General features: G+C 57.4%; 53 protein-coding genes, 1 other RNA gene and 1 riboswitch (1 of these 55 cut by a window edge). Of the genes, 37 read left to right on the top strand and 17 right to left on the bottom strand.

Annotation, left to right across the window (positions count from 1 at the left end):
- The 4 genes from ACR0AU_RS05955 to ACR0AU_RS05940 all read right to left on the bottom strand — a co-directional run.
- On the bottom strand, nt 1–11 hold the beginning of the coding sequence (locus ACR0AU_RS05955; protein WP_170732495.1) for a hypothetical protein. 358 nt of this gene lie to the left of the window's left edge; 11 of the gene's 369 nt are visible here — the first part of the coding sequence; its start codon is at nt 9–11; its stop codon lies beyond the left edge, outside the window.
- A gap of 155 nt (nt 12–166) precedes the next feature.
- Nucleotides 167–760, bottom strand: a complete 594-nt coding sequence (recR, locus tag ACR0AU_RS05950) for a recombination mediator RecR (protein WP_480795409.1) — start codon at nt 758–760, stop codon at nt 167–169.
- A gap of 64 nt (nt 761–824) precedes the next feature.
- The gene (locus ACR0AU_RS05945; protein WP_170398693.1) at nt 825–1,169 is read right to left on the bottom strand and encodes a YbaB/EbfC family nucleoid-associated protein; all 345 of its coding nucleotides are present in this window, start codon (nt 1,167–1,169) and stop codon (nt 825–827) included.
- Nucleotides 1,170–1,404: 235 nt separating this feature from the next.
- A complete protein-coding gene (locus ACR0AU_RS05940) occupies nt 1,405–3,165 on the bottom strand; it encodes a DNA polymerase III subunit gamma/tau (RefSeq protein ID WP_480795408.1) in 1,761 nt (586 codons plus the stop codon).
- Between the two features lie 172 nt (nt 3,166–3,337).
- Between ACR0AU_RS05940 and ACR0AU_RS05935 the strand changes: the two genes are divergently transcribed.
- On the top strand, nt 3,338–3,838 hold the full coding sequence (locus tag ACR0AU_RS05935) for a phosphatase domain-containing protein (RefSeq protein ID WP_170398687.1): 501 nt from the start codon (nt 3,338–3,340) through the stop codon (nt 3,836–3,838).
- Nucleotides 3,839–3,842: 4 nt separating this feature from the next.
- Here the strand turns inward: ACR0AU_RS05935 and ACR0AU_RS05930 are convergent, their stop codons facing one another.
- Nucleotides 3,843–4,250 (bottom strand): hypothetical protein, encoded by a 408-nt coding sequence (locus ACR0AU_RS05930; protein WP_480795407.1) that lies wholly within the window; start codon nt 4,248–4,250, stop codon nt 3,843–3,845.
- 91 nt (nt 4,251–4,341) lie between these two features.
- Nucleotides 4,342–4,562, bottom strand: a riboswitch (cobalamin riboswitch).
- 121 nt (nt 4,563–4,683) lie between these two features.
- On the opposite strand from ACR0AU_RS05930, the gene ACR0AU_RS05925 reads away from it, so the two are divergent.
- Nucleotides 4,684–5,541 carry an alpha/beta fold hydrolase gene (locus tag ACR0AU_RS05925; RefSeq protein WP_170732491.1) on the top strand — a complete coding sequence of 286 codons (858 nt, stop codon included), beginning with the start codon at nt 4,684–4,686 and terminating at the stop codon, nt 5,539–5,541.
- Between the two features lie 36 nt (nt 5,542–5,577).
- On the opposite strand, the gene rsgA is transcribed toward ACR0AU_RS05925, so the two are convergent.
- From rsgA to ACR0AU_RS05910, 3 genes are all read right to left on the bottom strand, one after another.
- Nucleotides 5,578–6,606: a ribosome small subunit-dependent GTPase A gene (gene rsgA / locus ACR0AU_RS05920; protein WP_170732489.1), complete on the bottom strand. Its 1,029-nt coding sequence runs from the start codon at nt 6,604–6,606 to the stop codon at nt 5,578–5,580.
- A gap of 159 nt (nt 6,607–6,765) precedes the next feature.
- An RNA gene (ffs, locus tag ACR0AU_RS05915) (signal recognition particle sRNA small type) lies at nt 6,766–6,864 on the bottom strand.
- A 38-nt stretch (nt 6,865–6,902) separates the two neighbouring features.
- Nucleotides 6,903–8,765, bottom strand: a complete 1,863-nt coding sequence (locus tag ACR0AU_RS05910) for a bifunctional 2',3'-cyclic-nucleotide 2'-phosphodiesterase/3'-nucleotidase (RefSeq protein WP_170732487.1) — start codon at nt 8,763–8,765, stop codon at nt 6,903–6,905.
- 196 nt (nt 8,766–8,961) lie between these two features.
- On the opposite strand from ACR0AU_RS05910, the gene nudC reads away from it, so the two are divergent.
- The 3 genes from nudC to ACR0AU_RS05895 are packed head-to-tail and all read left to right on the top strand — an operon-like array spanning nt 8,962 to nt 10,964.
- Nucleotides 8,962–9,945 carry an NAD(+) diphosphatase gene (gene nudC / locus ACR0AU_RS05905; RefSeq protein WP_480795406.1) on the top strand — a complete coding sequence of 328 codons (984 nt, stop codon included), beginning with the start codon at nt 8,962–8,964 and terminating at the stop codon, nt 9,943–9,945.
- A gap of 39 nt (nt 9,946–9,984) precedes the next feature.
- On the top strand, nt 9,985–10,452 hold the full coding sequence (locus ACR0AU_RS05900) for an SRPBCC family protein (RefSeq protein WP_170508814.1): 468 nt from the start codon (nt 9,985–9,987) through the stop codon (nt 10,450–10,452).
- Between the two features lie 14 nt (nt 10,453–10,466).
- On the top strand, nt 10,467–10,964 hold the full coding sequence (locus tag ACR0AU_RS05895) for an N-acetyltransferase family protein (RefSeq protein WP_480795405.1): 498 nt from the start codon (nt 10,467–10,469) through the stop codon (nt 10,962–10,964).
- Nucleotides 10,965–11,080: 116 nt separating this feature from the next.
- Here the strand turns inward: ACR0AU_RS05895 and ACR0AU_RS05890 are convergent, their stop codons facing one another.
- Nucleotides 11,081–11,914 carry a prephenate dehydratase gene (locus ACR0AU_RS05890; protein ID WP_170732482.1) on the bottom strand — a complete coding sequence of 278 codons (834 nt, stop codon included), beginning with the start codon at nt 11,912–11,914 and terminating at the stop codon, nt 11,081–11,083.
- Nucleotides 11,915–12,035: 121 nt separating this feature from the next.
- Here ACR0AU_RS05890 and ACR0AU_RS05885 point away from each other — a divergent pair, with 121 nt between their 5' ends.
- From ACR0AU_RS05885 to ACR0AU_RS05865, 5 genes are all read left to right on the top strand, one after another.
- Nucleotides 12,036–12,545 (top strand): c-type cytochrome, encoded by a 510-nt coding sequence (locus tag ACR0AU_RS05885; protein WP_170398660.1) that lies wholly within the window; start codon nt 12,036–12,038, stop codon nt 12,543–12,545.
- Between the two features lie 174 nt (nt 12,546–12,719).
- Entirely contained in the window at nt 12,720–14,630 is a 1,911-nt protein-coding gene (locus ACR0AU_RS05880) for an extracellular solute-binding protein (protein ID WP_170732480.1), read from the top strand.
- A gap of 1 nt (nt 14,631) precedes the next feature.
- Entirely contained in the window at nt 14,632–15,726 is a 1,095-nt protein-coding gene (locus ACR0AU_RS05875) for a microcin C ABC transporter permease YejB (RefSeq protein WP_170398655.1), read from the top strand.
- Nucleotides 15,727–16,833, top strand: a complete 1,107-nt coding sequence (locus ACR0AU_RS05870) for an ABC transporter permease (RefSeq protein WP_170398652.1) — start codon at nt 15,727–15,729, stop codon at nt 16,831–16,833.
- Nucleotides 16,830–18,407, top strand: a complete 1,578-nt coding sequence (locus tag ACR0AU_RS05865; protein WP_480795404.1) for an ABC transporter ATP-binding protein — start codon at nt 16,830–16,832, stop codon at nt 18,405–18,407. Before ACR0AU_RS05870 ends, ACR0AU_RS05865 begins: the two co-directional genes overlap by 4 nt.
- 22 nt (nt 18,408–18,429) lie before the next feature.
- Here the strand turns inward: ACR0AU_RS05865 and ACR0AU_RS05860 are convergent, their stop codons facing one another.
- Both ACR0AU_RS05860 and hemN read right to left on the bottom strand, forming a co-directional pair.
- Nucleotides 18,430–20,355 carry an elongation factor G gene (locus ACR0AU_RS05860; protein WP_170732477.1) on the bottom strand — a complete coding sequence of 642 codons (1,926 nt, stop codon included), beginning with the start codon at nt 20,353–20,355 and terminating at the stop codon, nt 18,430–18,432.
- Between the two features lie 213 nt (nt 20,356–20,568).
- Nucleotides 20,569–21,924 carry an oxygen-independent coproporphyrinogen III oxidase gene (gene hemN, locus ACR0AU_RS05855; RefSeq protein WP_170406528.1) on the bottom strand — a complete coding sequence of 452 codons (1,356 nt, stop codon included), beginning with the start codon at nt 21,922–21,924 and terminating at the stop codon, nt 20,569–20,571.
- Nucleotides 21,925–21,985: 61 nt separating this feature from the next.
- On the opposite strand from hemN, the gene fnrL reads away from it, so the two are divergent.
- A complete protein-coding gene (gene fnrL / locus ACR0AU_RS05850) occupies nt 21,986–22,729 on the top strand; it encodes a transcriptional regulator FnrL (protein ID WP_170406526.1) in 744 nt (247 codons plus the stop codon).
- A 39-nt stretch (nt 22,730–22,768) separates the two neighbouring features.
- Nucleotides 22,769–23,023, top strand: a complete 255-nt coding sequence (locus tag ACR0AU_RS05845) for a GlsB/YeaQ/YmgE family stress response membrane protein (protein WP_170398637.1) — start codon at nt 22,769–22,771, stop codon at nt 23,021–23,023.
- A gap of 42 nt (nt 23,024–23,065) precedes the next feature.
- On the opposite strand, the gene ACR0AU_RS05840 is transcribed toward ACR0AU_RS05845, so the two are convergent.
- Complete coding sequence (locus tag ACR0AU_RS05840) at nt 23,066–23,905, bottom strand: universal stress protein (protein ID WP_170398633.1); 840 nt, start codon at nt 23,903–23,905, stop codon at nt 23,066–23,068.
- A gap of 192 nt (nt 23,906–24,097) precedes the next feature.
- Between ACR0AU_RS05840 and ccoN the strand changes: the two genes are divergently transcribed.
- The 4 genes from ccoN to ccoP are packed head-to-tail and all read left to right on the top strand — an operon-like array spanning nt 24,098 to nt 27,532.
- A complete protein-coding gene (ccoN, locus tag ACR0AU_RS05835) occupies nt 24,098–25,705 on the top strand; it encodes a cytochrome-c oxidase, cbb3-type subunit I (protein ID WP_170398630.1) in 1,608 nt (535 codons plus the stop codon).
- A gap of 14 nt (nt 25,706–25,719) precedes the next feature.
- Nucleotides 25,720–26,448, top strand: coding sequence for a cytochrome-c oxidase, cbb3-type subunit II (gene ccoO / locus ACR0AU_RS05830; protein ID WP_170398627.1), 729 nt, complete (start codon nt 25,720–25,722; stop codon nt 26,446–26,448).
- An 11-nt stretch (nt 26,449–26,459) separates the two neighbouring features.
- Complete coding sequence (locus ACR0AU_RS05825) at nt 26,460–26,672, top strand: cbb3-type cytochrome c oxidase subunit 3 (RefSeq protein WP_170398624.1); 213 nt, start codon at nt 26,460–26,462, stop codon at nt 26,670–26,672.
- Nucleotides 26,669–27,532, top strand: a complete 864-nt coding sequence (ccoP, locus tag ACR0AU_RS05820; protein WP_170398621.1) for a cytochrome-c oxidase, cbb3-type subunit III — start codon at nt 26,669–26,671, stop codon at nt 27,530–27,532. Before ACR0AU_RS05825 ends, ccoP begins: the two co-directional genes overlap by 4 nt.
- 151 nt (nt 27,533–27,683) lie before the next feature.
- Here the strand turns inward: ccoP and ACR0AU_RS05815 are convergent, their stop codons facing one another.
- Complete coding sequence (locus tag ACR0AU_RS05815) at nt 27,684–27,842, bottom strand: hypothetical protein (protein ID WP_170398617.1); 159 nt, start codon at nt 27,840–27,842, stop codon at nt 27,684–27,686.
- A 101-nt stretch (nt 27,843–27,943) separates the two neighbouring features.
- Between ACR0AU_RS05815 and ACR0AU_RS05810 the strand changes: the two genes are divergently transcribed.
- The 7 genes from ACR0AU_RS05810 (at nt 27,944) to nusG (ending at nt 34,170) form a co-directional block, all read left to right on the top strand.
- Nucleotides 27,944–28,822 (top strand): LysR family transcriptional regulator, encoded by an 879-nt coding sequence (locus tag ACR0AU_RS05810; protein WP_170406517.1) that lies wholly within the window; start codon nt 27,944–27,946, stop codon nt 28,820–28,822.
- 111 nt (nt 28,823–28,933) lie between these two features.
- On the top strand, nt 28,934–30,361 hold the full coding sequence (gene ccoG / locus ACR0AU_RS05805) for a cytochrome c oxidase accessory protein CcoG (protein WP_170398610.1): 1,428 nt from the start codon (nt 28,934–28,936) through the stop codon (nt 30,359–30,361).
- A gap of 2 nt (nt 30,362–30,363) precedes the next feature.
- Nucleotides 30,364–30,822, top strand: a complete 459-nt coding sequence (locus ACR0AU_RS05800; RefSeq protein WP_170398607.1) for a FixH family protein — start codon at nt 30,364–30,366, stop codon at nt 30,820–30,822.
- Nucleotides 30,823–30,824: 2 nt separating this feature from the next.
- Nucleotides 30,825–33,002: a heavy metal translocating P-type ATPase gene (locus ACR0AU_RS05795; protein WP_170776264.1), complete on the top strand. Its 2,178-nt coding sequence runs from the start codon at nt 30,825–30,827 to the stop codon at nt 33,000–33,002.
- Between the two features lie 5 nt (nt 33,003–33,007).
- A complete protein-coding gene (gene ccoS / locus ACR0AU_RS05790) occupies nt 33,008–33,166 on the top strand; it encodes a cbb3-type cytochrome oxidase assembly protein CcoS (RefSeq protein WP_074737762.1) in 159 nt (52 codons plus the stop codon).
- Between the two features lie 80 nt (nt 33,167–33,246).
- On the top strand, nt 33,247–33,444 hold the full coding sequence (gene secE, locus ACR0AU_RS05785) for a preprotein translocase subunit SecE (RefSeq protein WP_170398600.1): 198 nt from the start codon (nt 33,247–33,249) through the stop codon (nt 33,442–33,444).
- A gap of 192 nt (nt 33,445–33,636) precedes the next feature.
- Entirely contained in the window at nt 33,637–34,170 is a 534-nt protein-coding gene (gene nusG, locus ACR0AU_RS05780) for a transcription termination/antitermination protein NusG (RefSeq protein WP_152459924.1), read from the top strand.
- Nucleotides 34,171–34,217: 47 nt separating this feature from the next.
- On the opposite strand, the gene ACR0AU_RS05775 is transcribed toward nusG, so the two are convergent.
- Entirely contained in the window at nt 34,218–35,405 is a 1,188-nt protein-coding gene (locus ACR0AU_RS05775) for an adenylate/guanylate cyclase domain-containing protein (protein WP_170732468.1), read from the bottom strand.
- Between the two features lie 95 nt (nt 35,406–35,500).
- Nucleotides 35,501–36,742, bottom strand: a complete 1,242-nt coding sequence (locus ACR0AU_RS05770; RefSeq protein ID WP_170398593.1) for a peptidoglycan-binding domain-containing protein — start codon at nt 36,740–36,742, stop codon at nt 35,501–35,503.
- Nucleotides 36,743–37,123: 381 nt separating this feature from the next.
- Here ACR0AU_RS05770 and rplK point away from each other — a divergent pair, with 381 nt between their 5' ends.
- Together rplK and rplA are read left to right on the top strand one after the other, a co-directional pair.
- Nucleotides 37,124–37,573 (top strand): 50S ribosomal protein L11, encoded by a 450-nt coding sequence (rplK, locus tag ACR0AU_RS05765; protein ID WP_010440985.1) that lies wholly within the window; start codon nt 37,124–37,126, stop codon nt 37,571–37,573.
- 1 nt (nt 37,574) lies between these two features.
- Complete coding sequence (rplA, locus tag ACR0AU_RS05760; protein WP_010440987.1) at nt 37,575–38,273, top strand: 50S ribosomal protein L1; 699 nt, start codon at nt 37,575–37,577, stop codon at nt 38,271–38,273.
- A 239-nt stretch (nt 38,274–38,512) separates the two neighbouring features.
- Here rplA and ACR0AU_RS05755 read toward each other — a convergent pair whose 3' ends face one another.
- The gene (locus ACR0AU_RS05755) at nt 38,513–38,662 is read right to left on the bottom strand and encodes a hypothetical protein (protein WP_480439580.1); all 150 of its coding nucleotides are present in this window, start codon (nt 38,660–38,662) and stop codon (nt 38,513–38,515) included.
- An 11-nt stretch (nt 38,663–38,673) separates the two neighbouring features.
- Here ACR0AU_RS05755 and ACR0AU_RS05750 point away from each other — a divergent pair, with 11 nt between their 5' ends.
- The 8 genes from ACR0AU_RS05750 to ACR0AU_RS05715 all read left to right on the top strand — a co-directional run bounded on the left by ACR0AU_RS05750 (nt 38,674) and on the right by ACR0AU_RS05715 (nt 52,544).
- Entirely contained in the window at nt 38,674–39,246 is a 573-nt protein-coding gene (locus ACR0AU_RS05750; RefSeq protein ID WP_480795608.1) for a class I SAM-dependent methyltransferase, read from the top strand.
- Nucleotides 39,243–40,163 carry a hypothetical protein gene (locus ACR0AU_RS05745; protein ID WP_480593428.1) on the top strand — a complete coding sequence of 307 codons (921 nt, stop codon included), beginning with the start codon at nt 39,243–39,245 and terminating at the stop codon, nt 40,161–40,163. The genes ACR0AU_RS05750 and ACR0AU_RS05745 overlap by 4 nt, the downstream gene beginning before the upstream one ends.
- Before the next feature lie 513 nt (nt 40,164–40,676).
- On the top strand, nt 40,677–41,195 hold the full coding sequence (rplJ, locus tag ACR0AU_RS05740) for a 50S ribosomal protein L10 (protein ID WP_170714638.1): 519 nt from the start codon (nt 40,677–40,679) through the stop codon (nt 41,193–41,195).
- Between the two features lie 79 nt (nt 41,196–41,274).
- Nucleotides 41,275–41,649, top strand: a complete 375-nt coding sequence (gene rplL, locus ACR0AU_RS05735; RefSeq protein ID WP_010441182.1) for a 50S ribosomal protein L7/L12 — start codon at nt 41,275–41,277, stop codon at nt 41,647–41,649.
- Between the two features lie 250 nt (nt 41,650–41,899).
- Nucleotides 41,900–46,036 carry a DNA-directed RNA polymerase subunit beta gene (gene rpoB / locus ACR0AU_RS05730; protein ID WP_170732466.1) on the top strand — a complete coding sequence of 1,379 codons (4,137 nt, stop codon included), beginning with the start codon at nt 41,900–41,902 and terminating at the stop codon, nt 46,034–46,036.
- Between the two features lie 52 nt (nt 46,037–46,088).
- Entirely contained in the window at nt 46,089–50,330 is a 4,242-nt protein-coding gene (gene rpoC, locus ACR0AU_RS05725) for a DNA-directed RNA polymerase subunit beta' (protein WP_170406489.1), read from the top strand.
- Between the two features lie 141 nt (nt 50,331–50,471).
- Nucleotides 50,472–51,545, top strand: coding sequence for a pyridoxal-phosphate dependent enzyme (locus ACR0AU_RS05720; RefSeq protein ID WP_170732465.1), 1,074 nt, complete (start codon nt 50,472–50,474; stop codon nt 51,543–51,545).
- 129 nt (nt 51,546–51,674) lie between these two features.
- Nucleotides 51,675–52,544 carry a DMT family transporter gene (locus ACR0AU_RS05715; protein WP_170732464.1) on the top strand — a complete coding sequence of 290 codons (870 nt, stop codon included), beginning with the start codon at nt 51,675–51,677 and terminating at the stop codon, nt 52,542–52,544.
- Here the strand turns inward: ACR0AU_RS05715 and ACR0AU_RS05710 are convergent.
- A complete protein-coding gene (locus ACR0AU_RS05710) occupies nt 52,529–53,344 on the bottom strand; it encodes a glycosyltransferase (protein WP_480795403.1) in 816 nt (271 codons plus the stop codon). The two genes, ACR0AU_RS05715 and ACR0AU_RS05710, sit on opposite strands and share 16 nt — an antisense overlap.
- Nucleotides 53,345–53,742: 398 nt before the next feature.
- Here ACR0AU_RS05710 and rpsL point away from each other — a divergent pair, with 398 nt between their 5' ends.
- The 4 genes from rpsL to ACR0AU_RS05690 form a co-directional block, all read left to right on the top strand.
- Nucleotides 53,743–54,114 (top strand): 30S ribosomal protein S12, encoded by a 372-nt coding sequence (gene rpsL / locus ACR0AU_RS05705; RefSeq protein ID WP_005621086.1) that lies wholly within the window; start codon nt 53,743–53,745, stop codon nt 54,112–54,114.
- 15 nt (nt 54,115–54,129) lie between these two features.
- Nucleotides 54,130–54,600: a 30S ribosomal protein S7 gene (gene rpsG / locus ACR0AU_RS05700; RefSeq protein ID WP_010441203.1), complete on the top strand. Its 471-nt coding sequence runs from the start codon at nt 54,130–54,132 to the stop codon at nt 54,598–54,600.
- A gap of 18 nt (nt 54,601–54,618) precedes the next feature.
- Nucleotides 54,619–56,736: an elongation factor G gene (gene fusA, locus ACR0AU_RS05695; RefSeq protein ID WP_170328783.1), complete on the top strand. Its 2,118-nt coding sequence runs from the start codon at nt 54,619–54,621 to the stop codon at nt 56,734–56,736.
- Between the two features lie 60 nt (nt 56,737–56,796).
- Nucleotides 56,797–56,887 (top strand): GTP-binding protein (locus ACR0AU_RS05690; protein ID WP_036223564.1); only part of this gene is annotated, 91 nt, incomplete at its 3' end.

Here is a 56,887-nt window from a genome sequence, read left to right as displayed (position 1 = left end):
TGATCGTCCATGTTTGAGATCACAGCTAGTCTAAGATGTTCTGGACTCGCCGCGCTTGCGAGACAGCAAAACACTACAGCACCTAGTGCCATGATCTGCGAACGCACGGCTGGTTTGAGTTTCTGCATCTTAGTTGTTACATATTTCATCTTTGAAGCGAAAAAGACTATAATTCCTTCCTCGCCCTAAGCGCTGCCGTGATCGTCCCGTCATCCAGATAGTCCAACTCGCCCCCAATCGGCACACCTTGTGCTAGCGAGGTCAGGCGCACCTGCCCCTCCAACTGATCCGCGATGTAATGCGCGGTGGTCTGACCATCGACGGTGGCGTTCAAGGCGAGGATGATTTCGGTGATACCCTCGGCCACAACCCGGTCCTTCAACCGAGGGATACGCAGCTCATCAGGACCGACGCCGTCCAGAGCGGACAAAGTGCCGCCCAGAACGTGATAGCGACCCTTGAAGACCCCGGCACGCTCCATCGCCCAAAGGTCGGCTACGTCCTCGACCACGCACAGCTCTCCGGTTGCGCGAGCCTCGTTGTTACAGATGTCGCAGATATCAGTGGTGCCCACATTGCCGCAGTTCAGGCATTCACGGGCAGTTACGGCTACCTGCTGCATGGCGTCAGAAAGCGGCGTTAGCAGCAGGGCGCGTTTGCGGATCAGGTGCAGGACTGCGCGGCGGGCCGAGCGGGGGCCGAGACCGGGCAGCTTGGCCATCAGGTCGATCAGATTGTCGATGTCACTGTTCGAACTCACCGTGAGACCCTCGCAATTGGGCCAGAGAAACACGCCCCGGCCATAGATCCGTCAGGAGGGTGTATCAGAACGGCAGCTTGATGTCTGCGGGCAGGCCCATGCTTTCGGTCAGCTTGGCCATTTCTGCCTGTGAACGTTCCTGCGCCTTGGTTTGGGCGTCCTTGATCGCGGCGAGGATGAGGTCTTCGACTACTTCCTTATCGTCACCGTTAAAGATCGACGGGTCGATATCCAGACCTTTCAACTCGCCCTTGGCGGTCGCGGTGGCCTTGACCAGCCCGGCACCGGATTCGCCGACAACCATGATGGTGTTCAGCTCTTCCTGCATGTCAGTCATCTTGGTCTGCAGATCCTGCGCGGATTTCATCATCTTGGCCATGTCACCCAGGCCGCCTAAACCTTTTAGCATCGGTAATCTCCTGTCACTCGATTTGTGGCCTAGATACGAAGCGTAACCGTGCGGCACAAGAGGTCAGGATACTCCCGCTCGTCGTCAAGGTCTTTGGCAAGACCTTTCTTCCCGTTGGGCCCGGCAGCGCGCAAGGGGCGCTGCCGGGCCCAAAGCCGCTCAGGGGTATCGGCGTCAGCCGATGGCCCGTGGCGGGTGCGGGAGCATTTGGACAAGGTGCCCGTGTGCTAGTTGGTCAGTCTTCTTCGAACGGGTCCCATTCGTCTTCAACCTCGGGCAGGGCTTCGGTTTCGACCTGAGCGGCGCGTTGTTCTGCGGTTTCGATGCTCTTGATCCGCGCTTTCGGGAAATGAGTCAGCACTGCTTGCACCAGAGGATGCTGTTCAGCCTCGGCCTTCAGTGCCAAGTCTGCAGCGTCCCGTACCTCGGCAATGGTCGGTGCGTTGCCCTCAGCGACAATAGAAACGGCCCACCGGTTGCCTGTCCAACGCTGCAGCGACGCGCCCAATCGTTGTGACAGGTCGGTCGGGGCGTTGTCGGTTGGGGCGAACTCGATCCTGCCTGGTTGGTAGGATACCAGACGCACGCCGTTTTCAACCTCGACCAACAACTTCACGTCCCGGTTGGCTCGGATCAGTTCGACCACATGTTCAAAAGTTGGATAGCGTGCCAGCGCTGCCTGCACATCTTGGGCCAGCGCGGCTGTTGGCCCGCCTGCGTTGCCGCCGATTCCCGATGCGGCATAGGCCGGTCGGGCCACATCCTGTGGCGCGGAAAGAGTATGTCCAGGCGCACCGATTCCCTTGCCGGGGCCACCATCGGGCGGCGGAGGCGTATCTTGCAGACGCTTGATCAGCTCCTCCGGGCTAGGTAAGTCGGCCACATGGGTCAGGCGGATCACGGCCATTTCCGCAGCCATCATCGCGTTGGGTGCGGCGGAAACTTCCTCGAGCGCTTTCAGCAGCATTTGCCACATGCGTGTAAGGACTCGCATGGGCAGAGCCTCGGCCATTTGTTGACCTCGGGCGCGTTCGTCGGGGGAAACAGTGGGATCTTCGGCGGCATCCGGGGTGATCTTGACCACCGAAACCCAATGCGTGATTTCAGCCAGATCGCGTAAGACGGCGAGTGGATCAGCCCCTTCGGCATATTGCCCGCTCAGCTCGGTCAACGCGCCTGCAGCATCGCCGCGCAGGATCATATCCATCAGATCCAGCACCCGGCCCCGATCGGCCAGCCCCAGCATCGCGCGCACCTGATCCGCGCTGGTTTCACCGGCCCCGTGCGAGATCGCCTGATCCAGCAGTGAGGTCGCATCCCGCGCCGATCCCTCGGCGGCCCGGGTGATCAACGATAACGCATCCTCGGCAATCTGTGCCCCTTCGGCACCTGCAATCTTGCGCAGCAGTCCGATCATATCCTCCGGCTCGATCCGGCGCAGATCAAAGCGCTGGCAACGGGACAGGACGGTCACCGGGACCTTGCGAATCTCGGTGGTAGCAAAGATGAACTTCACGTGTTCGGGGGGTTCTTCCAGCGTCTTGAGCAGCGCGTTAAAAGCGCTGGTCGACAGCATGTGAACCTCGTCGATGATATAGATCTTGTAGCGCGCGGATGCAGCGCGATAGCGTACGCTGTCTATGATCTCGCGGATGTCATTGACACCGGTGCGGCTGGCGGCGTCCATCTCCATCACGTCGACATGGCGGCCCTCCATGATAGCCACGCAATGTTCACATTGACCGCAGGGTTCGGTTGTAGGGCCGCCGCTGCCATCGGGACCGATGCAGTTCATACCCTTGGCTATGATCCGAGCGGTCGTCGTCTTGCCGGTACCGCGGATACCGGTCATTATGAAGGCCTGCGCGATCCGGTCCGCCTCGAAGGCGTTTTTCAGAGTGCGCACCATGGCGTCCTGACCGACCAGATCGGCAAAGGTTTCGGGGCGGTATTTGCGGGCAAGAACCTGGTAGGCGGGGCTGGGCGTCTCGGTCATGTCTGCTCTGTCGGATTCGCGTTACGCCGCAGCGTAGAGGCCCCCGCCGCCCGCGTCCACAGCCAGCCGGGACGATTTTCATTTTGGAATGCGTGGGTATGCGGCTAAAATCCACTCTATTCTATTTACTGGACCAGTATGTTGTTGGGTGAAGTTTGTTTGGGGGGAGATTATGTCGCAACTGGTGGTTTATGCGTTGCAGGTTGGCGGAGGCACCTTGGCCTTGTCCTCGATGCCTGGGCGTGGAGGAACGTATACAGAAGACCTTGATCTTATCGCAGACTGGAAGCCCGGGCTTGTGATCTCGATGACGACTGAGGTCGAGATGATTCAGGATGGTGCGCGGAATTTTGGCGCTGATATTCAGGGGCGTGCCAGCAGATGGGTGCATTTGCCGATCGAAGATTTTGGCACGCCACCCAAAGAGATTTTGGACCGCTGGCCCCGCGTTGGCGCGACCGCACGTCAGGCGTTGTCAGGTGGTGGCCGTGTACTAGTGCATTGCCGTGGTGGCTGTGGCCGATCCGGGATGGTGGTTCTGCGTCTGATGGTTGAATGCGGTGAACGGCCTGAGGCGGCATTGAAGCGATTGCGTACGGTGCGTCCTTGCGCAGTCGAGACAAATGCCCAGATGCTTTGGGCCGTTGAACCGGCCCGTGTTCAAGCCGTTTGACGGCTTAGATACCAACATGTGGCGAGATTTCGCCACCGTTGTGCTGCACCAGAAGCGAAGCCTCAAGCATGGCGCAAGGAGGATTCCTTAGCAGGTCTGCGGGTAGGCTGCGGTACTCGGTTCCGAACATCATGTCTGCGTAGTCATCCAGCCGGCCGGTATCGATTTCAGGATCGGTTCCGCAGAATACACGTATCTGGTCGCATTGGGCGCGAAAGCGGGCGGTGCATCCTTCCGGGCAGTGCGACAGATCTATGGTGCCTTCAATCTCAAACTCAGTTTTCGTGACCGGTTTTGTGGCGGACATGGTCTGCGTCAGAGCCCGCGCCATCTGTGCCAATGCGGGGCAGGGCGCGCCAGTACGTTGGCACACGGTCGCCGCGAATTCGTGTGTTTTGGTCTTCCAGATCATCAATGCGCCCTCCGCGCGCAAGGCGAGGGCGTGGCACAGGTTGGTCGTTGCGGAGCACGATCAAACCCGTCCCGGACACCCCGCCCGAGTTTCGGTTCTACATCCGATGGCAGGTCTCCTGACTTGCGGGTCATCGCTTTGCCGACCTTCCCAGCCTTCAAAGCCAGTGGTATCTCGGCATTGCTCTCCGCTTACAGTTGCGGGGGCAGTCTCGGACTAGGTTCTTTCCGGATTTATTCGGGCAGAACCGCACCGTGTTCCCTTTTCATCCCGGCCCGATTGGGCGCGAGAACCATCGCGACATGGCTAGCGGCTGCGCCGTGCCCGAGTCAAGAAGATTGCGTCAGGCAAGTGACGTATGGTCCAGTCACGTCAACCTTGACTTGAGGCGCTTCGGGTGAACTGATCAGTTCAGTCGGTATTGGAGGGCACCATGTTGGACACGCAGCAGGCGGTTGTGACCGAGGATTTTCAAATCCCGTCCGGCCCGGCAATGTTGTCGGCGCGGCTTTACCGTCCGGTTGCCGACCCCGAAAAGGTGGTCGTCATAAACGGTGCGACTGGGGTGCCGAGGGATTACTATCAGTACTTCGCCCGATGGCTCGCCGAAGAACAGGGCATGGCCTGCCTGACTTACGATTACCGGGATTTTGGTCACTCTTTGGTGGGTTCGCAAAAGCGGTCAAATGTCACCATGGCCGATTGGGCGTTGATCGACATTCCAGCCGCCCGGGCCGAGATGCGCCGACGGTTTCCGCAGGCCAAGCTATGGAGCATCGGTCATTCCTTGGGCGGAATGTTTGGCCCGATCCAACCCGATATCGATCAGATTGACAGGATGATCTGTGTCTGTTCGGGTCTGGTAACGCTGGCGGATCACCCTTGGCCTTATCGCGCTTTGGCGGCGTTGTTCTGGTATGGTCACGCGCCGCTGGTGGTCAAGGCGCTTGGCTACCTGCCCGGGCGGTTGGTCGGGTTTGGATCGGACCTGCCTGCCCAAGTCTATTGGCAATGGCGCAAATGGTGCACCGCCCCCAAAAGCTATGTGCCAGAGATCGGCACGACACTGCCCGCCGCCCGCTGGAAAGACTTGGGCAAACGTGTCGATCTGTTTACCTTCGCAGATGATGAAATGGTGCCGCCGGATGCTGTCTGGCGTCTTGCCGATCTCTATGGACCCAAAGCCGGGCGCCATCTGCTTGCACCAAGCGAATTCGGAGTGTCCAAGATCGGCCATATCGGTGCATTCGCAAGACGGAATGCGGCAGTCTGGCCTAGGCTGATCGCCTGATAGCGCTGGGCACCGGTAGGTCGGTGCCCAGCTTCGTTATAGCCCTTTACGGGATTTTTTCTCGTGCATCACGCTGCGCACCATCTTGCCGAAAGCCTTGTCACGGGCGCGGGCCTGCGCCACCGAAGCGGAATTGTGTTGGTCTTCGCGCCGCAGCTTGCGCCAGCGGTCCAGCCGCGCGGGATCAAGCGTACCAGCGTCGATTGCCGCCTGCACCGCACATCCGGGCTCAGACTCGTGCTGACAATCCGAGAAGCGGCAATCCAGGCTGAGGTCTGAGATGTCCGAAAATACCTCATCCAACCCCTCCTGCGCATCCAGCAGACGCAACGCGCGCATGCCGGGCGTATCGATCAGCCAGCCGCCATTGCGCATGCGATGCAAGGCGCGTGCAGTTGTTGTGTGCCTGCCGCGCGCATCGTCTTCGCGAATACCTGCGGTGGCCTGATCCTGCCCCGTCATCCCGTTGGCGAGCGTCGTTTTCCCAACGCCGGATGATCCAAGCAAGGCGCTGGTTTGTCCTTTCGGACACCACGACAGAACTTGTTCGAGATCGCCGTGATCCAGCGCGTTGACCGCAAGTACCGTCAGAAACGGGGCGAGCGATTGGGCTTGATCTACATAAAGGCTCGGATCATCGCACATGTCCGATTTGGTCAGAACGACCACCGGATAGCAGCCTGCCTGATGCGCCAGCGCAAGATACCGCTCCAATCGTGGCATATTGAAATCGGCGTTGCAGGAACTGACGATGAACAGCACATCAACATTTGCAGCAATCAGCTGCGCCGCTGCCCCTGTACCTGCGGCCCGGCGCTGCAGCAGGCTGCGCCGGTCCAGCACTCGGCGTATGCGTTTGTTTTCATCCGCCAGAACCCAATCCCCAACGGCATATGCGCCGGTTGATTGATCCAGAGATAACAAAGGCGATTCACCTTCAGGGCTCAGCCCGATCAGTCGATCCCGGTGTACGGCCGAGATGCGATACGGAAGAAGTGACGGATCAGCCGTATGCTGAGCCGCGAAATGAGAGGACCATCCGAGGTCCGAAAAGGAAAGTAACATTGGTCTGCCTGTGATCAGAAACAGCAATCCCGTCGAATGGCAATCGCGCATCCGCCGGCGACGTGTTCAGGCAATCAGTTGATCGGAAAGGATCAGAACCGGTCTGCCCGAAGGGTTTTTGCTACAATCATAAACGCCCTCCTGCGGCTGATAGGTTCTAAGTGAGAGGTTGGACATCGACCCAAGCGGGGCTCGTTGTGGCTGCTTCCTTCCGGACCTGACCAGGTTGGCGAGGCGCTCGCCCGCGCCAACCTCTCAAAGCCGATATAGGTGCATCCCCTGAAAATGGCAACCCGTCAGAAGGTCAGATGAATGCGCATGAAACCATCCGCATAGTCGGGCAGAATGCGTGGATGATACTCAGCAAGCTCTGCAACATGGTGTAGCGCGCGTGGCCCCGTTGTCAGGATCGCGCCCTGCCTTTGGTTTGGTACAAAAGAAAAGGGGCGCGGTGCATGCGCGAGTGGGTCGGCGGGCAATGTGCCCGCGACGTATTTGCATAGAATATCCTGTATGCTGATCTGAGGCAGGTCAATCATACGGGCTTGTCGCGCAATTGGAAAATGACCACCGCCATTGGCGCGGTAGTTATTGGTGGCGACAAGGAAACTCTGGTCAGGCGCAATCGGCTGCCCATCGAATTCCAGGTTGCGTATGCGGGAAAATGCCGGATCAATCACTCGACCGAGCGTATCGAACCGCGCCGGTTGCGAAAGATCGATCTGGTAGGTGACGCCATGCAGGACATCGAAATTGAAGCCCGTGCGCTGAGGATCGGCAAGATCGATCGGGGCGTCTGATCCAAGTTGATGGAACAGCCCGGCTGACATCTCAAGCCAGTCCCGAATCTGAGAACCTGAGGCCAGCATCGCGCGCAATTCATTAGGAAAGACACTGAGATCAGCGATATGTCGAACTGAAATCTCGCCTGAGGGGATATCAGTGTAGTACTTGCTTCCTGCGCGCCCGCCGAACTTTGCCGGGGCGGCTGACGATATGATCGGCAAATCTGCCCAGTCGGTATCGACCAAATGCGGGCGTAGGGCAGCGGCCTGAGCCGCCGCAACCAAGGCCAGACCGCGATCCGGTATGCAATATGAGAAGTAGCTGTGTAGCGTGTGTGGGATTGTGCCCACTGGCCTGGTCACCCTTTTGCGCGTCGCAGCGTGGCCGGTCGCAAACAGCTCTGTGATCCTTGGGCATTCGGGTATTTCTGTGCCCGATTGAGCGATTGCCCGCGCTTCGACATGGCTGCCTGTAATGCGCCAATCGCCGGTGGTATCTTTTTGCAGTGTCAGATCAATGATCCCAAGATGAGACCCGGCCCAACCCTGCATGACAACCGGCGTTCCATGCACAAGCCCCCGCGTACTGTCGACGAATGGATAACCATCATGCGCCTTTCCGGGCAGTGTCAGATGGGTGTGGCCTGCGACGACGGCATCAATCAGCGGCATCTCGGCCAGCGGGATGATCGCGTTTTCCATATCCGGCTCGGCCATTGCCGATCCCAGTCCGGTATGCGCAAGGGCGACAATCAGATCGCAACCTTGCACGCTGAGATCTTCAGCAGCGCGCCACGCAGCGGCGAGAATGTCTGTTACCACGACCCGGTCCGTTAGCAGATGTGCTTCCCACTGTGCGGTTTGAGTGGGCAAAACAGAAAGAACCCCGATGCGGATTGCGGTGCCCTGTCCATTTAGTCTGACAACTCGATGCAGAATCGTGTGTGCATCCCACCCTTGTTCGGTCTGAGTGGTTTGCATATTGCTGCAAATCATTGGGCAGGCGGTTTGGCGAGCGATGCGATTGACGAGTTCCAACCCAAATCCGAAATCGTGATTACCCAATCCGATCGCGTCATAGTTTAACGTGTTGAACGCGCGTGGCAGGGGATGGGCGTCTGGCACGTTTTCAGCTGCCCAGTTGCCAAATGGCGTTCCCTGCAGGCTATCACCATTGTCAAACAACAGCACAAGGGCTTCGTCGCGTTCAGCCTGTCTGCGCGCCTCGTGAATCAGGCTGGCGGTACGGGTCAAACCAATCGCAGGTTCGGGGCGATCCGAATAGTAATCATATGACGTCAGGTGCATGTGTAGATCGGATGTAGCAAGGATTCGAATCCGTGCGCCATCATCTGCATCTCTTCGTTGTCGCATTAAATACTTTGATTTCAATATCTTCAACTTGTAGCTGTCAGTGTGCCAACGTTTCCACCATGAGGCCGATTTAATGCAATTTCCGGGGCGATGCTGCGGTCATTCCGCGGCAGGGTCGAAAAATGTTTGGTCGATACCCGTTGCACGATCAGGTAAGACGTGGCAGCCCTTTGCGCGGCAGTCAGGAACGGCAGGCATGAAACGCGCAGAACAGGTGACATTTGGCGGCTCGGCACTGGATCGGGCGGGTTTGCTGCGCGGCGACGCGGACAAACTGGCACAGGTTTATCGTGACCCTTTGGCAACATGTGTGTTGCTGTGGCGTGGCAAACTGTTGGTTGAGGGTGAGGCACTGGACCGGCTCGCCCGGCTTCCGATGGCGCACAAGATTCTCGAACAGGGCCCGGGCGGTGTGATCGAGCAACCGATTTTCCTTGGAAAATCCGAGGATGGATCGCCGCTTTTTGCCATGGACATCTCGGGCTGGGCGGCTGAAGGGCTGGATTTATCCGGTGTCGGAGATTTTGTCGACCGCAGCGAACAGCAGCACTCTGATCTGCCCGAGGGGTGTGTCTTTGCCGAGCTGCGCCGCATCATGACACGCCTCAACCCACGAGACGCAGAGATTGCGGCAACCGCCAAGGCGGTGATCGGCTGGCACGAAACGCATCAATTCTGTGCCCGATGTGGTGCCCGCAGCGAGATGTCTCAGGGTGGATGGCAGCGCAGTTGCCCGGCCTGCGGCGGCCAGCATTTCCCGCGCACCGATCCTGTGGTCATCATGTTGATTACCCATGGCAATTCGGTGCTGATGGGGCGCTCTCCGGGCTGGCCTGAAGGCATGTATTCGCTTTTGGCTGGTTTTGTTGAGCCCGGTGAAACGCTGGAAGCCGCTGTGCGGCGCGAAGTGATGGAAGAGGCGGGCGTGCCCGTGGGTGCGGTGCGCTATCTTGCAAGCCAACCCTGGCCCTTTCCCGCATCCCTGATGTTTGGATGCGCAGGCGAGGCGTTATCGCGCGATATCCAGATCGATCCGGTCGAGATCGAGGATGCGATCTGGGTCACCCGGACAGAGATGATGCAGGCCTTCGCTGGGGATCACCCTAAGCTGTTGCCTGCCCGAAAAGGTGCGATTGCGCACTTTTTGTTGCAACACTGGCTTGCAGACACGCTGGACTGACGAGAAACTGAACCCAATCTAGGGCAGAGAAAAGCAAACATGCAGTTTTCAGCGCAGGAAGATATCGATGTCCCAATCGAGACGGTCTTCACCATGGTCTCGGATTTTGAACGCTTCGAACGCAAAGCCTTGCGGCGCGGGGTCGATGTGCGTCGGGTCACGGGGTCGGTTGTGCCGCAGGCCGGAATAACCTGGGAGACCGAATTCAAAATACGTGGCAAGCCACGTCATATCATTATCGAGATGACAGAATGCGATCGCCCGTCCTTGATGCGGTTCCAGTCCAGCAGCAAGGGAATGAACGGCGACACGGTGATCGAGCTTTTGGCGCTTTCCCAACGTCGGACACGGCTGCGCGTTGAAACATCGCTGGGTGCGAAAACGCTGCCCGCCCGCCTATTGCTTCAATCCCTGAAGTTAGGGCAATCCCGATTCAGGCGACAGTTCCAGACCCGTCTCAGCGAATTCGCGCGCGATATGGAGGAACGACACCTCCATGGTGTCTGACAACCGAGAAGTAGATGAGTACTTTAACGAGACCGATCATACGCGACGCTGTCGAAGCCGATGCGGATGGCTTGTCCGGTGTGCTAACAGCGCTTGTAGCGGCCGGAAAGCGGACCAAGCCCGCCGACAGCGCCTTTGCACTGACGCATTACATCTGCGACCCTGAGCGGATTCAGTGTAGCCTTGCCGTTGCGCCGGACGGACAGATACTGGGTTTCCAGTCGTTGAAGCTTGCCACCCGAAACAACCCGTATGGCGTTGCGGTCGAGTGGGGCATCATTGGGACGCATATCAAACCGTCCGCTGCGCGATGTGGTATCGGTCGGGCGTTGTTCAAACGTTCTCTTCAAGCCGCTCGGCAGCAGGGATTGCCCGCTATCGATGCTACGATCGGGGCCAACAATTTCGACGGCCTTGGCTATTATGAGGCGATGGGATTCAGAGAGTACCGGCAGATGGATGGCGCGATATGCAAGGTCTTTCGCATGGGGACCGGAGTGACCAACCCGTAGTCCGCCGCACTTTCAGGATGTCGCACCGAAGGACTCAAGTTACCGTTCTAAGCTGCAAGCGTAGCTGCCCCGCCTATCCAGGCCGTTCCTTTGAAGGGGCGAGCCGATTGCCTGCACTATCCACGAGGTTGCGCCGCCGGATAAACACCGAGGACTTCTACGTTGGTGGTAAAATGCTCAAGCTCATCCATCGCCAGTTGCACATTTCGATCGCCTGGATGACCCACGATATCGGCATAGAACTGGGTCGCGGTGAAGGACCCGTCGACCATATAGCTTTCCAGCTTGGTCATGTTGATTCCGTTGGTGGCAAATCCGCCCATCGCTTTGTACAACGCCGCCGGGATGTTACGCACCTGAAAGACAAAACTTGTGATCATGCCGTGATCACCACGGCGCGATTCGTCGGCCTCACGAGACATCACCAGAAAACGGGTCGTGTTGTCGCCCTGATCTTCAATGTGACGGGCCAAAACGTTGAGGCCGTAAATCTCACCTGCCAGCTCACTGGCTAACGCTGCGGAGTGTTTGTCGCCGATCTCGGCGACCTCGCGTGCGGCACGAGCATTATCCGGGCTGACCCTGCCACGAATTCCGTGTTGCTTCAGGAAACCTGCGCATTGTGGTAGCAAGACGAGGTGGGAATGCGCCTCAGTGATATCCTCCAGAGTCGCGCCCGGTACGCCCAACAGGTTGATGTGCACGCGCACAAATGCTTCGTCGATGATGTGCAGCCCGCTATCCGGAAGCAGGCGGTGAATATCGGCCACACGACCATAGGTGGTATTTTCCACCGGTAGCATGGCCAGATCAGCCTCACCTGAGCGCACTGATTCGATCACATCTTCGAAAGTGCGGCAGGGCAGGGCGTCCATATCCGGTCGCGCGTTCCGGCAGGCTTCGTGACTGTATGCGCCGGGTTCTCCCTGAAATGCTATGCGATTGGTCATTTGGTCGTTTCCGTGCAACAAGTTCTTGAATTGGGCGTTTAGTCGCGGTGTCTATACCTTGCGTCTTCTCAGGGGAAGCCTTAGACACCCCGCAGACAGCTGAAATGGACACGCGATCAAAATGTTCGACACGATGACAGTTACCAAAGCCGCAGCCGGCTTGTTTGGCACCTTCCTGGTGTTGCTTCTGGCAAAATGGGGGGCGGATGTCCTCTATAGCTCTGACAGCCATCTTGCCGAAGCTGCTTACATTATCGAAACCGAAAGCTCGGGCGAAAGCGCGGACGGCGAAGAAGTAGTCTTTGAAGATATGTTGGCTGCAGCCGATCCGGAAAAAGGCGCGCGCGTATTCCGCAAGTGCACCGCTTGCCACAAACTGGAAGACGGCGCCAATGGTACAGGTCCTTACCTTTATGGTGTCGTAGATCGCCCGGTTGCCTCAGCTAAAGGCTTTACCGGTTATTCGGCCTCGATGCAGGCGCATGGTGGCAACTGGACACCCGAAGCCCTGGACGCGTTCCTAGAACGCCCAAGCGCCTATATCTCGGGCACTTCGATGAGCTTTGCTGGCCTGAAAAAACCACAAGAACGCGCCGATCTGATTGCGTATCTGCAGACCATCGGCAACTGATCTGTTGATCAGATTTGCTGGATTTAAAGCCGCTGCCTTGCGCAGCGGCTTTATTTTTTGTCTGAGAAGAACTTCACAAAGCGTTCACGCATTCTAAACTTGCAACTGACAGTGCTGGACCTTTAGCTGGCGGGCACGACAATGAAGATGACAGAAATTCAGAGGACGAGCCTGATGAAACCCCTTCTGCCCCAGATGCGCTTTACCGGAATTCACGCTTGGGCTGCGGCTTTTGGGATTTCGGCGACACTGGTTCTGGGCAGCAGCGATCCTGCCCGTGCCAATGAAGAGGGCGTCACGCGCAGCCACGGGTATTCCTATTTCGGAAATCTGGATTATCCGGCCGACTATCCGTACTTGAACTACGTCAACCCAGACGCACCAAAGGGCGGAGAGCTGTCTTTATCGGGCTCAGGTACGTTTGATTCCCTGAACCCTTATTCGCGCAAGGGGCGGGCAGGCGCTTTGACTACGCTTCAATATGACCCGCTGATCGAAAGTACCGCGGACAGTGTCGGGCAGTATTATGGGGTTGTTGCGGAAAGTATGGAATATGACGAAGGGCGCAATTATGTGATCTTCAATCTGCGCCCCGAAGCTATGTTCTGGGATGGCACCCCGGTGACTGCCGAAGACGTCGTCTATAGTCATCGTTTGTTCATTGAGCAGGGTTTGCCGTCTTATGCGCAAGCCGTCGGGCGCATGGTTACAGGGGCTGAAGCTCTGGATGACCACACTGTAAAATTTACTTTTAGTCCGGATGTCACCCGGCGCGGGTTGATCGAAACCGTCGGGTCGACCCCGGTATTTTCAAAAGCCTGGTTCGAGGCCGATGAAAGCCGTCGTCTGGACGAACCGCGGCTGGAGGTCGCCGTTGGTTCAGGTCCTTACAAACTGGACAGCTATGACATCAACCGTCGTATAGTCTACAAGCGTCGCGACGATTATTGGGGCAAGGATCTGCCGATCAACATAGGCCGCAACAATTACGACACTATCCGGATCGAGTATTTCGCGGATCAAACCGCCGCCTTCGAAGGGTTCAAGGCGGGCGAATACACGATGCGTATCGAAAGTGACCCCAAGCTCTGGGCCTCTAGTTACGATTTCCCGAAACTCAGCGAAGGGTTTGTCGTGCAGGACGAGATCGTGGATGGTAGCCCACCGACGCCGTCGGGTTTCGTTTTCAATCTGGGCAAGCCTCAATTTGCCGACAAGAATGTGCGTAAAGCGCTGGCGCTGGCGTTCAATTTCGAATGGGCAAATGAATCGCTGATGTTCGGTCTGAACGCACCGCGCAGTTCATTTGTGCAGGGGACACATCTTGAAGCGACAGGCGTGCCGGAGGGTGCCGAACTGGCGTTTCTGGAAACGCTGGGTGACGTGGTTCCGGCCGAGGTGTTCAGCGAGCCTGCGCTTGTCGTCCACGAATCCAATCCAGCTCGGTTGAACGACCGTCGCAATTTGCGGCAAGCCTCGAAACTGCTGGACGAGGCTGGTTGGCCCGTCGGCGACGGCAATCTGCGCCGCAATGCCGATGGGCAGACGCTGAAGGTCAATATTCCGTATGCGTCGAGCATTCCAACCTCGACCGCCACCATGATCGAGACCTATGTGCAGAACCTGCAGTCGATCGGTGTGGATGCTTCGGCAGAGAAGGTAGATCCTTCTCAATTCACCCTGCGGCGGCGTGAGCGTGATTATGATATGGTATATTCGAACCGCTACGGCTCGTTCCTGTCGACCGGCGGGGGTCTCAGTCAGATGTACGGATCGGAGGAAGCCGCGTTCAGCTTGTTCAACCCTGCCGGTCTTGCCAGCCCGCTTGTTGACGCTGTGATCGAAGCGTCATTCGACACGACAAATCAGGCAGAACAGGATGCTGCGCTGATGGCGTTGGATCGTGTCTTGCGTTATGAGTTCTTCGTCATTCCCGATGGGTATGTGGCGGATTACTGGACGGCTTATTACGACATGTACGAATACCCTGAAAACCTGCCTCCATTCTCGCTTGGGTATCTCGATCTGTGGTGGATCAACCCCGAGAAAGAGGCTGACCTGAAAGCCAAAGGCGCGCTGCGATAACATGGGCGCCTATATCCTAAGACGCCTGTTGCTGGTCATTCCGACCCTTCTGGGCATCATGATCGTCAACTTCACGCTGGTGCAGTTCGTGCCCGGTGGTCCCATTGAACAGATCATCGCGCAGATCGAAGGGCAGGGCGACGTCTTTGCTGGGTTCGCTGGTGGTGGCGATGCCGGAGCCGGGGCCGAGCCCGCAGGTGGTGCCTTTGATGACAAATACGTCGGTGCGCGTGGCCTTCCGCCCGAATTCATCGCTGAACTGGAAAAAGAGTTTGGCTTCGACAAACCGCCACTGGAACGCTTTCTAGGCATGATGGGCAACTACCTGACGCTGGATTTTGGCGAGAGCTATTTCCGCTCGATCAGTGTGATTGATCTGGTTCTGGAAAAGATGCCGGTGTCTATTTCGCTGGGTCTGTGGTCGACGCTGATCGCCTATCTGGTGTCGATCCCGCTGGGTATCCGCAAGGCGATCAAGGACGGGTCGAGCTTTGATACTTGGACCAGCGGTGCGATCATCGTGGCCTATGCTATCCCCGGTTTCCTGTTTGCCATTCTGCTGCTGGTGTTGTTCGCCGGTGGCTCTTACTGGCAGATTTTCCCGCTACGGGGTTTGACTTCGGACAACTGGGACAGCCTCAGCCTGTTTGGAAAGATTACTGACTATTTCTGGCACATCGCTTTGCCGATAATCGCGCTGACCATCTCGGCCTTTGCAACGCTGACGCTGCTGACCAAGAACTCGTTTCTGGATGAGATCAAGAAGCAGTACGTGATGACCGCTCGCGCCAAGGGTTTGAGTGAAAGTAAGGTGCTGTATGGTCATGTCTTCCGCAACGCGATGCTGATCGTGATTGCAGGTTTCCCTGCTGTATTCATTGGTGTGTTCTTCGGTGGATCGATCATCATTGAAACCATTTTCTCGCTCGATGGTCTTGGGCGTCTGGGCTTTGAGGCCGCAGTGGCGCGCGACTATCCGGTAATTTTTGGTACGCTTTTCATATTTGGCCTGATGGGGCTGGTCGTCGGCATTATCAGCGATCTGATGTATGTGCTCGTTGACCCGCGTATCGATTTCGAAAAGCGGGAGGGGTAAATGGCACTCTCCCCTCTCAATCAGCGCCGTTGGCGCAACTTCCGGCGCAATGGCAGGGCGTTCTGGTCGCTGATCATCTTCTCGGTGTTGTTCGGCCTATCGCTGTTTGCCGAGTTCATCGCCAACGACAAACCGATCCTGGTAAAGTACCGGGGTGAAATCTACACGCCTGTCTTCAACTTTTACGCCGAGACTGAGTTCGGCGGTGATTTCCAGACCGAGGCGATCTATCGCGACCCCGAGGTCATGTGCCTGATCGATAGCGGCGGATTGGATCAGTGCTTCGATGACCCCGAAGGTATTATCGACGAAATCAAGGCGGGCACGTTCGAAGCGGATGGGTTTGAGCGAGGCTGGGCCATCTGGCCTCCAATCCCGTATTCCTTCAACACCAGCGTGGACCGCCCGGGCGCTGCACCGCTGCCGCCCAATGGTCAGAATCTGCTCGGCACTGACGACACCAAGCGAGATGTGTTAGCTCGAGTCATCTATGGCTTCCGCCTGTCGATCCTGTTCACTTTACTCGTCACCGGTGTGGCCAGTTTGATCGGCATTTTTGCTGGGGCCATTCAGGGGTTCTTTGGCGGTTGGCTGGATCTGATCTTCCAACGTATTATCGAGATCTGGTCGGCGACACCCTCGCTTTATGTCATTATCATCATGTTCGCGATTCTTGGGCGAAGTTTCTGGCTCTTGGTGATTCTGATGATCCTGTTCAGTTGGACCGGACTGGTGGGCGTCGTGCGCGCTGAATTCCTGCGGGCACGAAATTTGGAGTATGTCCGTGCCGCGCGGGCGCTGGGCGTGGGTAACATGACGATCATGTTTCGCCACATGCTGCCTAATGCGATGGTCGCCACGCTGACCTTCATGCCGTTCATCGTGACCGGAACCATCGGTGGGCTGGCTTCGCTGGATTTCCTTGGCTTCGGTTTGCCGTCTTCAGCACCGTCGCTTGGAGAGTTGACTTTGCAGGCGAAACAGAACCTTCAGGCACCGTGGCTGGCCTTCACTGCCTTCTTCACCTTTGCCATCATGCTGTCGCTGTTGGTCTTCATTTTTGAAGGCGTCCGCGATGCGTTTGATCCCAGAAAGACCTTCTCATGAGCCTTTTGGATGTGAACAACCTCAAGGTCTCGTTCCGGCAGGACGGGCAGGTGAGTGCGGCAGTCAAAGGCGTGTCCTTTACCGTCGACCGCGGTGAAACGGTGGCTTTGGTGGGCGAATCCGGTTCGGGAAAATCCGTGACGGCGTTGAGCACTGTGTCGCTGCTGGGTGATAGCGCAATTGTCGAAGGCTCAGTCACCTATCGCGGTCAAGAGATGATTGGCGCGTCCGAAGACAGGTTGATGGACGTGCGCGGCAACGACATTAGTTTCATCTTTCAGGAGCCGATGACCTCGCTCAATCCATTGCACACGATCCAGAAACAGATGGCGGAATCGCTGGCACTGCATCAGGGCGTTACCGGCGATGAGGCGCGGGAACGGATTGTAGAACTGCTGACCAAGGTCGGCATCCGAGACCCCGAGGAGCGGCTGGACAGCTATCCGCACCAGTTGTCCGGCGGGCAGCGTCAACGCGTGATGATCGCGATGGCGTTGGCGAACAAGCCGGACATTTTAATCGCGGATGAGCCGACAACGGCGCTGGACGTCACCATCCAGGCGCAGATTCTGGAGTTGCTGGCCGAACTGCAAAAGTCCGAGAACATGGGGATGTTGTTCATCACCCATGACCTTGGCATCGTCCGCCGCATCGCCGACCGGGTTTGCGTGATGAAGGACGGTGAAATTGTCGAAGCCGGAGTGACAACGGAGATTTTCGACAACCCGCAACACCCCTATACTCGCAAGCTTCTGGAGGCCGAGCCGTCCGGGCACCCCGACCCGGTGGCCCCGGATGCCGAAGAGGTAGCCCGCACCGATCACCTGAAAGTCTGGTTCCCGATCCAGCGCGGTTTCCTGAAACGGACCGTAGGCTATGTGAAGGCCGTCAACGACGCGACCCTCAGCGTCCGTGCCGGGGAAACGCTTGGGATCGTGGGGGAGAGCGGCTCGGGCAAGACGACGCTGGCGCTGGCGATCATGCGTCTGATCGCGTCCGAGGGCGGGATCACTTTCCGCGACCAGAATGTGCGCCGCTGGTCAACGCGCGAGTTGCGGCGGTTGCGCAAGGACATGCAGATCGTATTTCAGGATCCGTTCGGCAGCCTCAGCCCGCGGATGACCTGCATGCAGATCATCGCCGAGGGGCTGGCCATCCATAAGGTCGATCCTCATCGCGCCCCGCGCGATCTGGTGGCCGAAGTGATGAACGAGGTCGGATTGGACCCCTCTGCGATGGACCGCTATCCGCATGAGTTTTCCGGCGGGCAACGCCAGCGGATCGCCATCGCCCGCGCCATGGTGTTGCGGCCCAAGCTGCTGGTTCTGGACGAGCCTACAAGTGCGCTGGACATGACCGTGCAGGTGCAGATCGTTGACCTGCTGCGTGAGCTGCAAAGGAAATACGGGCTGGCCTATCTGTTCATCAGTCACGATCTGAAGGTCGTGCGCGCGATGTCCCACAACGTGATCGTCATGCGAAACGGCGATGTCGTCGAGATGGGCGCTGCCGAAGATTTGTTCGAACACGCTCAGACCGACTATACCCGCGAGCTGATTGCGGCGGCGGGCTGACACGCACCCCGCGCCTTTGATGTCAGGCTATTTCCTTGTTTTTGGCTGACGCGGGAACGGGGCCGCGCAGCTCTTCATAGTGATCGAATTGTAGTTTGACCCAACCGGTCCCGCGGGTAGCACTGGCAAGTGTGCGGTGCAGTTCATCCTCGGCCACGGCGGGGAGTGTCGCATTGAAGATTTCCCAGCCTGAGGCGTTGGGGTTGCCTTCAAACCCAAGAACCTGCCCCTGCAGCGAGCTGATCGTCGGGACAAGATCGCCGACGAAGGTTGAGGGCAGATGGATTTCGGCGTTCAGGATAGGTTGCAGGACGACGGGCTTCGCCTCTGGCAACGCTTCGCGCACGGCATTCTTGCCTGCAGTGCGGAAAGCATAATCCGAACTGTCCACGTTATGGTGTTTGCCGTCGCTGAGTGTCACCTTGACGTCCACAACTGGGAAGCCTTCAGGCCCCTCAACCAGTGCGTCCTTGGCCCCATGTTCAACCGAAGGAATGTAGTTCCGGGGTACGGCCCCGCCTTTGACCACTTCTTCGAACTGAAACCCCGAGCCGCGCGGCAGCGGCGCGATTGAGATCACCACATCAGCGAATTGACCTGCACCGCCGGATTGCTTGCGGTGGCGATGGCGATGATCGACCTTTGTGCGGATGGTCTCGCGATAGGCGGTTCCGGCGGCTTCGGCCTCAATCTCGATGCCAAAATCCTCGGCGAGTTTGGCGGTCACGCGGCGCATGTGCTGCGGGCCTTGTGAGCCCAGAATAGAATGACCGCTCAACTCGTCTTGCTCCAGGTGCAGGCCGGGGTCGATCTCAACCAGCCGGGTCAACGCATTCGACAGGCGCACGTCGTCTCGCTCATGCGCAGGCGATACGACCTGACGATGCGCGGCAGGATGGGATGAGGCCCATTCCGGCAACGGCGTTGCCGCCGCGCTGTCATAGATGAAGCCAGGATTAAGGTGGTCGGATTTGACAGCAAGGCCAATATGTCCGGCTTCAAGCGCGCTGATCTGGGTCTTGGCGTCCAAGGTTGTCAGATTTCCAACAGTTTCGCCACCAAGGGGTTCATGAGCTTTCACGCCGTCGCCCAGACCGCGCAATACGGTGATCTTGCCGATATGCTTCTTCACATCCGCAAAGCCAGCAATGGCACGGGCGTTTTCTTCGGCCTCATCCCGGTCAGCTGCAATGTTGAATTCCGGTGCTTCATGACGCAGCGCTTTCATCAAGCGGGTCAGACCGTTGCCATGGCTCGCGGCACCTAGGCAGGCCGGGATAAGCTGATGGTTCTGCAAGACCTGTGCGGCCAGCTCGTAGACCTCGTCGCTTGGGGGCTGTTTGTCCTCAATCAGTTGCTCCAGCAGATTGTCATCGAAATCCGATAGGGTCTCCAACAACTCGGTGCGTGCTTCCTGTTCGCGGTCTTCCGCTGATTGCGGTAGCTCGATCAGGGCCGAGGGCTGCCCCTCCTGATACTTCCAGGCGCGTTCCGAGATCAGATCGACTGCGCCGATAATGGTGTCTCCGTCCCGGATCGGCACCTGCCGCAGAGCGATGTGGTGGGTGCAATAGGTCTGCAGTGCAGCAACGATGTCGCGGATGCGACCGTTGGGGCTGTCCATGCGGTTGATGAATAAAAAACAGGGAATGCCGGCCTCTTCGACCAACCTTAGATACGGGGCACACAGAACGGCGGCATCGGGGTCAGGTGGGACAACCACAACTGCTGCGTCCGAGATCGCCATGGCTGGGCCGACATAGGCCAGCGCATCGCCGCCTCCGTCTACGTCCACCGCGCACCACGGTTCGTTTAAATAAGAAAAACCGTGCAGATGCACGGTTCCGGCAACATCGAATGTGGTGGGCCGCCCGTCGAGGCGGCTGATCGCTTCGACCAAGGTGGATTTGCCCGATTGGCTGGGGCCGAGGACGGTGAAAACGCGCATGAGTGCTGTCCCTCTTTCAGGTTGCAGTATGGCTGCACGAAAAGGGCTGTCGAACGCATGCGCGTCGGCAAGAACTGTCTGCGTTTGCCTGCCTCAGGCTGTGAAGAGGTGGGTCTCTCCACCCCTTGAGTGTGGAGAAAACCGAAGGCATGCGTCAAGCCCCCGTGCCGGTTTGTAAGGGAAGGTCGCAAAAAACGACCTGCCGAAGAGTGTTCAGATCGCGGAACTATGCCCAGCCTTACTCAGATCATACGTGTCAAAGCTGCGCGCGATCATGCGGGTCAGCGCACGTGCTTCGGGCGGTATGAACAATCCGTTTTCATCCACGCGTAGCAACCCGTCGAAGGCCGCGTTTGCCGTTGCGTACATTTGCTGCAGTTCCGCAGTTGAAATGTCATAATCGCGCAGAATCTCGGCCGAGTTGATCTGAAAATCGCACATCAATGCTTCGATCAGACGAGACCGTAGAACATCCTGATCTTTGAACAAATGCCCGCGCGACGTCGAGAACCGCCCTTCGCGTATGGCCTTCGTATGAGCCGAGGTTGCCGGTGCGTTTTGCGCATATCCTTGCGGGAAGCGTGAGATCGAGCTGGCACCCAAGCCAATCAGAATAGGAGCTTGATCGTCTGTATAGCCCTGGAAATTCCGTTTCAATCGACCAGCGCGCAGCGCATGGGTCAGCCCATCGTCCTGCGTTGCAAAGTGGTCAATCCCGATCTCGGCATAATTGTCCCATAGGAACAGTCGCCGGGCGGTTTCAAAAAGTTCCAGTCGCTGTTCCGGTGTGGGCAGGGCATCTGATGGAATCAACTGCTGGCGCTTGGCCATCCACGGCACATGCGCGTAGCCATAGAGTGCGACCCGGTCAGGGTTCAGCGACAACAGCTTTTGCACACTTTCGGTCATGCGCGCCTTGGTCTGGTGGGGCAGGCCATAAAGAATGTCCGCATTCAGGCTGGATATACCACGCGCGCGGATCATCTCGGCAGCTTCGCGGGTGGTGTCATAGCTTTGAATGCGACCGATGGTTTTCTGGATTTCGTCGTCAAAATCCTGAACGCCGATCGATGCGCGATTCATCCCGGCTTCGGCCAGTGCATCCAGCCGGGCTTCGTCGATCTCATTCGGATCGATCTCGACGGAAAACTCGGCGTCTGGGCCTAAAGGCACAATCTCAAGGATTCGCGCGGCCAGATCCCGCATCAAGTCTGCATTCAACAGCGTCGGCGTACCGCCGCCCCAGTGTAGCCGCGACAATTTAACACCCTCTGGCAGGCGTGCCGCCAGCAGGTCCAGCTCGGCCTTTAGCACGTCGACATAGGCAATGACCGGGTTATCAGTCTGGGTGCCTTGTGTCCGGCAGGCGCAAAACCAGCACAGCCGACGGCAGAAGGGTACATGGATGTAAAGCGAGATTGAACTGCCCGGAGCAATCCCGGAAATCCAGTCGCTAAACAGATCAGCCCCGACGTCATTGCTGAAGTGGGGTGCGGTGGGATAGCTTGTGTAACGCGGTACTTTCGCGTCAAAAAGTCCAAGCCGTGCCAGTTGAGGTTTCAGTGTCATAAAGATATGACTATAGCTGGAGGGCCCAGGGTACTTTGACCGAAATCAAATGGAAGCGCGAATGACACTCAAGGCCCAATTCGACCACACCAATTGCGCAGAATGCCCGATCCGGCATCGTGCGGTGTGCGCGCATTGCGAAAAGGACGAGCTGGAAGAGCTTGAGAACATCAAGTACTACCGCAGCTTTGAGGCGGGGCAGACGATCATCTGGTCCGGCGATCCGATGAATTTTGTCGGCTCGGTCGTGTCGGGAATCGCGTCTTTGACACAGACGATGGAGGATGGGCGCAGGCAAATGGTCGGCCTGCTGCTGCCCAGCGATTTCGTGGGTCGCCCCGGACGGGACAACGCGCCATACGACGTGGTTGCAACCACCGATCTGATGATGTGCTGTTTCCGCAAAAAGCCGTTCGAAGACATGATGATCACGACGCCTCACATCTCGCAGCGCCTGCTGGAAATGACGTTGGACGAACTGGATGCGGCCCGTGAATGGATGCTGGTGCTTGGACGCAAGACCGCGCGAGAAAAGATTGCAAGCCTGCTTTCGATCATCGCGCGCCGGGACGCGTCAATCCACCAAGCCGGAATGGTAGCTCCGATTGTCTTTGACCTGCCACTGACGCGCGAGGCGATGGCCGACTATCTTGGGCTGACCCTGGAAACTGTCAGCCGACAGATTTCCGCCTTGAAGAAAGATCAGGTCATTACTCTGGAAGGTAAACGCCATGTAACAATCCCCGATATGGGGCGCCTAATGGAAGAGGCGGGCGACGATACCGATGGCGGATTTCTGGTCTGATGCCTCAGCCCGCCGCCCTCGAACAATTGGGAGTCCCTTATGGAATTTAGCGGTTTACTCGCCATGCTGTTCATCGGCGCGATAGCTGGCTGGCTGTCGGGGAAAATCATGGAAGGGCGTGGGTTCGGCCTGATCGGGAATATTATAGTCGGGATTGTCGGTGCGTTTCTGGCGGGCACGATCTTTCCCGCCCTGGGCTTTGCGGTTGGCGGAGGGCTCATCTCTTCGATCTTCTTTGCCACTATCGGTGCGGTGATCCTGCTGTTCCTGATCGGCCTGATCCGCAAGACATAAAGCCGCTCCAGAGACGGGCGGCTTTTGCGTTCGTTGGCGTCGTCAGTGGGCCAGAAACACGGGGATTTCTGATTGCTCCAGCATATTGCGGGTCGCGCCACCCAAAATGGCCTCGCGAAAGCGCGAATGGCCATAGGCCCCCATAACGATCATATCGGCCTCGGTATCGGCAGCGTGGCGATTGAGGATGTCCGAGACGCGCGTCATGGTCTTGCTGAGCACGTCGATTTCGCACTTCACCCCATGTCGCGCCAGCATCTGAGATAGCAGACCGCCCGGATCCGATCGATCCGGCCCATGACGCGGTGGATCAATCACAACAATCCGTGTGAGTTCGGCCTGCTTCAAGAATGGCAACGCGCGACGGATGGCGCGCATCGCTTCGACGCTTTCGTTCCAGCCCACCATGACGGTTTTTGGGGCCGAAATCGGTTTGTTATCATCGGGCACTAACAGCACCGGCGAATGGCCTTCGAACATGGCGGCCTCGACGATGGGTTCAGCTTCTGCGTCGCGGTCTTTTCCATAAGGTCGCGGCAATACCACGAGATCCGAAAAGCGCGCGCGACGTGCGACATGTCGCCCGAGATCAGCGATCTGAGCTACCCCGTTTTCAGCGGACCAGCGCACGCCCGACTTACCCAGATAATCCTGAGCGTAGGCGAGTATCTCGTCCGCCTCGGCATTGGCGCGGCTCAGGGTCTCCTGCAGGATCAAAGCGTTTGCACCGGCATAATAATAACCGGTCTGACTGCGATCGACGCCAAGACACAACGCTTCGACATGGGCGTCCTGCCCTTCTGCCAATGCCACCATTTGTGCCAGTGCGTTCTGAGAAAGCTTGGTTTCCGTCATGACCGTAAGAAGAGATTTAAATGCCATGTCGACCTCATGTTTCCGGCGCTGTCCGTTGCCAGCGCGTGTCTGTTTCTGCAAAATACCTCTCACAGAAAACAGGGGCTTGTCTTGATGCAGATCAAAGCGTCAAAGGCGACCTCGCTGCATTACAGCATGCAGTCAAAAAGGTTTCGCGTGACACGAAGAATCGCGCGAGGCATGGCAAAGGGACGCAATATGTCAAATTACATCAAGCTGATCGTGCTTGGGCTGGTGGTGCTGTTCGCAGCCATCGGCTCTAACTACGCACGGGATTTGGCGTATCAGGTGCACGCAATTCTGGTGATGTTGATCGCCGGCGGTCTGTTCATCTGGACGCTTAGAAACACGGAAGAGCCAGATATCCTCGTCGACCGCTCTGGTGAGTATATGGATGACGTGATCCGCTACGGCGTGATCGCAACCGCATTCTGGGGGGTAGTCGGGTTCCTGGCGGGGACTTTTATTGCATTCCAGCTAGCTTTTCCGGCGCTAAACTTCGAATGGGCGCAGGGCTATCTTAATTTCGGGCGTCTGCGGCCTTTGCATACATCGGCGGTTATCTTTGCCTTTGGCGGTAACGCGTTGATCGCAACTTCGTTCTATGTCGTACAGCGCACCAGCGCTGCGCGACTTTGGGGTGGAAACCTGGCATGGTTCGTGTTCTGGGGCTATCAGCTGTTCATCGTGCTTGCGGCAACCGGTTATATACTTGGTGGAACGCAGTCGAAAGAATATGCCGAACCTGAATGGTACGTTGACCTGTGGCTGACTGTTGTCTGGGTTGCCTATCTGGCTGTTTATCTGGGCACGATCATCAAGCGGAAAGAGCCGCACATCTACGTGGCAAACTGGTTCTATCTGGCCTTTATCGTGACTGTCGCCATGCTGCACCTGGTCAACAACATGACCATCCCGGTCAGCATCTGGGGATCGAAATCGGTCATCGTCTGGTCTGGTGTTCAGGATGCCATGATCCAGTGGTGGTATGGCCACAACGCCGTGGGCTTCTTTCTGACTGCCGGTTTCCTGGGTATGATGTACTACTTCATCCCGAAACAGGCTGAGCGTCCGGTATTCAGCTACAAGCTGTCGATCATCCACTTCTGGGCGCTGATCTTCCTGTATATTTGGGCTGGTCCGCACCACCTGCACTATACTGCGCTGCCTGATTGGGCCTCGACCCTTGGCATGGTGTTCTCGGTGATCCTATGGATGCCTTCGTGGGGTGGTATGATCAACGGTCTGATGACCCTGTCGGGTGCATGGGACAAACTACGCACTGACCCAGTGATCCGGATGATGGTGATTTCGGTCGGCTTCTACGGCATGTCCACGTTCGAGGGTCCGATGATGTCGATCCGCGCTGTGAACAGCCTCAGCCACTATACCGACTGGACTATCGGTCACGTACACTCGGGCGCGCTGGGCTGGAACGGTATGATCACCTTTGGTGCTCTTTACTTCCTAGTCCCTGTTTTGTGGAAGCGTGAGCGTCTGTACTCGCTGCAGCTGGTCAGCTGGCACTTCTGGCTCGCCACCATTGGCATCGTTCTCTACGCGGCGTCGATGTGGGTCACCGGTATCATGGAAGGCCTGATGTGGCGTGAAGTGGACGCCAATGGCTTCTTGGTGAATTCGTTCGCTGACACCGTTGCCGCGAAGTTCCCGATGTATGTGGTGCGTGCGCTGGGTGGCGTGATGTTCGTCGCTGGCTCGCTGATCATGTGCTACAACCTGTGGATGACTGTACGGAAAGCGCCGGCCAAAGAGGCCAGCCTGACCGTCGCGGTCCCGGCTGAATAAGGAGGGCCGGAGCAATGGCAATTCTCGACAAACACAAGATCCTCGAGACCAACGCGACCCTCCTGCTGATCTTCAGCTTTCTGGTCGTGACCATCGGTGGCATCGTACAGATCGCGCCCCTGTTCTATCTTGAGAACACCATCGAGAAGGTGGAGGGCATGCGCCCTTACACCCCTCTCGAACTGGCGGGGCGTGAGGTTTATCTGCGCGAAGGCTGCTATGTTTGCCACAGCCAGATGATCCGCCCGATGCGGGATGAGGTTGAACGTTATGGCCACTACTCGCTGGCGGCTGAATCCATGTATGATCATCCGTTCCAATGGGGGTCCAAACGCACCGGGCCGGATATTGCCCGCGTCGGTGGCCGGTATTCGGATCAATGGCAGGTGGACCACCTGCGCGATCCACAATCGGTGGTGCCGGAATCGGTGATGCCGAAATACGGCTTCCTTGAGGATCGTAAGCTAGACGGCAAGTATATCGGTGACATCATGGCGGCAAATGCCGTGGTCGGCACCCCGTATACCGACGAGATGCTTGAACAGGCGCAGGCCGATTTTCGGGCGCAGGCCGATCCGGACAGCGATTATGATGGATTGTTGGAACGCTATGGCGACAAGGTCAATGTGCGTAACTTTGACGGTCAGCCCGAGCTGACTGAAATGGATGCGTTGGTTGCTTACCTCCAGATGCTGGGCACGCTGGTCGATTTCTCGACCTTCACCCCGGACGCAAGCCGTTAAAGGAGGGTGTGATGGAACTATACACAATTCTAAGGCAGTTCGCGGATAGCTGGATGTTGCTGCTCCTGTTCTCGTTTTTTATTGGCATCATCATCTGGGTTTTCCGCCCTGGTGCCAGCAAGGAATACAAGGACACCGCCAACATCCCGTTCCGGCACGCTGATGCCCCAGCGCCCCGTCGGGGCGACGACAAACCCGCCACATCCAAGGAGGCGCGGCAATGAGTAAGACACCTGAAAAACAGCCGGGCGATCCTAACACCACGGGTCACAGCTGGGACGGAATCGAGGAATTCGATAATCCGATGCCACGCTGGTGGCTTTGGACCTTTTACGCGACCATCATTTGGGGCGTGATCTACACGATCATGTACCCAGCATGGCCCTTGGTTCAATCGGCAACCGCCGGTGTGCTGGGTTGGTCCTCGCGCGAGCTGGTGCAGCAGGAAATGGTCGCGTTCGAAGAAGCGAATGCGCCGTGGAATGCCAAGTTGGTGGAAACACCGCTGGAAGAAATCTCGGCCGACGCGGAGCTGCAACAATACGCAGTTAACTCTGGTGGCGCTGTGTTCCGAACCTGGTGCGCGCAGTGCCACGGATCGGGCGCGCAGGGTGCGCCGGGTTTCCCGAACCTGCTGGATGACGCCTGGCTGTGGGGCGGCTCGCTTGAGGATATCGAGTACACCATCGCCTATGGCATCCGGAACGAGGAAAGCGACGACGCGCGCTATTCCGAGATGCCGGCCTTTGGTGAGATCCTCGAAAAGGATGAGATCACTCAAGTGGTTCAATACGTCATGTCCCTGACCAACGCCCAGACCGATGACGCGGCGGCGCAGGCAGGCAAGGTTGTATTCGAAGACAACTGCGCGGCTTGCCACGGTGATGACGGCAAAGGCGACGTTTCCCAGGGTGCGCCGAATCTGACCGATGCGATCTGGCTTTACGGCGGCAGCCAAGAGGCCCTGACCGAGACGGTCACCTACAGCCGCTTTGGCGTGATGCCCCCATGGGAAAATCGCCTGACCGACGCGCAAATCCGCGCCGTGACGGCTTATGTCCACCAGTTGGGTGGCGGTCAGTAAGGGTTAAAAGAACACCTCCGGGCGGTCTCCCGCCCGAAGGTCTAGGCACCGGCTGTTCCATCTGTTCGCGCGTTTCCAGAACAGCCGGTGCCGATTTTCAAACAATAGGGCTGCAATCTCTGCCGGTCCAGATACGGCATTCAAACCAGTATCAAAGATCGTTCAGATTTACATCGCGCGGGTTTTCTCTCCACCAATGATGTTCGGGCAGCCAGCGCCGCTTGCGACGGCCCGGCTTTGGCGCATCGTAGATGTGAGGCGTATTGATGCGTGTCGCGTTCAAAAAAGATCTGGCGAATACGGTCAGCATGGTTTCCCTCCTGTGCAGAGTTGTTTCTGAGCTTTAAGATTGACCTTTCGCACGTCGAATGCGACTCAATTACCATTTCAATGTGTAAGTAGGGTTTACATATGGACTGGCTATCACTGCCGCCGCTGGCCTCTCTCAGGGCCTTTGCAGCCTTCGCTGAGAAGCGAAGTGTTGTCGAGGCCGGTGCTGCGCTCAATGTTAGCCACGCTGCAATCAGCCAGCAGCTTCGCGCGCTCGAGAAACATCTGGGCGCGGCTCTGCTGGACCGAACGGGCAAAGCGCTGACACTTACCGCGGAAGGTGAGCATCTGGCCCGTGCCCTGCAGCTTGGATTTGGTGCGATCGAGGCTGCTGTGGGTGATCTGGCTCGCTCGGCTCAGGACCGCCCGGTTCATGTGTCGCTGACGTCTTCCTTCGCTGCATCTTGGCTGATGCCGCGATTGCCGAGTTTCCGCGCAACGCATCCCGACGTAAACCTGATCTTAGATCCAACCTTTGAGGTGGTCGAGCTGCAACCGGGTGGCGTGGATGTAGCGATCCGTTATGGTGCCGGCGGTTGGCCGGGGGTGGAGTGTGAGATGTTGTTGCAGACGCCGATGGTCATCGTCGCCTCACCCACACTATTGGGTAACAAGACCGATTGGTCCCCGGCAGAACTTGCGCAGTTGCCGTGGCTTGAGGAAATTGGCACGACTGAGGGGACAAAATGGCTGACTGAGCGAGGTGTCGGACCCGAACGCGGCGCGGGGCGTACGCAGCTTCCCGGTAACCTGCTGCTGGATGGTTTGCGGTCTGGGCAAGGGGTCACCGTCACTGTGCGACAATTCGTCGAAGCGGACATCAAAGCGGGCCGCATCGTCGAACTGTTCGCCGAGCCGGATACGCGCGGGTATCACATAGTTACGCAAAAACAAGCTCTTAGGCGATCCGTGAAAATCTTCATCAACTGGCTGAGGCGCGAAGCGCGAAGCCAGCAGTAATTCACGCGTCTAAAGGTGTCTGCGCGATGCGCGTTTTGACCCATGTCAAAGTCCCTTGCCTCGTGATCTGGAAGAACACACACTCAGAATAGCCAGTTGCGGAGCCAGCCTGTGAGCGATTCCAATCCCACCCCCAGTCTCTACGCCGCCAGAGAGCCGATTTTCCCGAGACGTGTGTCCGGCCCGTTTCGCAATTTGAAATGGATCATCATGGCAGTGACGCTGGGCATTTACTATGTGACGCCTTGGATCAGGTGGGATCGCGGGCCAAGCCTTCCGGATCAGGCCGTTCTTCTGGATCTGGCGAACCGCCGCTTCTATTTCTTCTGGATCGAAATTTGGCCGCACGAGTTCTATTTTGTCGCCGGGCTGCTGATCATGGCGGGTTTGGGTTTGTTCCTGTTCACCTCGGCGCTTGGGCGGGTCTGGTGCGGGTATGCCTGCCCGCAGACGGTTTGGACGGACCTGTATATCCTTGTCGAGCGCTGGATTGAGGGCGATCGTAATGCGCGCCTGCGTCTGCACAGGCAGAAAAAGCTGGATTTCCGCAAGGCGCGGCTGCGCCTGACCAAGTGGGTCGCTTGGTTCTTCATCGGGCTCGCAACCGGTGGCGCCTGGGTTTTCTATTTTGCGGATGCACCAACTCTGGCGCGTGATCTGGTCACCGGAAACGCGCATCCAGTGGCCTATACGACGATGCTGATTCTGACCGGCACCACGTTTTTCTTCGGTGGCTTTGCACGCGAACAAATCTGCATCTATGCCTGCCCATGGCCGCGCATTCAGGCCGCGATGATGGACGAGGATACCCTGGTCGTCGGATATCGCGAATGGCGGGGTGAACCACGCGGCAAAGGCAAACGTACGGCTGACAGCGAGCTGGGCGATTGCATCGATTGTATGGCTTGCGTCAATGTCTGTCCGGTAGGGATCGACATTCGAGACGGTCAGCAACTGGAATGCATTACCTGTGCGCTTTGCATCGACGCCTGCGATGACATGATGGCTAAGATAGGCAAGCCCCGTGGTCTGATCGATTATATGGCGCTGAGTGATGAGGCCCGCGAACGCGAAGGTCAGCCACCCAAAAACGTTTGGAAACACATCCTGCGTCCGCGCACGATCCTGTACACGGCGCTATGGTCACTGGTCGGATTTGCATTGCTCTTTGCGCTGTTCATTCGTTCGGATATCGATTTGACGGTTGCGCCGGTGCGGAATCCGACTTTCGTTACCCTTTCAGATGGCACGATCCGTAACACCTATGATGTACGCCTGCGCAACAAACATGGCGAGGATCGGCCATTCAAACTGACGATTGCTGGCGATCCTTCGCTGCAGATTGAAATCGAAGGTGTTGAAGGCGAGACTGTTAATGTTACCGCAGATACGGCACAATTGACCCGCGTCTATATCACCGCTCCGCAGGGTACCGCCCCTGCAGCGGCTGACAGCACCTCGGTTCGCATCTGGGTCGAAGATCTGGAAAGTGGTGAGCGGGCCTACAAGGATACCAGTTTCAACGGACGAGGAAGCTGAGAATGGCAGAACGTCAATTCACAGGCAAACACGCATTGGCGGTATTTGTCGCGGCCTTTGGCGTGATCATCACGGTGAACCTCGTCTTGGCTTATAGTGCAATCAAGACCTTTCCGGGGCTTGAGGTGAAGAACTCTTATGTAGCCAGCCAGGAGTTCAATGAACGTTTGAAGGAACAGCAGGCCTTGGGTTGGAACATCAAGGCCGAGCTGACCGGAGGGCTGCTGGTGCTATACATAACCGATCAGACCGGTTCCCCTGTTGAAGTGGCAGATCTGCAGGCCGTGGTGGGGCGCGCCACCCATGTGAAGGAAGACTTCTCGCCGGACTTTACTTTTGATGGCATCGCCTATGCCGCCCCGGCTGCCCTGGGCAAAGGTAACTGGAACATTCGCCTTGTGGCGAAAGCAAAAGATGGTGCCGAGTTCGCGCAACGTGTGCCCCTGTATGTGAAAGGTTAGAGATGGTTGCGCAAGCCACTCCATCTCGGGCAGCCTGTCCCGGCTGCATCGCAGCCCCGGCGGAAGCGGCGCTGCGAATCCCAGAGGATGTGCAGATCGCGCTGTCGCTGCCGGGCATCCACTGCTCGGCCTGCATCTCTACGGTCGAGCGTGAGTTGAATGCCCATCCCGGCGTTGAAGACGCGCGGGTCAATCTCACGCTGAAACGCGCGATGATCAAGGCGGCACCGGATACGCGCGCCGCCGATCTGATCCCGGTGCTGGAGCGCGCTGGCTTTGAAGCCCACGAACTGGATCCGGGTGCGCTTTCGGCTACGCAAACCGATAAGGCCGGGCGCGATCTGCTGATGCGGCTAGCAGTGGCGGGTTTTGCTTCGATGAACGTGATGCTGTTATCGGTGTCGGTCTGGTCCGGCGCCACCGATGCGACGCGCGACATGTTCCACTGGATATCTGCGGCGATTGCGCTGCCTGCAATTGCGTTCTCGGCCCAGCCTTTCTTTTCCAACGCCTGGAGCGCGCTGCGCGTACGCCGGTTGAATATGGATGTGCCGATTGTTTTGGCGATACTGCTAGCTCTGGTCACGTCGCTTTGGGAAACTGCACTCAGCGGTGAACATGCTTATTTCGACGCGGCTTTGACCCTGACATTCTTCCTGCTAGCGGGCAGGTATTTGGACTATCGCACCCGTGCCGCGGCACGTTCGGCTGCCGAAGAACTAACCGCGCTGGAGGTCCCGCGCGCCATCCGGCTCGTGGATGGGACCGAAGCGGAAGTGGCGGTTGCGAGCCTTAACGTGGGTGATCTGATTCTGGTTCGCCCCGGAGGTCGCATGCCAGTGGATGGCGAAATCATCTCGGGCCAGTCCGAGTTGGACCGGTCGCTGCTGACCGGGGAAACCCTCCCGGTCTTTGCCGAGGCCGGGCTGAACGTCAGTGCAGGTGAGGTTAACCTGACCGGCCCTCTGACCATCCGTGCGACGGCAGTCGGGGAAGATACCTCGCTGCACCGTATGGCGGATCTGGTAGCCATCGCTGAATCGGGCCGGTCACGGTATACCTCGCTGGCAGACAAGGCGGCCAAGCTTTATGCGCCGGGGGTACATATACTCTCCGCGCTCAGCTTCTTAGGATGGTATATTTATTCGGGCGATATCCGGACGGCGCTGAATATCGCTGCGGCGGTTTTGATCATCACATGTCCCTGCGCGCTGGGCTTGGCAGTCCCGGCGGTAACCACTGCAGCATCAGGCCGATTGTTCCGCAGCGGCATGCTGATCAAACACGCGACCGCGTTAGAACGGCTGGCCGAAGTGGATACTGTGGTATTTGACAAGACCGGCACCCTAACATCTGGTGCTCCCGAGTTGACCAATCTTGGTGATCATTCGCGTACCGATTTGCAAGTGGCTCTGGCATTGGCCGAAGCGTCTTCGCACCCCTTGTCTCTTGCCCTTGCAAAGGCTGCGCGTGAGGCCGGGATCAAGCCTGCCAAGTTGCACGATGTTGTTGAGGTGGCGGGATATGGCACTGAGGGCGTTTACCGTGATCAGCAGGTCCGGCTGGGTCGAGCGGCCTGGGTCGGCGGCGAAGATGGTGAGCAGACCGCAGCCTGGCTCGCAATTGGATCGCGGACGCCATCACGCTTTACTTTTACCGAAAGTCTGCGCGCAGGCGCTGCCGAGGCGGTTGCGGCTTTCCGCACTGCTGGCAAAGACGTCATCCTGATTTCCGGCGATATGCAAGGCGCGGTTCAGGCCTTGGCGGGCAAGCTTGGCATTGAGAACTGGATCGCCCAGGCCTTGCCACAAGACAAAGCCGCCAAAGTGCGGGAGCTGAGTGATCAGGGTCGGCACGTTCTGATGGTCGGCGATGGGCTGAACGATACGGCGGCATTGGCGGCGGCGCATGTCTCGATTTCTCCGGCCAGCGCCTTGGATGCCGCGCGGGTGGCGTCGGATATCGTGCTACTGGGCAATGATCTGTCCCCGATCGCTGAGGCTTGCGATACAGCCGTCAGGGCGACGCGTCGGATTCGCGAGAATTTCCGGATCGCCACTGTCTATAACATCATCGCGGTGCCGCTGGCCGTTGCCGGGTTGGCGACACCCCTTATTGCGGCATTGGCGATGTCGACCTCGTCGATTACTGTTTCGCTGAACGCCTTGCGGCTGAGGTAACTCTGATGGAAGTGCTTGCCTATCTGATCCCGATTTCCCTGCTTTTGGGCGGGGTTGGCTTGGTTGCGTTTATCTACACGGTCCGCTCGAACCAGTATGAGGATCCGGAAGGCGATGCGCGCCGTATCCTAAGCGACGAATGGGATGACAAGCCCAAGCCCTGACAGAGGCGTCAACAGCCCTTGAAATTGCCGCAATGCCCGGCTATGTCCGGCCCATCCGCTAGAAGAGAGATTGTAGCCTCATGGCAACCTTAAACCCGATCCAGTTCATTCAGCAGGTCCGCGCAGAAGTCGCAAAGGTCGTCTGGCCGACCCGTCGTGAGGTTCTGTTGACCACGGTCATGGTGTTCATCATGGCGGCGCTGACGGCTGTGTTCTTTGCTCTGGTTGATCTGGGCATTCGCGGCGGTCTGCAACTGGTACTCGGCGCGTTTAGCTAAGCCGGTTTGGGCAAGCTGAAACGCGACTGCCCCCTTGCACAGCTTGCGATGTCAGAGTAGGTGACATGACTATTCGGAATGGGCGTGCGGCGAATCGGGCTGCGCGCCGCTTTTTATTCCGGGTGACGCAATAGGATTTCAACGAAGGGCGCGATGCGTCGCAGCCCAAAGGCAAACAAGGACGACAGGTTCATGGCGAAACGGTGGTATTCGGTCAGCGTTCTTTCGAATTTCGAAAAGAAGATCGCAGAGCAGATCCGCACGTCGGTGGCTGAGCAGGGCCTTGAAGACGATATCGACGAGGTACTGGTGCCCACCGAAGAGGTGATCGAAGTGCGCCGGGGCAAGAAGGTCACCACCGAACGTCGCTTTATGCCGGGTTACGTGCTGGTACACATGGAAATGTCGGATCAGGGCTATCACCTGATCAACTCGATCAATCGCGTTACCGGCTTCCTGGGCCCTCAGGGCCGCCCGATGCCGATGCGCGACGCCGAGGTGAACCAGATCCTCAACCGCGTTCAGGAAGGTGAAGAAGCGCCCAAGCTGATGATCAGCTTCGAGGTCGGCGAGAAGGTCAAGGTCAACGACGGCCCGTTCGAGGATTTCGACGGCATGGTCGAAGGTGTGGACGACGAGAACCAGAAACTGAAAGTTTCGGTTTCGATCTTTGGCCGCGAAACACCGGTCGAGCTGGACTTTACGCAGGTCACCAAGCAGAGCTGATTGGTTTCCATCGTACCATCGTTTGGGGTGCCTTATGGGCACCCTTTTTACGTTTGGGGCGTGCTCATCTGCCAGACAGTTTGATCCTCACCAAAACCTTTAAGTGATACAGTTCCGACCGGTTCGCAGAGTGTCGGGAGAAATGCTGCGGCTGTATCCGAAAGGACATGGTCGCAATCCAAGTCTGTGGCCGCCGCTACAAGTCTAGCCGCCAAATTGACGTCTGGACCGATGGCCGTGAAATCCAGCCGGTCCCCGCCACCTACATTGCCATAATGGAAGCGACCGTGATGAATTGCAGTGCGCACGCCTAGCTTTTGCTGAAAATCGGCCTCGGCCAGCGACGCCACACCCTCGCGCACCGCTGCGATGGCGGCCTGAATCTGCACCTTTGGCGGAAGATTCGTGCTGGTTGGGAAGATGGCAAAAAAGCCGTCGCCCATGAACTTCAGAATCTCTCCGCCGTGGTCCATGACCGACGGGACAAGGCAATCAAACGTGTCATTCAGCAGCCGGACCAGCGTATCGCCGGAAACCGAATTCGAAAGGCGGGTAAATCCCTTGAGATCCGCAAACAGGATAACGGCCTCGATTTTGCTGCCATCACCGCGATGTACTTTACCGTCCAGAATGTGGGCGCCACTGTTACGGCCGACATAGGTCGACAGAAGGTAGGTCGCGTCGAGCCGCAGCATATAGGTCTCGGTCAGGCGGGCGAGCGGACCGCGAACCCGGCTCAGGATCGCTAGATCACTCTCTGAAAACCCACCGGGCGTGGCACTTGACCAAGTGCAGACATGGGTATCGCCGTTGAGATAGATCAGCGGTTGCGCCAGATAATCGGTGAAGCCCTGCTCGCGCAATTCGCCGACAATGATGTAATCCTCGGGGCAGCTGGGGTCTTCCAGATGGCGGCGGATGGGTTGCTGACGCTCGATCACATGCGGCAGGGGGTTATCGGTGTAGATCGCCTCGGTGAACAATTGAGACGGCGCGTCGACCCGATCAACGCCAGCGTCCGCTTTCCACAGGAAACGTCGACCCATCAGATTGGGATGCAGCGTCCAGATGAACAAACCGAACCGGTCGATGGCGACACCGGCATCCAGCAGACGGGTACAGATACCTTCGATGATATCGACCGCATTTCCAGCTGGACGGGCACCGTCAACCATCCACTCGATCAAAGCGTCGATCTTGTCCTGTTTTGGGATCGGTTCCGGTGGGGTCGGCATAGTGGCACCCTCAAGATAGAACGCCGCGATGCAAACAGACACCGCGGCGTTATTTGTATCAGCCTCGCAGTGGCTGAAACGACTGAGTGCGCGACTTACTGCGCTTGAACCATAGCCGCACGCAACAGTTGCGGGCGGTCGGTCTGGGACGGCAGGAAGACGGCTTGCGAACCGGCATCCAGTGCCGAAAGGCTCGCATCGTACCACTGCATCGCAAGATCGCGACGCTGTTGCACACCAAAGCCTTCGCGCAGGTGGTGGCCGATCAACTCTCCATAGGCAGGCTCACCCATCGCGACTAGCATCAATGCGGAACCGACTGCCGTGTCCATGTTGTCCTGACGGTAGCCCATCGACAGACAGACCTTGCTTGTCGCGGCAAGATCAGCGGGGCTGAGGCCCGAGTCCAGCGCAAGCTTGCGTACCTGGGTTTCAGCTTCTGCCTTCGAGCTGATCGACAGCGCATCAACTTGCGGTGCCAACATTTCACCGTACGAGTCGCATTGTGCGCTTACCTGATCTGGCGTCAGCCCCTGGATATCCGCCATCAGATCTTCGCCACGCGCCATCGCATAGCTGCGAGCAAGGCAGAACTGTTCGCTGAGGGCAAAATCGGCATCCGTCATGTTCGACAACGTCGTGTAGCCGCCATTGGTCGAAGTTTGCAGCATCACACCGCTACACCGATTGGCGAGCGATGGGCCTCCGGTCCCACCGGAAAACAGGCTCGGCAGGCTGGCAGAGGCGGTTTCAGTTGTATTGGCCTCGGGCTCTGGTTCCTGAGCTTGAGGAACCACAACCGGAATCGTGGTTGCTGGGGCTTGTGCTGGTGCCTGAGGGGCGGCAGCCAGGGCAGAGCCGGTTTGTATCTGCCGGCGGTATTCCATCAAAAGCGGTTGGCCTGCGAGTTGAGTTGTCGTCTGACCGCCGCTTGTCGCCCAGTAATAGGCCTGCATCAGGAAGTCGCGCTGATAGGGCTGGAAGTCATAGCCATTCACGGGGTAGCCCATCGAGACCTGATAGCGTTCGATCGCAGACCGTGTGCCACGACCGACTTGACCATCAACGCGACCCGCATTGTAGCCGAAATAGTTGAGCGCGGTCTGGGTTTGCGCCCCTTGTGTGGTCGACGGAATTCCGGGGCGATAGGTGCGTGTTGTTGTTGACCTCGTCCGGGCTTGCTGTTTTCTCTGCTGATCCCGGCCGATAGCGTAGCCGATGACGCCACCAACCACAGCACCGCCCAGTATCTCGCCAGCATCGGCCCGCGCGGTCTGAGGAGAAGACGCCGCAAATGACAGCGCGATGCCAACTGTTATTAATAAACGAATGATCATAATTAACCTCCACCAAAAATACTAATTTCGTCGAGTATAGCACAGCTGCGAGTATTGAGGTGAGGGGGGTGGCGGAAACCCGACCATCCCGCAACCACCGCGCAGATTCTGCATTGATATTAATTTCTTAAGAGTTGTCAGTCGCACCTTGTTAGTAACGATCTGTACGCCGTGAGCGTATAAGACCCACTTGAGGGCTTGATTCGATGTGTGAGAGCAGGGCAGGCCACTTGCCAACCCCGCCGTTCCGCTGTAAGTGCCGCCCCTATCGTCTTCGGGCGAGATTCTCTCGTGGGAGGTTGCTGGGATCGCGATCCCGGATCGGACCACGCAACATAGTCTGGGTGAAACGCGTTTCACCTAAGTTGAAAGGAAAACCAAATGGCCAAGAAGCTTGCTGGTACAATGAAGCTGCAGGTTCCTGCAGGTCAGGCGAACCCGTCGCCGCCAGTTGGTCCGGCGCTGGGTCAGCGCGGCATCAACATCATGGAATTCTGCAAGGCGTTCAACGCCAAGACCGCAGACATGGAGCCCGGCGCCCCGTGCCCGACCGTGATCACCTACTATCAGGACAAGTCCTTCACCATGGACATCAAGACGCCGCCCGCGTCTTACTACCTGAAAAAAGCGGCTGGTCTGAAGCCGGTCGGCAAGCGGAACCGCCCTCGTGGTGCGGAAAACCCAGGTCGTGAGACCGTGGCAACCGTAACCTCGAAGCAGGTTCGTGAAATCGCCGAAGCCAAAATGAAAGATCTGAACGCCAACGACGTCGAAGGCGCAATGCAGATCATCCTGGGCTCGGCCCGCTCAATGGGCATCGAGGTGAAGTAAGATGGCAAAACTCGGTAAACGTACCCGCGCTGCGCGCGAAGCTGTCGCTGGCAAGGAAAACCTGTCGGTCGAAGAAGCTGTTTCCCTGGTCAAAGGCAACGCAACCTCAAAATTCGACGAGACCATCGAGATCGCTCTGAACCTCGGCGTTGACACCCGTCACGCGGACCAGATGGTTCGCGGCGTTGTTGGCCTGCCGAACGGTACCGGCAAAGCGATGCGCGTCGCTGTATTTGCTCGTGGCCCCAAGGCAGACGAAGCGAAAGAAGCGGGCGCAGATATCGTTGGCGCGGAAGACCTGATGGAAACCATTCAGGGCGGCACCATCGAATTTGATCGCTGCATTGCAACCCCGGACATGATGCCGATCGTCGGTCGTCTGGGTAAAGTGCTCGGCCCCCGCAACCTGATGCCGAACCCCAAAGTTGGCACCGTGACCATGGACGTGAAAGCGGCTGTGGAAGCAGCAAAAGGTGGTGAAGTTCAGTTCAAAGCGGAAAAAGGCGGCGTTGTGCACGCCGGTGTTGGCAAAGCGTCCTTCGACGAAGCCAAGCTGGTCGAGAACGTCCGTGCCTTCATCTCGGCTGTGGCCAAGGCCAAGCCGTCGGGTGCCAAAGGCACCTATATGAAGAAAATCGCGCTGAGCTCGACCATGGGCCCGGGTGTGACTCTGGACGTGGCGGCTGCTGCGGGCGAATAAGCCTTAGCGTTAAGCTGTGAGAACTTGATCCCGGGTAGTGAGAACTGTCCGGGATTTTTATTGCGTGCCACATGAGAAACAGGCTCTAGCTGTGTGATAGCGTGGTTGCTTGCACATCAATTGAAATCTTGAAGTTTTGCCAATTTCAAACCCGGTTACAGCTAAGCTGACTAAAAAGCAGCGATACGCACAAACATAGATTCACTGCTTCAGCAGCGGTGGCTAAAGAAGCGATTGAACTAGGGGGTGCGGTCTGACACAGTTCCCCCATTGCCGTGTAGTAGCTGTTCGAGAATACCCATCAATGAACCAAAATATTCGTCAGAAATCACTTCCAGAAGATCGACGCGCCTTTTGGGACCAGTTTTATGCGAAATCGGCAGGGTCATGGGAGCTTACCTTGCCGTCGCAATTCGCAGCGTTTGTGGCAAATGAGATTGATCGGCAGTCACATGTCATTGACGTAGGGTGTGGGAATGCCCGTGACAGTTTTTTCTTTTCACGACACGGGTTCAAAGTGAGCGGCATGGATGCGTCTGAGGCAGCGATTGCGTCAGCGCAAAAGCATGCACAAAAGCAGGGCGGCGACGATCTTGAATTTGTTCAGACCAATCTCGAAGATGGATTGATTGAGCGTGTGTTGTCCGAGCGACGATCTGAAATCGTTTGCGTTTATGCTCGGTTCTTTTTGCATGCGATCACAGATGATGAAGAAGATGCTCTGATCCGGGCGCTGCGGAGCGAGTGCAGGCCTGGCGATGTCGTAGCGTTCGAATATCGAACGTTGGCGGACCGAGCCACAACGAAAATTGCGGCGCCGCATTTCCGGCGATACGTAAGTGCGACGGATCTGGATTCAAAAATGGAAGCCTCAGAATTCCGAAAGTGTTATGGCGTCGAAGGCAGTGGTTTCGCAAAATATAAAACAGAAGATGCGATCGTCGCCCGCGCGATCTATGAAAAAACACAATGACAGAAGAAGAGTTAATCAAGGAGCTTGCCTCACTTCGAGAGCATGTTTTCACCCATGCTGCGGCACAAACTGCACTACCACGGCCTCGTAAAACGCGCTTGGCTGTCAATTCGCTAAAGGAACCAATAAAGCGCTTGGAAAACCAGGCGCTATTTGATGACTGGGAAGAGACCTATATCCTTCTTTGCTGCCATGGGAGAACAAAGCCTGCTCGGACGCACGGTAGGCTAAAGCACATGGAGACTCGCTATGCGGATCAGGGCAAAGAGGCGCGCTTTGCCTCATTTTTTGAGCGCGTGAAGCAGACGCTACACCCCGATTTCATTACACCGCATGGCTATAACAGAACATTCGGGGAAAAGGCTGGCGATGATATCTTTTCAAAACTTGACGCCGAGCTTGCACCCGTAATTCGTTTGGGGAAGCCGATCATTCTGTACGCTGGCGCTTTGTTGGGTCATGTTCGCGAGGGTGGATTGATTGGTCACGACGATGATGTCGATTTTGCGGTGTATCTGGGTGAGTCAACGCTTGAAGGTGTTGCAGGAAAATGGGCCGAATATCAGCGAGAATTGCTGGAAAGCGATTGCTTGGATGCCAATTCGCTAAAAAACAGCATACCTATATTCAAAGTTAAAAATAACTTGGGTATTGATATCGATCTGTTTCCGGCTTGGACGGAGAACGGGCGCTTTAGCGTGTATCCGTACTCACTTTATGATCTGCCGGAAAGCGCGATTTTCCCGCTTAAATCTCTTAACGGTGGGGAAATCATGCTACCGCAGGACGCGCCCGCATTGCTGGCGCAGAGTTACGGTGAAAATTGGCGGATACCGGACCCGCTGTTTCATTTCGCTTGGCGAAGGGCGCGCCGCAAGTTTGCACCTTTGCTTCAGCACGACTTTAGTATCGGTTGAAAGCACCGCATCATCGTGTCCTCAAGCAACAGTCGCATTTGCGTCACGGGATAAACTGGAGAAATACTTGTCCAGATCAATATGCGGATAGGCGCTATGTCGTGGCTGGGGCGAAGCTATGGTGCGCGCAGCGAAATCCGCAAGCCTTAGTGTCGGCTCGTTTTCTGGAAACCGAGATGCCTCAGAACAGTTTCAACTATGTCGCAGCCCCTGCGCGGGAGGTGCAAGTCGCCTAAATTTACCTCTTGGAAACCCGGCCTATCTGTCCTAAGTAGAGCCACGGAATAAAGCGTGCGATTCGTCGTGCGCTTTATTTTGTTTCGTCCAAGACGGTGGGTGGTGCCATATGGCCCCTTAATTCCCTGCCTGAGACGGGTAAGACCAAAGAATTCTGAGGGTCACGATCCTCGGGCGCATTTTGGCCAATCCCGTAACAACGGACCTGAACGCCGGGGCTAACCCCTCGGCAAATATGAGCCGGGGTGAGGTATCGCCCCTAACTTGGAGAGAACTGTGGATAGAGCCCAGAAAGAGAAAGTGGTCGAGGAACTCGGCCAAATCTTCGAAAGCTCTGGCGTCGTAGTGGTTGCTCACTACGCCGGTCTGACAGTTGCCGAGATGCAGGACCTTCGCGCACGTGCTCGTGACGCGGGTGGCTCCGTGCGTGTTGCCAAGAACAGGCTCGCCAAAATCGCCCTTGAGGGTAAGCCGTGTGAAAGCATGGCCGACCTGCTGACAGGGATGACCGTTCTGACCTATTCCGAGGACCCCGTGGCAGCAGCCAAGGTGGCCGAGGACTTCGCCAAGGAGAACAAGAAGTTCGAAATCCTTGGCGGTGCAATGGGCGAGAACGCTCTGGACCGCAAAGGCGTCGAAACAGTTTCGAAAATGCCGTCTCGCGAGGAGCTCATTGCTTCGATCGTGGGCTGCATTGGCGCACCTGCTTCGAACATCGCCGGCGCGATTGGCGCACCTGCAAGCAACATCGCAAGCATCCTTTCCACCATCGAAGAGAAGGCGGAAGCTGCGTAAGCGGTTGGCACTGAATGATCTGCGTAGGGGATTGCCCCTGACGTTGGAACACACACTGTAAACGGAAAGAGCTGATAAAATGGCTGATCTGAAAGCACTCGCAGAAAGCATCGTGGGTCTGACCCTGCTGGAAGCACAAGAACTGAAAACCATCCTCAAAGACGAATACGGCATCGAGCCCGCAGCTGGCGGCGCCGTAATGGTCGCAGCCGGTGGCGACGCCGGTGGCGCAGCTGAGGAAGAGAAAACCGAATTCGACGTCGTTCTGAAGAACGCCGGCGCTTCGAAAATCAACGTGATCAAAGAAGTTCGCGGCATCACCGGTCTGGGCCTGAAAGAAGCCAAAGAACTGGTCGAAGCTGGCGGCAAGATCAAAGAAGGCGTGTCGAAAGACGAAGCCGAAGAAGTCAAAGGCAAGCTGGAAGCAGCTGGCGCCGAAGTCGAGCTGGCCTAAGCCAACCGACAGGTGCATCGCTGATGCGCCGCAAAATTTGGCTGGGTCCGGAGAAATCCGGGTCCAGCCGAACCTGTCTTAGAAAGGGCCTCATTGTCTGGGGCGTTTTCTAAGACACGGTTTTCGGATCGGGAGGCCACCTTCGGGACGGTGGTCACGAATTGATCCGGACGTGTCGTCTCGATTGTGCAAGATGCCGGGGCCCGACGGTGTCTTTGCCCGCTGAGAACATCGAAAGGTGACATCTGACATGGCTCAAACGTTCCTTGGCCAGAAACGTCTTCGTAAATATTACGGCAAAATCCGCGAAGTTTTGGAAATGCCGAACCTCATTGAGGTGCAGAAATCTTCTTATGATCTTTTCCTGCGCTCCGGCGATGCAGAACAGCCCACAGACGGCGAAGGCATCAAAGGCGTGTTCCAGTCGGTTTTTCCGATCAAGGATTTCAACGAAACTTCCGTTCTGGAGTTCGTGAAATACGATCTGGAAAAACCCAAATACGACGTCGAAGAGTGCATGCAGCGCGACATGACCTACAGCGCGCCGCTGAAGGTCACGCTGCGTCTGATCGTGTTTGATGTAGATGAGGACACCGGCGCTAAATCGGTCAAAGACATCAAAGAACAGGACGTGTTCATGGGCGATATGCCCCTGATGACACCGAACGGCACCTTCATCGTGAACGGTACCGAGCGTGTGATCGTGTCCCAGATGCACCGTTCGCCTGGTGTGTTCTTTGATCACGACAAGGGCAAGACCCATTCCTCGGGCAAACTGCTTTTTGCTTGCCGCATCATCCCGTATCGCGGCAGCTGGCTGGACTTTGAGTTCGACGCCAAGGACATCGTGTTCGCCCGTATCGACCGTCGTCGTAAACTGCCTGTGACAACCCTGCTTTATGCGCTGGGTCTGGATCAGGAAGCGATCATGGACGCGTATTACAACACCGTGTCCTACAAGCTGGACAAGAAGAAAGGCTGGGTCACGCCCTTCTTCCCAGAGCGTGTGCGCGGTACCCGTCCGACATATGATCTGATCGACGCGAAATCGGGCGAAGTGATTGCCGAAGCGGGCAAGAAAGTCACCCCGCGCGCGGTCAAAAAGCTGATCGACGAAGGCGCTGTTACCGACCTGCTGGTGCCCTTCGACAACATCGTCGGCAAGTATGTCGCCAAGGACATCATCAACGAAGAAAACGGCGCGATCTATGTCGAAGCCGGTGATGAGCTGACCCTGGAGTATGATAAAGACGGCGACCTGATCGGCGGCACCGTCAAGGACCTGATGGATGCGGGCATCACCGACATCCCGGTTCTGGACATCGACAACGTCAACGTTGGCCCCTACATGCGCAACACCATGGCTCAGGACAAGAACCTGAACCGTGAAAGCGCGCTGATGGACATCTACCGCGTCATGCGTCCGGGCGAGCCTCCCACCGTCGAGGCTGCGTCGGCTCTGTTCGACACCCTGTTCTTCGACAGCGAGCGCTATGACCTGTCCGCCGTTGGTCGTGTGAAGATGAACATGCGTCTGGCTCTGGATGCGCCGGACACCCTGCGCACGCTGCGCCGCGAAGACATCGTGGCCTGCATCAAGGCGCTGGTGGAACTGCGTGACGGTAAAGGCGACGTGGACGATATCGACCACCTCGGCAACCGTCGTGTCCGTTCGGTCGGCGAACTGATGGAAAACCAGTATCGCGTTGGCCTGCTGCGCATGGAGCGCGCGATCAAAGAGCGTATGTCGTCGGTCGAGATCGACACCGTCATGCCGCAGGACCTGATCAACGCGAAACCAGCTGCGGCTGCTGTTCGTGAATTCTTTGGCTCATCGCAGCTGTCGCAGTTCATGGACCAGACCAACCCGCTTTCGGAAGTCACCCACAAACGCCGTCTCTCGGCGCTTGGCCCGGGCGGTCTGACGCGTGAGCGTGCGGGCTTTGAGGTGCGCGACGTACACCCGACCCACTATGGTCGGATGTGCCCGATTGAAACGCCCGAAGGTCCGAACATTGGTCTGATCAACTCACTGGCCACCTTTGCCCGCGTGAACAAGTATGGTTTCATCGAAACACCCTACCGCGTCGTCAAAGACGCCGAGGTGACCGATGAGGTTCACTACATGTCCGCGACCGAGGAAATGCGACACACCGTGGCGCAGGCGAACGCGACGCTGGATGCCGATGGCAAGTTCATCAACGATCTGGTTTCGACCCGTCAGGCCGGTGACTACACCCTCGCCCCGCGCGAGAATGTGGACCTGATCGACGTGTCGCCGAAACAGCTGGTCTCGGTTGCTGCATCGCTGATCCCGTTCCTTGAAAATGACGACGCTAACCGCGCTCTGATGGGCTCGAACATGCAACGTCAGGCGGTTCCGCTGCTGCGCGCCGAAGCGCCGCTGGTCGGTACCGGGATCGAGGAAAAGGTCGCGATCGACTCAGGCGCTGCGATTCAGGCGAAACGCGCCGGTATCATCGACCAGGTCGATGCCCAGCGTATCGTTATTCGCGCCACCGAGGATTTGGAACTGGGCGACGCTGGCGTTGACATCTATCGTCTGCGCAAATTCCAGCGGTCGAACCAGAACACCTGCATCAACCAGCGTCCGCTGATCAAGGTGGGTGACACCGTCCAGAAGGGCGAAGTTATTGCCGACGGTCCGTCGACCGATATGGGTGAACTGGCGCTTGGTAAGAACGTGGTCGTCGCGTTCATGCCGTGGAACGGTTACAACTACGAAGACTCGATCCTGATCTCGGAACGTATCGCGCGTGACGACGTCTTCACCTCGGTCCATATCGAGGAGTTCGAAGTCGCCGCCCGTGACACCAAGCTGGGCCCGGAAGAGATCACCCGCGACATTCCGAACGTCGGTGAAGAAGCGCTGCGCAACCTCGACGAGGCAGGCATCGTTTACATCGGTGCGGATGTTGAGCCGGGCGATATTCTGGTCGGCAAGATCACTCCGAAGGGCGAAAGCCCGATGACCCCGGAAGAAAAGCTGCTGCGCGCCATCTTTGGTGAGAAAGCATCTGACGTGCGCGACACCTCGCTACGCGTGAAGCCGGGTGACTACGGTACGGTTGTTGAGGTCCGCGTCTTCAACCGTCACGGCGTCGAAAAAGACGAGCGTGCGCTGCAGATCGAGCGTGAGGAAGTCGAGCGTCTGGCCCGTGACCGGGACGACGAGCTGGCGATCCTGGACCGCAACATCTATGCGCGTCTGCAAGGTCTGATCCTTGGCAAAACCGCTGTCAAAGGCCCGAAAGGCGTCAAACCAGGCTCGGTGATCACCGAGGAACTGCTGGAAACCTTGACCCGCGGTCAGTGGTGGCAGTTGGCACTGGAAGGTGAGCAGGACGCACAGATCGTTGAAGCCCTGAACGAGCAGTACGAAGTGCAAAAGCGTGCTCTGGACGCCCGTTTCGAGGACAAGGTCGAGAAAGTCCGCCGTGGCGACGACCTGCCGCCGGGTGTGATGAAGATGGTCAAAGTCTTCATCGCCGTTAAGCGTAAGCTGCAGCCGGGCGACAAGATGGCCGGTCGTCACGGGAACAAAGGTGTTATCTCCAAGGTTGTTCCGATGGAAGACATGCCGTTCCTGGCCGATGGTACTCCGGTTGACTTCTGTCTGAACCCGCTGGGTGTGCCTTCGCGTATGAACGTCGGTCAGATCCTTGAAACCCACATGGGTTGGGCCGCACGCGGTCTGGGTCTGAACATCGATGAGGCTCTGGGTGAGTACCGCCGTTCCGGCGATCTGACCCCGGTGCGCGAAGCGATGAAGCTGGCTTATGGCGAGGATGTCTACGAAGAAGGCATCACCGGTCTGGACGAGGATGGCCTGATCGAGGCTGCGGGCAACGTGACCCGTGGTGTTCCGATCGCTACTCCGGTCTTCGACGGTGCCAAAGAAGCAGACGTCAACGACGCGCTGGTGCGTGCGGGCTTCTCGGAAAGCGGTCAGTCGGTTCTGTTCGACGGTCGCACCGGTGAGCAATTCGCGCGCCCGGTCACCGTGGGCATCAAGTACCTGCTGAAATTGCACCACCTGGTGGACGACAAGATCCACGCGCGTTCGACCGGGCCGTACAGCCTGGTTACCCAGCAGCCGCTGGGTGGTAAGGCGCAGTTCGGTGGTCAGCGCTTTGGTGAGATGGAGGTCTGGGCTCTGGAAGCTTACGGCGCCGCCTACACCCTGCAGGAGATGCTCACCGTGAAATCGGATGACGTCGCCGGTCGGACCAAGGTCTATGAGTCGATCGTCAAGGGCGAGGATAACTTTGAAGCGGGCGTACCGGAATCGTTCAACGTTCTTGTTAAAGAAGTCCGTGGCCTCGGCCTGAATATGGAACTCCTGGATGCGGAGGTTGAGGAGTAAGGGCCTCGGCCCTTCCTCCCGTCCCCCCTTCCGCAAAATTTGAGGTATCAAAATGAACCAGGAAATCACCAACAACCCGTTCAACCCGCTGACGCCCCCGAAGGTCTTTGACGAGATCAAGGTCTCGCTGGCGTCGCCCGAACGGATTCTGTCTTGGTCCTACGGTGAGATCAAGAAACCCGAAACCATCAACTACCGGACTTTCAAGCCCGAGCGTGACGGTCTGTTCTGCGCGCGTATCTTTGGCCCGATCAAAGATTACGAATGTCTGTGCGGTAAATATAAGCGGATGAAGTATCGCGGCGTTGTCTGCGAGAAATGCGGTGTGGAAGTCACGCTGCAGAAAGTCCGCCGCGAGCGTATGGGCCACATCGAACTGGCCGCGCCCGTCGCACATATCTGGTTCCTGAAATCGCTGCCGTCCCGCATCGGTCTGATGCTTGACATGACGCTGCGCGATCTGGAACGCGTTCTGTACTTTGAAAACTACGTCGTCATCGAGCCCGGTCTGACCGACCTGACCTACGGCCAGATGCTGACCGAAGAAGAGTACATGGATGCGCAGGATGCCTATGGCATGGATGCGTTCACCGCGAATATCGGTGCCGAAGCCATCCGTGAGATGCTGGCCCAGATCGATCTGGAAGCCGAAGCCGAGCAGCTGCGCGCTGATCTGGCCGAAGCAACCGGCGAGTTGAAGCCCAAAAAGATCATCAAGCGTCTGAAGGTTGTCGAATCCTTCCTCGAGTCGGGCAACCGGCCTGAGTGGATGGTCATGACCGTGATCCCGGTCATTCCGCCGGAACTGCGTCCGCTGGTTCCGCTGGATGGTGGCCGGTTCGCGACCTCGGATCTGAACGATCTGTATCGCCGCGTCATCAACCGGAACAACCGTCTGAAGCGTCTGATCGAGCTGCGCGCGCCTGACATCATCGTCCGCAACGAAAAGCGGATGCTGCAGGAATCCGTGGATGCTCTGTTCGACAACGGCCGTCGTGGCCGCGTGATCACCGGCGCCAACAAACGCCCGCTGAAATCGCTGTCGGACATGCTGAAGGGTAAGCAGGGTCGCTTCCGTCAGAACCTTCTGGGTAAGCGCGTCGACTTCTCGGGCCGTTCGGTCATTGTGACCGGCCCTGAGTTGAAGCTGCACCAGTGTGGTCTGCCCAAGAAGATGGCGCTGGAACTGTTCAAGCCGTTCATCTACTCGCGCCTTGAGGCCAAGGGTCTGTCTTCGACCGTGAAACAGGCGAAGAAACTGGTCGAGAAAGAACGTCCCGAAGTGTGGGATATCCTAGACGAGGTGATCCGCGAACACCCTGTCATGCTGAACCGTGCGCCGACGCTGCACCGTCTTGGCATTCAGGCGTTCGAGCCGGTTCTGATCGAAGGTAAAGCCATCCAGCTGCACCCGCTGGTCTGTTCGGCCTTTAACGCCGACTTCGACGGGGACCAGATGGCCGTTCACGTCCCTCTAAGCCTTGAGGCCCAGCTGGAAGCCCGTGTTCTGATGATGTCGACGAACAACGTTCTTTCGCCGGCAAACGGCGCGCCGATCATCGTTCCGTCGCAGGATATGATCTTGGGTCTGTACTATGTGACCCTCGAACGCGAAGGCATGCCGGGCGAAGGCAAGGTCTTCGGTTCGATCGAAGAAGTTCAGCACGCGCTGGACGCGGGTGAGGTGCATCTGCACTCGAAAATCACCGCGCGGATCACGCAGATCGACGACGAAGGCAACGAAGTTCAGAAGCGCTATGAAACCACTCCGGGCCGTCTGCGTCTGGGTGCATTGCTGCCGATGAACAACAAAGCCCCGTTCGAGCTGGTCAACCGCCTGCTGCGGAAGAAAGAAGTGCAGCAGGTGATCGACACCGTCTACCGTTACTGCGGTCAGAAAGAGTCGGTTATCTTCTGTGACCAGATCATGTCGATGGGCTTCAAAGAAGCGTTCAAGGCGGGCATCTCGTTCGGCAAGGACGACATGGTCATCCCGGATGACAAGTGGGGCATCGTTGATGACACCCGCGGTCAGGTGAAGGACTTCGAACAGCAGTACATGGACGGCCTGATCACTCAGGGCGAAAAGTACAACAAAGTTGTCGATGCCTGGTCGAAGTGTAACGACCGCGTCACCGAAGCGATGATGAGCACCATCTCTGACGTTGCCAAGGCCGAAGACGGGTCGGATCAGGAGCCGAACTCGGTCTACATGATGGCCCACTCGGGTGCGCGTGGCTCGGTCACTCAGATGAAACAGCTGGGCGGTATGCGCGGCCTGATGGCCAAGCCGAACGGTGACATCATCGAGACGCCGATTATCTCGAACTTTAAAGAAGGTCTGACCGTTCTCGAGTACTTCAACTCGACCCACGGTGCCCGTAAGGGTCTGTCGGATACCGCTCTGAAGACGGCGAACTCGGGTTACCTGACCCGTCGTCTGGTAGACGTCGCACAGGACTGCATCGTTCGCGAGATCGACTGTGGTACTGAGCGTGCGATCACAGCCGAAGCCGCCGTGAATGACGGTGAGGTTGTTGCCTCGCTGGCCGAACGTGTGCTGGGTCGTGTGGCGGCTGACGATGTTCTGCGTCCGGGCACGGATGAGGTGATCGTGGCCGCTGGTCAGTTGATCGACGAACGCATGGCGGACACCATTGACGAAGCTGGTGTTGCGTCGATGCGCATCCGCTCGCCTCTGACCTGTGAGTCCGAGGAAGGCGTCTGCGCCACCTGCTACGGTCGTGACCTTGCACGCGGCACCATGGTGAACACAGGTGAGGCTGTCGGCATCATCGCCGCGCAGTCCATTGGTGAACCCGGTACGCAGCTGACGATGCGTACTTTCCACATCGGTGGTGTTGCGCAAGGTGGTCAGCAGTCGTTCCAGGAAGCCAGCCAGGAAGGCGTCGTTTCCTTCGAGAACCCGCAGATTCTGGTCAATGCCGCAGGCGAAAGCCTCGTTATGGGCCGGAACATGAAGCTGGTGATCAGCGACGAACACGGCGAAGAGCGTGCCAGCCACAAGCTGGGCTATGGCTCCAAGCTGTTCGTCAAGGACGGCACCAAGGTTGCTCGTGGCGACAAGCTGTTCGAATGGGATCCCTACACCCTGCCGATCATCGCCGAGAAAGCCGGTACCGCGAAATATGTCGACCTTGTTTCGGGCCTTGCGGTCCGGGATGAGACCGACGATGCAACCGGCATGACCCAGAAGATCGTGATCGACTGGCGCGCGGCCCCCAAAGGCAGCGACCTCAAGCCCGAGATCATTCTGGTTGGTGAAGATGGCGAGCCGGTCCGCAACGATGCGGGCAACCCGGTTCACTATCCGATGTCGGTGGATGCGATCCTGTCCGTCGAAGATGGTCAGACCATCGAAGCCGGTGACGTTGTTGCGCGTATCCCGCGTGAAGGCGCCAAGACCAAGGACATCACCGGTGGTCTGCCACGTGTGGCCGAACTGTTCGAAGCCCGTCGTCCGAAAGATCACGCGATCATCGCAGAAGCCGATGGTTACGTGCGCTTTGGCCGCGACTACAAGAACAAGCGCCGCATCAGCATCGAACCGGCTGACGAGTCCATGGAGACCATCGAATACATGGTACCCAAGGGCAAGCACATCCCGGTCGCCGAAGGGGACTTCATCCAGAAGGGTGAATACCTGATGGACGGTAACCCGGCTCCGCATGACATCCTGTCCATCATGGGTGTCGAAGCGCTGGCGGATTACATGATCGACGAAGTGCAGGACGTTTATCGTCTGCAGGGCGTTAAGATCAACGACAAGCACATCGAGGTCATCGTGCGCCAGATGCTGCAGAAGTGGGAGATCCTGGATTCAGGTGACACCACCCTGCTGAAAGGCGAACATGTCGACAAGCAAGAGTTCGACGCAGCCAACGAGAAGACTATCTCGCGTGGCGGTCGTCCGGCTCAGGGTGAGCCGATCCTTCTGGGGATCACCAAAGCTTCGCTGCAGACGCGTTCGTTCATCTCGGCGGCGTCGTTCCAGGAAACCACCCGCGTGCTGACCGAAGCCTCGGTTCAGGGCAAGAAAGACAAGCTGGTTGGCCTGAAAGAGAACGTCATCGTTGGTCGCCTGATCCCTGCCGGTACCGGTGGGGCCACTCAGGCCGTCCGCCACATCGCGCAATCGCGTGACAACGTGGTCATCGAAGCCCGCCGGGAAGAGGCCGAAGCGGCTGCTGCTCTGGCCGCTCCGACCTTCGACGACGACATGGTCGGTGATGAGCTGGACGTTCTTGTGGAAACACCGGAAAGCCGCGAATAGGCACCCTCAATAACTAAGAAAGGCCCCGCGATTTCGCGGGGCCTTTCTTGTTGTGAGCGCTCCGAGGCGAACTCTCACAAAGATAGTTACTAATGTGACCCGGTTTGTGGCATGCTTTCGTCAACAGAGGAGGGGGCCGCAATGACAACCCGTCAAACGCATGGGCGAAAGCGCCTGTATGACAGTATTTTGGACACCGTTGGAGACACGCCAAGCATACGAATAAACAGGATCGCGCCCTCAAACGTGACGGTTTACGTAAAATTCGAAGCGTTTAACCCGGCCAGTTCTGTCAAAGATCGCCTTGCCCTCAACATCATCGAAGCGGCAGAACGCGACGGTAGCTTAAAACCCGGTCAGACAGTAGTTGAGGCGACCTCGGGGAATACCGGTATCGGGCTGGCGATGGTCTGCGCGGCCAAAGGCTATCCCTTAGTTGTGACGATGGCCGACAGTTTCTCGGTCGAGCGGCGCAAGCTGATGAGGTTTTTGGGGGCAAAAGTTGTCCTGACACCGCGCGCGCAAAAGGGGTTCGGCATGTATACAAAAGCCAAGGAATTGGCCGAGCAGAACGGCTGGTTCCTGGCCAGCCAGTTTGAAACCGCAGCCAATGCCGATATTCACGAAAATACCACCGCGAGGGAAATCTTGGGTGACTTTGATGGGCAGAATCTCGACTATTGGGTTACGGGCTATGGCACTGGCGGGACGGTCTCGGGCGTGGCCCGGGTGCTGAGGAAAGCGCGCCCTGAGACCAAGATCATCCTGACCGAGCCTGCCAATGCAGCCATTGTGTCGTCGGGGTATGTAAACACCCGCAACGAAATAAACCAGCCGACCGAGAGCCACCCGAACTTCGAACCGCATCCGATACAGGGTTGGACGCCTGATTTCATTCCGTGGGTTCTGCAGGAGGCCATTGATAACTCGTACTATGATGAGTTGATTCCCGTTCCCGGTAGCGACGGTATTGCATGGTCGCGCCGTTTGGCCGCAGAAGAGGGGATTTTTACCGGTATTTCTGGTGGCTCGACCTTTGCGGTCGCGATGAAACTGGCCGAGACTGCGCCGGAAGGTTCCGTCATGTTGGTAATGTTGCCAGATACGGGCGAGCGTTACCTTTCGACACCATTGTTTGATGGCGTAGAAGATGAGATGACGGATGATGAGATCGAGATCTCGAAATCTACGCCTTCCGCCCAGATGACAGATTGAAACGACTGAAAAGTCGACAGTTTGTGTAGCTCGTCGGAACTATTACTGTAGGATTGTCAGGCGCAAATTGACTTCGTGATCGATTGAACAGTTAGTACGACGATATATTGAAGACCGGGTGTTGATTAAATGAGTCCTAACGTTAAAGGCGCGCTGCTGATGATGGGCAGCATGGCGGCCTTTACCATCAATGATGCGTTGGTGAAAGTGGTGGGGCAAGATCTGCCTCTGTTCCAACTTGTGACCATGCGCGGAGTTTTGGCGACAGTTCTTGTGTTGATAATGGCCCGTTATCTTGAGGCGCTTCACCTGAATTTTCCCCTCCATGACAAATGGCTTATCGCATTACGGTGCCTGGCAGAGTTGGCGGCGACCATCTTCTTTTTAACGGCTCTGATGCACATGCCGCTTGCCAACGTTACGGCAGTTCTACAGGCGTTGCCGCTGACCGTGATTTTGGGTGCTGCCTTATTCTTCGGTGAAGTAATTGGATGGAGACGTATTGCTGCAATTGCGCTTGGGTTCGTCGGTATGTTGTTGATCGTTCGGCCCGGTCCTGAAGGATTCAGCATCTATGCGATTTACGCATTGATTGCGGTTGCTTCCGTTACAGTTCGCGATTTGATCACCCGCCGAATGTCAGCTGAAGTACCTTCTATGGTGGTAACACTGGCGACATCCCTCACTATCACATTGGCAGCGATCATCGTCTCCACGTTTGAAGGATGGGTGCCGGTCTCGACCGCATCTGGAGCGATGATCGCCAGCGCTGCGGTCTTTGTTCTGATAGGCTATCTGTTCAGTGTCATGGTGATGCGCGTGGGCGAGGTCGGTTTTGTTGCGCCATTTCGCTATTCCAGCCTGCTTTGGGCACTGGGACTGGGGTGGGCTGTGTTTGGTGACTGGCCGGACGCGATCACAATGCTGGGTGGTGCATTGGTAGTTGGGGCAGGGATGTTCACTCTGTTTCGCGAACGGTCGCGTCAAGCGGAGAAGTGAGGCAAACGTACGAAACCGGGGTTTAGCGCGAAACGCGTGGCAAAATCGGTCTCGATTTCGGGCGTGATCGGCGCAAGCTGCGCCTTCTGCTTTTCAGCGCGCGGCGAGTCGTTGGAGTTGTTCAATGTCCTGATCCACATCGGGCGATCAGGATAACTGACCACTGGCATGAAACGCCCGATCCGGTTGTGGGTAAAACTTATGATCGTGTGGTCGCACCCGCCCGCGATAAGCATGCCCAAGCCCACCCCAAGCAGAGACTTGTAGACCTGCGCCGCCTGAACTCCGCCGGGTTCAAAACTGGCCTGATATCCGTTGTTGAAATCGATGCCGATGGCCTGGTTTTTCCCGATCAGCTTGGCTCCATCTTCCGCGGCCTCGCGTAGTCTTTCGATGAAATCAACAGATACGCTGTCGTCGTCATCATGGCGAAACTGAAGAACAGGCCGATCCGGGCTTAAACGCGCATCCTGCAGGTTACGCTTCATGACCTGCCGATGTTTTTGGTTCGGTTCGACGGGTCTTTGGATGATCTGAACCTGATTGATGTCGGCGGTCAGGTCCTTGAGCCGGTCAAACGCCGCCTTCGGAAGACAGTCTCCGACGGCGATCAGAAGCTGAAAGTCCTCATCGGTCTGTGCGCGAAAGCTGGGCAGGGTTACGGATTCAAACAGACGAAACCGCTCTTCCAGACGGGCAGGGTTGTATAAATGGCGGCGCCGGTCTTCGATCGTCTCATGTTCGATCTGGAAATCGCCCAGGGCAGGGAATGAAAATCGGCACAGGCCAATGACTTGCATGGGTCATCCAATGAATTGCAGAGCGCGGCCACTATGCACCCGGAGCAGGGCTGCCGCAATGCAAGTGCGCCATGGAATACGATATCCGAACCTGATAGACGGCTGATATCTTGATGTGCAACGCGCCTTTCCCGCAGGGCTGTTGACACTTGGCCCGACTCCCCTTAATACGCGCGACATCTCGGTACCGGGGGCCGCCCCATAACCGATTTCAGTAATGAACTGGTCAAGGCCCGGACACTTTTATCGTTCGCGCCCTCTGATAACAAACCGCGACGTTCACCTCGGAATGGGAACGCTCGCGGGTTTTGCGCTTGTGGACGCATGAGTGCAGCGAATTTAACCGCACGCAACGCGCGTGCATGTCATGTGTGTTGCAAAACGGGGAAGAAACCGGAATGCCAACTATTCAACAGCTGATCCGCAAACCGCGGCAGCCCAAAGTAAAACGCTCGAAGTCCATGCACCTGGAGCAGTGCCCGCAGAAACGCGGCGTCTGCACCCGCGTGTACACCACCACACCGAAGAAGCCGAACTCGGCTATGCGTAAGGTTGCCAAGGTGCGCCTGACCAACGGGTTCGAGGTCATCTCGTACATCCCCGGTGAAAGCCACAACCTGCAGGAACACTCGGTTGTTCTGATCCGTGGCGGCCGTGTGAAAGACCTTCCCGGTGTGCGTTACCACATCCTGCGCGGTGTTCTGGATACTCAGGGCGTCAAAGACCGTAAGCAACGCCGTTCGAAATACGGCGCGAAGCGTCCCAAGTAAGAAGGAGAGGCTGATATGTCACGTCGTCACGCCGCCGAAAAACGCGAAGTCCTGCCTGACGCCAAATTTGGCGACAAGGTACTGACCAAATTCATGAACAACCTGATGATCGACGGCAAGAAGTCGGTCGCAGAGCGCATCGTTTACAACGCCTTTGACCGCGTTGAGAACAAGGTAAAGCGCGCTCCTGTCGAAGTGTTCCACGAAGCGCTCGACAACATCAAACCGTCGGTCGAGGTTCGCTCGCGCCGGGTTGGTGGTGCAACCTATCAGGTTCCGGTCGAAGTGCGCCCCGAGCGCCGCGAAGCGCTGGCCATCCGCTGGCTGATCACTGCTGCGCGCGGCCGCAACGAAAACACCATGGAAGAGCGCCTTGCTGGCGAGCTGCTGGACGCCGTTCAGTCCCGCGGTACTGCCGTCAAGAAACGCGAAGACACCCACAAGATGGCCGAGGCGAACAAAGCCTTCAGCCATTATCGTTGGTAATCCGAGAGGCTTAGACCAATGGCACGCGAATATCCGCTCGAACTGTACCGTAACTTCGGTATCATGGCGCACATCGACGCAGGTAAGACCACCTGCTCGGAGCGTATCCTGTACTACACTGGTAAATCCCACAACATCGGTGAGGTGCACGATGGTGCAGCCACCATGGACTGGATGGAGCAGGAGCAGGAACGCGGCATCACCATCACTTCGGCTGCGACCACCACTTTCTGGGAACGCACCGAGGACGGTCAGACCGCAGAAACTCCTAAGCACCGCCTGAACATCATCGACACCCCCGGCCACGTTGACTTCACCATTGAAGTTGAGCGTTCGCTGGCGGTTCTCGACGGTGCCGTCTGCGTTCTGGACGCAAACGCCGGTGTTGAGCCCCAAACCGAAACTGTGTGGCGTCAGGCTGACCGCTACAAGGTTCCGCGTATGGTTTTCGTCAACAAGATGGACAAGATCGGCGCTGACTTCTTCAACTGCGTCAACATGATCGAAGACCGCACCGGCGCACGCGCTGTTCCGGTTGGTATTCCGATCGGCGCCGAGTCCGAGCTGGAAGGCCTGATCGACCTGGTCACCATGGAAGAGTGGCTGTGGCAGGGTGAAGACCTGGGCGCAAGCTGGATCAAAGCTCCGATCCGCGACAGCCTGAAAGACATGGCTGACGAATGGCGCGGCAAGATGATCGAAGCGGCCGTCGAAATGGACGACGACGCGATGATGGAATACCTGGAAGGCAATGAGCCCGACGTTCCAACCCTGCGCGCCCTGCTGCGCAAAGGTACTCTGGAAATCGCGTTCGTTCCGGTTCTGGGTGGTTCGGCGTTCAAGAACAAAGGCGTTCAGCCGCTGCTCAACGCTGTGATCGACTATCTGCCCAGCCCGCTGGACGTTGTTGATTACATGGGCTTCAAACCCGGCGACGAGGAAGAAGTTCGTGACATCGCCCGTCGTGCAGACGATGACATGGCCTTCTCGGGCCTGGCGTTCAAAATCATGAACGACCCCTTCGTTGGCTCGCTGACCTTCACTCGGATCTACTCGGGCACCATGAACAAGGGTGACTCGATCCTGAACTCGACCAAAGGTAAGAAAGAGCGCATCGGTCGTATGATGATGATGCACTCGAACAACCGGGAAGAGATCGAAGAAGCGTTTGCAGGCGACATCATCGCGCTGGCGGGTCTGAAAGACACCACCACCGGTGATACTCTGTGTGATGCGAAGGATCCGGTGGTTCTGGAAACCATGACCTTCCCCGATCCGGTTATCGAGATCGCGGTTGAGCCCAAAACCAAGGGCGACCAAGAGAAGATGTCCCAGGGTCTGGCCCGTCTGGCCGCTGAAGATCCGTCCTTCCGTGTGGAAACTGATCTGGAATCCGGTCAGACCATCATGAAGGGCATGGGCGAACTTCACCTGGACATCCTGGTTGACCGTCTGAAGCGCGAGTTCAAGGTTGAAGCGAACATCGGTGCTCCGCAGGTGGCCTATCGTGAAACCATCTCGATGCCGGTCGAGCACACCTACACCCACAAGAAACAGTCGGGTGGTTCGGGTCAGTTCGCGGAAGTCAAGCTGGAGATCCAGCCGACCGAAGCGGGCGAAGGTTACTCGTTCGAAAGCCGCATCGTTGGCGGTGCCGTTCCGAAGGAATACATCCCGGGTGTTGAAAAAGGCATCAACTCGGTCATGGATAGCGGCCCGCTGGCTGGCTTCCCCGTGATCGACTTCAAGGTTGCCCTGCTGGACGGTAAGTTCCACGACGTTGACTCGAGCGTTCTGGCATTCGAAATCGCATCGCGGATGTGTATGCGTGAAGGCATGCGCAAAGCTGGCGCGAAACTGCTGGAACCGATCATGAAGGTCGAAGTGATCACCCCGGAAGAATATACCGGCGGTATCATCGGTGACCTGACCTCGCGTCGTGGCCAGGTCTCTGGTCAGGAACCCCGCGGCAACGCAATTGCGATTGATGCGTTCGTTCCGCTGGCGAACATGTTCGGCTACATCAACACTCTGCGTTCGATGTCGTCGGGCCGTGCCCAGTTCACCATGCAGTTCGACCACTACGATCCGGTTCCGCAGAACATCTCGGACGAGATTCAGGCGAAATACGCATAAGCGAAGATTTGAGGGAGCGCGGCTAACGCGCTCCCTTCATTACCGAAAAAGGAGGCCATCATGGCAAAGGAAAAGTTTGAGCGTAATAAGCCGCACGTCAACATCGGCACGATTGGCCACGTTGACCACGGCAAGACCACGCTGACCGCAG

Source organism: Ruegeria sp. CG1, from assembly GCF_056537265.1.
This window is presented reverse-complemented; position numbering and strand designations above follow the sequence as displayed.

What these genes read in the sequence shown, in the direction of transcription:
- ACR0AU_RS05795 (WP_170776264.1), top strand. Translation starts at nt 30,825, where the DNA reads ATGGTTGCGCAAGCCACTCCATCTCGGGCAGCCTGTCCCGGCTGCATC.
- rpoC (WP_170406489.1), top strand. Translation starts at nt 46,089, where the DNA reads ATGAACCAGGAAATCACCAACAACCCGTTCAACCCGCTGACGCCCCCG.
- ACR0AU_RS05910 (WP_170732487.1), bottom strand. Translation starts at nt 8,765, where the DNA reads ATGCGACAACGAAGAGATGCAGATGATGGCGCACGGATTCGAATCCTT.
- ACR0AU_RS05775 (WP_170732468.1), bottom strand. Translation starts at nt 35,405, where the DNA reads ATGCCGACCCCACCGGAACCGATCCCAAAACAGGACAAGATCGACGCT.
- rplK (WP_010440985.1), top strand. Translation starts at nt 37,124, where the DNA reads ATGGCCAAGAAGCTTGCTGGTACAATGAAGCTGCAGGTTCCTGCAGGT.
- ACR0AU_RS05870 (WP_170398652.1), top strand. Translation starts at nt 15,727, where the DNA reads ATGGCACTCTCCCCTCTCAATCAGCGCCGTTGGCGCAACTTCCGGCGC.
- ACR0AU_RS05930 (WP_480795407.1), bottom strand. Translation starts at nt 4,250, where the DNA reads ATGATCTGGAAGACCAAAACACACGAATTCGCGGCGACCGTGTGCCAA.
- nudC (WP_480795406.1), top strand. Translation starts at nt 8,962, where the DNA reads ATGAAACGCGCAGAACAGGTGACATTTGGCGGCTCGGCACTGGATCGG.
- ACR0AU_RS05755 (WP_480439580.1), bottom strand. Translation starts at nt 38,662, where the DNA reads ATGACCCTGCCGATTTCGCATAAAACTGGTCCCAAAAGGCGCGTCGAT.
- ACR0AU_RS05770 (WP_170398593.1), bottom strand. Translation starts at nt 36,742, where the DNA reads ATGATCATTCGTTTATTAATAACAGTTGGCATCGCGCTGTCATTTGCG.
- rsgA (WP_170732489.1), bottom strand. Translation starts at nt 6,606, where the DNA reads ATGTTACTTTCCTTTTCGGACCTCGGATGGTCCTCTCATTTCGCGGCT.
- rplL (WP_010441182.1), top strand. Translation starts at nt 41,275, where the DNA reads ATGGCTGATCTGAAAGCACTCGCAGAAAGCATCGTGGGTCTGACCCTG.
- ACR0AU_RS05875 (WP_170398655.1), top strand. Translation starts at nt 14,632, where the DNA reads ATGGGCGCCTATATCCTAAGACGCCTGTTGCTGGTCATTCCGACCCTT.
- ACR0AU_RS05845 (WP_170398637.1), top strand. Translation starts at nt 22,769, where the DNA reads ATGGAATTTAGCGGTTTACTCGCCATGCTGTTCATCGGCGCGATAGCT.
- ACR0AU_RS05885 (WP_170398660.1), top strand. Translation starts at nt 12,036, where the DNA reads ATGTTCGACACGATGACAGTTACCAAAGCCGCAGCCGGCTTGTTTGGC.
- ACR0AU_RS05900 (WP_170508814.1), top strand. Translation starts at nt 9,985, where the DNA reads ATGCAGTTTTCAGCGCAGGAAGATATCGATGTCCCAATCGAGACGGTC.
- rpoB (WP_170732466.1), top strand. Translation starts at nt 41,900, where the DNA reads ATGGCTCAAACGTTCCTTGGCCAGAAACGTCTTCGTAAATATTACGGC.
- ACR0AU_RS05940 (WP_480795408.1), bottom strand. Translation starts at nt 3,165, where the DNA reads ATGACCGAGACGCCCAGCCCCGCCTACCAGGTTCTTGCCCGCAAATAC.
- ACR0AU_RS05935 (WP_170398687.1), top strand. Translation starts at nt 3,338, where the DNA reads ATGTCGCAACTGGTGGTTTATGCGTTGCAGGTTGGCGGAGGCACCTTG.
- ACR0AU_RS05880 (WP_170732480.1), top strand. Translation starts at nt 12,720, where the DNA reads ATGAAACCCCTTCTGCCCCAGATGCGCTTTACCGGAATTCACGCTTGG.
- rpsG (WP_010441203.1), top strand. Translation starts at nt 54,130, where the DNA reads ATGTCACGTCGTCACGCCGCCGAAAAACGCGAAGTCCTGCCTGACGCC.
- ccoS (WP_074737762.1), top strand. Translation starts at nt 33,008, where the DNA reads ATGGAAGTGCTTGCCTATCTGATCCCGATTTCCCTGCTTTTGGGCGGG.
- secE (WP_170398600.1), top strand. Translation starts at nt 33,247, where the DNA reads ATGGCAACCTTAAACCCGATCCAGTTCATTCAGCAGGTCCGCGCAGAA.
- ACR0AU_RS05825 (WP_170398624.1), top strand. Translation starts at nt 26,460, where the DNA reads ATGGAACTATACACAATTCTAAGGCAGTTCGCGGATAGCTGGATGTTG.
- ccoP (WP_170398621.1), top strand. Translation starts at nt 26,669, where the DNA reads ATGAGTAAGACACCTGAAAAACAGCCGGGCGATCCTAACACCACGGGT.
- ACR0AU_RS05720 (WP_170732465.1), top strand. Translation starts at nt 50,472, where the DNA reads ATGACAACCCGTCAAACGCATGGGCGAAAGCGCCTGTATGACAGTATT.
- ACR0AU_RS05945 (WP_170398693.1), bottom strand. Translation starts at nt 1,169, where the DNA reads ATGCTAAAAGGTTTAGGCGGCCTGGGTGACATGGCCAAGATGATGAAA.
- ACR0AU_RS05800 (WP_170398607.1), top strand. Translation starts at nt 30,364, where the DNA reads ATGGCAGAACGTCAATTCACAGGCAAACACGCATTGGCGGTATTTGTC.
- ACR0AU_RS05715 (WP_170732464.1), top strand. Translation starts at nt 51,675, where the DNA reads ATGAGTCCTAACGTTAAAGGCGCGCTGCTGATGATGGGCAGCATGGCG.
- nusG (WP_152459924.1), top strand. Translation starts at nt 33,637, where the DNA reads ATGGCGAAACGGTGGTATTCGGTCAGCGTTCTTTCGAATTTCGAAAAG.
- ACR0AU_RS05840 (WP_170398633.1), bottom strand. Translation starts at nt 23,905, where the DNA reads ATGGCATTTAAATCTCTTCTTACGGTCATGACGGAAACCAAGCTTTCT.
- ACR0AU_RS05895 (WP_480795405.1), top strand. Translation starts at nt 10,467, where the DNA reads ATGAGTACTTTAACGAGACCGATCATACGCGACGCTGTCGAAGCCGAT.
- rpsL (WP_005621086.1), top strand. Translation starts at nt 53,743, where the DNA reads ATGCCAACTATTCAACAGCTGATCCGCAAACCGCGGCAGCCCAAAGTA.
- ACR0AU_RS05810 (WP_170406517.1), top strand. Translation starts at nt 27,944, where the DNA reads ATGGACTGGCTATCACTGCCGCCGCTGGCCTCTCTCAGGGCCTTTGCA.
- ACR0AU_RS05710 (WP_480795403.1), bottom strand. Translation starts at nt 53,344, where the DNA reads ATGCAAGTCATTGGCCTGTGCCGATTTTCATTCCCTGCCCTGGGCGAT.
- ACR0AU_RS05815 (WP_170398617.1), bottom strand. Translation starts at nt 27,842, where the DNA reads ATGCTGACCGTATTCGCCAGATCTTTTTTGAACGCGACACGCATCAAT.
- fusA (WP_170328783.1), top strand. Translation starts at nt 54,619, where the DNA reads ATGGCACGCGAATATCCGCTCGAACTGTACCGTAACTTCGGTATCATG.
- ACR0AU_RS05860 (WP_170732477.1), bottom strand. Translation starts at nt 20,355, where the DNA reads ATGCGCGTTTTCACCGTCCTCGGCCCCAGCCAATCGGGCAAATCCACC.
- ACR0AU_RS05865 (WP_480795404.1), top strand. Translation starts at nt 16,830, where the DNA reads ATGAGCCTTTTGGATGTGAACAACCTCAAGGTCTCGTTCCGGCAGGAC.
- ACR0AU_RS05745 (WP_480593428.1), top strand. Translation starts at nt 39,243, where the DNA reads ATGACAGAAGAAGAGTTAATCAAGGAGCTTGCCTCACTTCGAGAGCAT.
- rplA (WP_010440987.1), top strand. Translation starts at nt 37,575, where the DNA reads ATGGCAAAACTCGGTAAACGTACCCGCGCTGCGCGCGAAGCTGTCGCT.
- ccoO (WP_170398627.1), top strand. Translation starts at nt 25,720, where the DNA reads ATGGCAATTCTCGACAAACACAAGATCCTCGAGACCAACGCGACCCTC.
- ACR0AU_RS05925 (WP_170732491.1), top strand. Translation starts at nt 4,684, where the DNA reads ATGTTGGACACGCAGCAGGCGGTTGTGACCGAGGATTTTCAAATCCCG.
- hemN (WP_170406528.1), bottom strand. Translation starts at nt 21,924, where the DNA reads ATGACACTGAAACCTCAACTGGCACGGCTTGGACTTTTTGACGCGAAA.
- ACR0AU_RS05890 (WP_170732482.1), bottom strand. Translation starts at nt 11,914, where the DNA reads ATGACCAATCGCATAGCATTTCAGGGAGAACCCGGCGCATACAGTCAC.
- ccoN (WP_170398630.1), top strand. Translation starts at nt 24,098, where the DNA reads ATGTCAAATTACATCAAGCTGATCGTGCTTGGGCTGGTGGTGCTGTTC.
- fnrL (WP_170406526.1), top strand. Translation starts at nt 21,986, where the DNA reads ATGACACTCAAGGCCCAATTCGACCACACCAATTGCGCAGAATGCCCG.